Source organism: Variovorax sp. Varisp53, from assembly GCF_059491555.1.
In genome coordinates this window covers 6,013,009-6,067,031 of record NZ_CP168512.1, presented here as the reverse complement: position 1 = coordinate 6,067,031, position 54,023 = coordinate 6,013,009, and the positions used below count along the sequence as shown (strand labels likewise).

Genomic DNA, 54,023 nt, shown 5'->3' with positions numbered 1-54,023 from the left:
ATCACGACGATGCGGTTCGACAGGTACACCGACTCGTACACGCTGTGCGTGACGAACACCACCGAGAAGCGGTGCTCGCGCCAGATGGCGAGCAGGTCGTTGTTGAGCTTGATGCGCGTCATCTCGTCGAGCGCGGCAAAGGGCTCGTCCATCAGCAGCAGGCGCGGGTGCGTGACCAGCGCACGCGCGATCGACACGCGCATCTTCATGCCGCCCGACAGCTCGCGCGGATACACGTCGGCAAAGCGCGAGAGGCCGACCATCTCCAGCGCCTGCTGCACCACCGGCGCCGCCGCGTCGCGGCTCATGCCGGCGAGCTTGAGCGGCAGCCACACGTTGTCGAACACCTTGGCCCACGGCATGAGCGTGGGCTCCTGGAACACGAAGCCCAGGTCGCGGTCGCTTTGCGTCTTGCCGGTGTTGGCGCCCGACCAGTGCATGTCGCCCGAGCTGAGCCGCGTGAGCCCCGCGATGAGGCGCAGCGCGGTGCTCTTGCCGCAGCCCGAGGGGCCGAGGAAGCTGATGAAGTCGTGCTCGCCGATGTCGAGCGACATGCCCTGCAGCGCGAGCGTGCCGTTCGCAAAACGCTTGCTGACGTTGCGCAGGGTGACCAGTGGCGGCGGGGTGGGGATGGACATCATTTCCAGGCCGGTTCGTTGGCGAGGCGCGAGAGCGGAAAGCGGTCGACCTCCTGCAGCAGCTCGACGAAGCGGCGGCCCACGTGGTCGAGCACCGCCGCGCCCTTTTCGGCCGTGGCACGCGTGGCGTCGCCGGCGGCGCCCGCGGGGTTGATGTCGTGCATCTGCCAGCCGAGCTTGCCGCTGGGGGTGATCGAGAGGAACTTGTTCTCGGCGGCCAGTTGCTCCGTCATCGAGCTGAAGTTCTGGAACCGGTCCTTGCGCACATGGTCGGGCGCGAGGTGCAGCATGACCGAGCTTTCGAGGTCGCCGGCGTGGATGCCGTGCCGGCCCTCGTGCGCGGTGAACAGGCCCTCGGGCAGGCCCAGCGTGTACCAGTTGGCGGCCACGACCATCATGTCGTGTTCCTCGCGCAGGTCGCGCGCCACGATGTCCATCACGCTCATCTGGCCGCCGTGGCTGTTGTAGAGCACCAGCTTGCGCACGCCGGCCTTCGCGACGCAGGCGCCGATGTCCTTCCACAGCGAGATCAGCGTGTTGGCGGACACCGTGAGCGTGCCCGGGTAGCGCGAATGCTCGTTGCTCTTGCCGTAGGGCACGGTGGGCAAAAACAGCACCGGCAGGTCGTCGGGCAGGTGCGGCAGCGTGGCGCGGACCATGCCGTCGATGGTGGCGGTGTCGGTCGACATCGGCAGGTGCGGGCCGTGCTGCTCGGTCGCGCCCACGGGCAGCACGGCAATGAGCCGTTCACGGTCGAGGCGGGAGAACTCTTCGCTGGTCAGGTCGGACCAGAAACGGCTGCGCAAGGGGACCGGGTTCATCGTGGCGTACCTCGTGGTGACGGGCAGTGGAGCGCGGATGATGATCTAAATTATCCAATCGGTCAAAAAAAGTTGGATCGCGGGTTACCCACGCCGCGGCCGCCGAATGCAGCACCCCTTGATGGCGGCTCTCCTTGGGCATATAAGTCGTTCATGTTTCCTCGGCTTGTCGCAAGGCGGAAAGGGGACGCTATGAAGAGACGCATCTACTGGCTGATGCCGGACCTGGCGAGCGCCAGGCGGGCGATGGACGATCTGGTGCGGGCGCGCGTCGACGTTGCGCGCATTCATTTCGCCGGACCGGAAGGCATGGACATGGCCGGGCTCCATGCGGCCAACGTATGGCAAACCTCGGACGTGGTCCACGCTGCCAAGACCGGATGGGCGGTCGGCAGTGCCTGCGGCATCGTCGTCGGCCTCTTGGCCGCCCTGATGTTTCCGATCTTCGGCGACGACCCCGAATGGGAAGTGGCCGTGCTGGTGGCCGTCGTGGGTGGCGTGGTCGGGACCTGGTCGGCCAGCATGATCGGCATTTCCATTCCGAGTCCCAGGCTGCAGCGTTTCGAGGGCGCCATCGCGCAGGGCCAGATCCTGCTGATGGTGGACTTGCCGCGTTCGCGCGTGCGGGACATCGAGGCGCTGCTGCAGTCTGCGCATCCCGAGGCCCGGTTCGAGGGCGAAGAGCCGCGAATCCCGGCGTTTCTCTGAAGCGCGAATGAGCCCTGAACCCATGATGCCGAGCCGAGGGACCGCACATGATCATGGCCGTCGCCCTGTTGCTCATCGTGCTCGGCTCGGTGCTGTTCCACGTCTTCAATCCATGGTGGACGACGCCCCTGGCTTCGAACTGGCAGCCGATGGACGACACCCTGACCATCACGCTGGTGATCACGGGGATCTTCTTCGTCGTCATCAACCTGTTCGTCGCCTACATGCTGGTGCGCTTTCGCCATCGCGAGGGGCACCGTGCGGCGCATGAGCCCGAGAACAGGAAACTCGAGCGCTGGCTGATCGGCGGCACCACCGTCGGCATCATGGCGCTGCTGGCGCCCGGCCTCGTGGTGTACGCGAACTACGTCAGGGAGCCCCGCGACGCGCTCGTGCTGGAGGTGCTGGGCCAGCAGTGGCAATGGCGCTTCCGCTTCCCGGGGCCGGACGGCAAGCTGGGCGCGACCGATGCGCGCTTCGTCAGCGCCACCAATCCGTTCGGGATCGACCCGGGCGACCCTGCCGGGCAGGACGACCTCCTGATCCCCGGCGACGAGGTGCACCTGCCGCTCGGCAAGCCGGTGCTGGTGCTGATGCGCTCGAACGATGTGCTGCACGACTTCTTCGTGCCGCCGTTCCGCGCCCGGATGAACATGGTGCCGGGGCAGGTCAGCCGCTTCTGGTTCACGTCGACCGTCGCAGGCCGCTACGAGGCGCTCTGCGCGCAGCTGTGCGGCGTGGGCCATCCCAACATGCGCGGCTACGTGGTGGTGGAGGACCCGGCGAGCTACCAGGCCTGGTACGCGGCGCTGCCGAGCTTCGCCAAGTCGCAGGCCAAGGCGCCCGAGGCGCCGGCCGCCCCGGGCGGCCCGGCCGGCGGCGGCGCACGCGTCGAGCAGGGGCGCGCGCTGGCGGACGCCAAGGGCTGCGTGGCCTGCCACACGGTCGACGGCAGCCCGCGCGTGGGGCCGACCTGGAAGGGCCTGCACGGCAAGACCGAGACCATGGCGGACGGCTCCACCGCGCTGGTCGACGAAGCCTATCTGCGCAGCTTCATCCGCGATCCGCAGGCCCGCCATGTGAAGGGCTTCCCGCCGGTCATGCCCAAGATCGAAATGACCGATGAAGAACTGGCCGCGCTGGTGGCCTACATCCAGAGTCTGGGCAGCCCGCCGGCGCAGGCTGCCGCCGAACAGAAGGCTGCGCGATGAACTCTTCCTCGCCCACGGGGCAGGCCATGTCCCACGCCGACGACGCCGGGCACCCCGCGCCGCAGAGTTTCCTGACCCGCTACGTCTGGAGCCAGGACCACAAGGTGATCGCTGTCCAGTACGCCTGCACCGCCATCGCGGTGGGCGTGGTGGGCGTGGTGCTGTCCAACCTGATGCGGCTGCAGCTGGGCTTTCCGGGCCAGTTCGACTTCATCAACGCCGAGCGCTACTACCAGTTCGTGACCATGCACGGGATGATCATGGTGATCTACCTGCTCACGGCGCTGTTCCTCGGCGGCTTTGGCAACTACCTGATCCCGCTGATGGTGGGGGCGCGGGACATGGTCTTTCCCTACCTCAACATGTTGAGCTTCTGGGTCTACCTGCTGTCGGTGGTGGTCCTGATGGCGAGCTTCTTCGTCCCGGGCGGACCTACCGGCGCGGGCTGGACGCTGTATCCGCCGCAGTCGATCCTGCCCGGCACGCCGGGCCATGCGGGCGGCATCGTGCTGATGCTGGTGTCGCTGCTCATCTTCATCGTGGCGACCACGATGGGCGGCCTCAACTACGTGACCACCGTGCTGCAGGCGCGCTGCGAAGGCATGACGCTGCTGCGCATGCCGCTCACGGTGTGGGGCATCTTCGTCGCCACCATCCTTGCGCTGCTCGGCTTTCCGGCATTGTTCGTCAGCGGCGTGATGCTGCTGCTCGACCGGACGCTGGGCACCAGCTTCTTCATGCCGGCGCTGGTGTCGATGGGCCAGGTGACGGGCTACAAGGGCGGCAGCCCGCTGCTGTTCCAGCACCTGTTCTGGTTCTTCGGCCACCCAGAGGTCTACATCGTGGCGCTGCCGGCCTTCGGCATCGTCTCCGACCTGATCAGCGTGCACGCGCGCAAGTGCATCTTCGGCTACCGCATGATGGTGTGGGCCATCGTGGCCATCGGCGCGCTCAGCGTGGTGGTCTGGGCGCACCACATGTTCGTGAGCGGCATGAACCCGTACTTCGGCTTCTTCTTCGCGACCACCACGCTGATCATCGCGGTGCCCACCGCGATCAAGGTCTACAACTGGATCCTGACGCTGTGGCGCGGCGACATCCACCTGACGGTGCCGATGCTGTTCGCGCTGGCCTTCCTCTGCACCTTCCTCATCGGCGGGCTGACCGGGCTGTTCCTCGGCAACGTGAGCGTGGACATCCCGCTCTCGGGCACCTATTTCGTGGTGGCGCACTTCCACATGGTGATGGGCGTGGCGCCGCTGCTGGTGGTGTTCGGCGGCATCTACCACTGGTTTCCCAAGGTCACGGGCCGCATGCTCGACGACCGGCTCGGCCGGCTGCATTTCTGGATCACCTTCCTCGGTACCTACGCGGTCTTTTTCCCGATGCACTACCTCGGCGTGCTGGGCATGCCGCGGCGCTACTACAACTTCGATGGCTACAAGTTCATTCCGCCGTCGGCGTTCAGCCTGAATGAAGTCATCACCGTGATCGCGATGATCATCGCCCTGGCCCAGCTGCTGTTCATCGTCAACCTGGCCTGGAGCGCCTGGCGCGGCCGACCGGCCGACGCCAACCCATGGCGCGCCGCCTCGCTCGAATGGCAGACGCCGACGACGCCGCCGGGCTACGGCAACTGGGGGCCGCGGCTGCCGGTGGTCTACCGGTGGGCCTATGCCTATGGAGAGCCGGGCGCGGCGGAAGATTTCATCGCGCAGAACGCGCCGCCGCAAGCCGGGGCCGGGGAGCCCGAGCCGGAAGGCCAGAGCGAGGTGCGGGGAGCGCCGGCATGAGCGCAGCGCCGGGCCGTTCCCAAGCAAGCTCGCACCGCAGTGCGCAGCACGGAGGTCTCTTGATGGCCGCGGTTGCTGCCTGGAGCGACCGCGGCCGGCCCCGCGATGCGCGCGCGAGCGCGGCCAGCATCGGCCTGTGGGTCTTCATGGGCGTGGCCACCGCGCTGTTCTCGCTCTTCATCGTGGCCTACGTGATGCGCATGAGCGGCGACGACTCGATGACGATCGCGCTGCCGTGGCAGCTCTGGCTCAGCTCGGCGCTGCTGGTGGCGGGCAGCGTGGCGCTGCAAGGGGCCGGTGGTGCATCGCGCGGCTCCGACGCGATGCGGACGCGTCGCCTGCTGCTGGCGGGCGGCCTCTGCGCGGCGGGCTTCCTGAGCGTGCAGCTGTGGGCCTGGCAGGCGCTGCTGAGCGCTCAGGTGATGCCGGCCGGCAATCCGGCGGGCAGCTTCTTCTATTTGTTGACCGCGATGCACGGACTCCACCTGGCGGGTGGGCTGGTCGGGTGGGCCTGGACGGCGCACGCCGCATGGCCCGATCCCGCCAGGGCCGCATGGCGCATCGCGCTGTGCGCGCGCTACTGGCACTTCATGCTGGCGGTGTGGCTGGTGCTGTTCGCGCTGCTCGGGTGGGTGACGCCGGAGGTGGCGCGCTTCGTCTGCGGCACATCCTGAGGAGGCATCCATGAACAACACCGCAACCGTCGCCGCAACGCCGTTGAATCCGACCCTTGCCGCAAGCGGCTGGCGCGGGCTGATTGCCGACTGGTCTTCCGATCGCCAGGCGTTCCACGTCTCGTGGGGCAAGGCGATGATGTGGATCTTCCTGCTCAGCGACACCTTCGTCTTCAGTTGCTTCCTGACCGGCTACATGACGGTGCGCGTCTCGACCACCGTGCCGTGGCCCAACCCGAGCGAGGTGTTCGCGCTCCACGTGGCGGGCGCCGACATCCCGTTGCTGCTGATCGCGATCATGACCTTCGTGCTCATCAGCAGCAGCGGCACGATGGCGATGGCCGTCAATTTCGCCTACCGCCGCGACCGCGTGAACGCCGCCACGCTGATGATCGTGACCGCGACCTTCGGCGAACTCTTCGTCGGCATGCAGGCCTTCGAGTGGTCCAAGCTGATCCTGCATGAAGGCGTGCGGCCCTGGGGCAACCCGATGGGCGCGGCGCAGTTCGGCTCGGCCTTCTTCATGATCACGGGCTTTCACGGGCTGCACGTGTCGGCCGGCGTGGTCTTCCTGTTCACCGTGGCCTTCAAGCTGATCCGCGGCGACTACGACAAGAAGGGCAACTACCAGATCGTCGAGATCGCCGGCCTGTACTGGCACTTCGTGGACCTCGTGTGGGTCTTCATCTTCGCGCTGTTCTATCTCTGGTGAGGACGATCATGAACCCCGACACCGGCCAACAACATCCGATCGGCCTCTATCTCAAGATCTGGGGGCTGCTGTTCGTGCTCAGCACGATGTCGTACCTGGTCGACTACTTCCATTTCCACGGGTACCTGCGCTGGACCCTGATCATTGTCTTCATGCTGCTGAAGGCGGGGCTGATCGTTTCGGTCTTCATGCACATGGCCTGGGAGCGGCTGTCGCTGGTCTATGCCATCCTGGTGCCGCCCCTGTGCCTGCTGGTCCTGGTGTGGTTGATGGCGGCGGAGGCCGGCCACACCTTCCTGACACGGATGGCGTTCTTCCACTGACGGCGGCGCGGGCGGCAGCCCGGCTCCGCCCGGCTCAGCGCCGCACCACGTAGCGCGTCACCACCGGCGGCGACTCGCCCAGGTGGAACGCCAGCCGGCGCTCGCGCAGCGCCATGTCGGCGGCGGTGGCGCGGTTGAAGCGGCGCAGGTGGTCGGTCCACGATTCGTCGACGATCTGCTCCACGTAGCGTTCCGGCTGCGCGATGTCGTGCAGCAGCTCCCAGCCGATGGCGCCCTGGCTCAGGCGCGCGCGGCGGGTCTGCTGCATCACGAGGTGGAAGGCGGGGGCGCGGGCCGGGTCGATCATGAATTCCACTGTGATGACCACGCGGCCGTCTTCCTGTGGCGCCTCGGCGGGCGGGCCGGCAGCCCAGCCGGCCTGGGCGGGGCTGGTGTCGTCCTCGCCGCTCACGTCGGTCACCCAGCGCAGCGCGGCGAGCATCAGCAGCGTGCCGCTGACGGCCGCCACGCACAGGCTGGCGACCAGCGTGGTGACCGTGGCTACCTGGCCCCAGAGCGCCGCGCCGATCGCGCTCGCGCCCATGATGGCCATCTGGTACATCGACATGCCGCGCGCGCGCACCCAGTCGGGCAGCGCGAGCTGGGCCGACACCGACAGCGAGTTGGCCACCGTGATCCACGCCATGCCGCCGAAGAACATTGCCGGCACCGCGACCCATGCATTCGGCGCGAAGGCCATGACGGCGGTGGCGCCCGACTGCAGCAGCGTGCCGCGCAGCACCAGCTGGTCGCGACCCATCGCCTGGCGCAGCCGCGGCAGGAACAGCACAGCGACGATCGCGCCCGATCCCATGGCCGCCAGCAGCAGCGTGAAGGTGCCGGCGCCGCCGCCCTCGAGGTTGCGCGCCAGCAGCGGCAGCAGCGCCAGCAGCGCGGTCGAGTGGAAGAAGAAGATCGAGATGCGCGTGAGCACCGCGCGCATGCGCTGCGACTGCCGCACGAACTGCACGCCCACGCGCATCGCGCTGATGAGCTTCTCGCGGCCCAGCGGGTTGGGCGTGTGCTCGCGCCGCCAGCGCAGCACCACGAAGCCCGAGGCCACCGACAGCACCGCGTTGAGCGCGAACACCCACACGGTGCCGGCGCTCGCGATCAGCATGCCGGCCGTAAGCGGGCCGACGATGCGCGAGGCGTTCATCGCGATGCCGTTCAGGCCCAGCGCGGCCGGCAGCTGCGGGCGCGGCACCAGCTCGGGCACGATGGCCGCGAACACCGGCCAGCGCAGCGCCAGGCCGATGCCGTTGGCGAAGGTCAGCGCCAGCAGCAGCGGCGCGGTCATGAGGTCGAGCGCCAGCGCGGCGCACAGCACGATGGCCGTGCCGGCCAGCCAGAACTGCGTGGCCACCAGCCAGCGCCGGCGGTCGAGGATGTCGGCCAGCGCGCCGCTGGGCAGGCCCAGCAGGAACACCGGCAGCGTGGAGGCAGACTGCACCAGCGCCACCCAGATCGGCGAGGTGGTCAGCGAGGTCATCATCCACGCGGCGGCCACGTCGTTCATCCACATGCAGATGTTGGCGACGAGCCAGGTGCTCCACAGCATGCGGAACACGGGGAGCTGGAGGGGCACGAGGGCCGCGAGCTTCGCTGGCTGCGGCCGCGCGGGCGGGATGGGCGTCTCTTCGGGGGATATGGGTGGCATGTGGCGCTATTTTGGCGCGCCCGCCGCCGTCATCCCCTGTCGCTGCGGGCGAGGCGGTGTTCGAGGCGGCGCAGCATCGTGGTCAGCACCAGCGTCATCACCCAGTAGATGACCGAGATCGCGAGGTACGGCTCCCAGTAGCGCGCATAGGCGCCGGCCACGGTGCGCGCCGCGTAGGCCAGCTCGGCCAGTCCGATGGCCGAGACCAGCGACGTGTCCTTCAGCAGCGCGATCGCGTTGTTGCCCAGCGGCGGCAGCATGCGACGGAAGGCCTGCGGCAGCACCACGTAGCGCATCACCTGCGCGGGCGAGAAGCCGATCGAGCGGCCCGCATCGAACTGTCCGCGCGAGATCGACTGGATGCCGGCGCGGAACACCTCGGAGATGTAGGCCGCCGAATTGAGCGTGAGCGCCACCACGCCGGAGATGAGCGCGCCGTGCTCCTGCTTGAGCGTGCGCGCGAGCTCGCCGTCGATCAGGATGCCCGTCGTCGGGTGGATGAACACCGGCATCACCGCGAAGTGGATCAGCAGGATCTGCACGAACAGCGGCGTGCCGCGGAAGAAGCTCACGTACACCGTGGCCGGCCAGCGCAGGAAGAAGCGCGCGATCCAGGTCCAGGGGGCGTGGCGCGGATGCGCCAGGCGCGCGAGCGCGAGGCACAGGCCCCAGCTCGAACCCAGCAGCACGCACACCACGGTCATGCGCAGCGTCATCCAGGCGCCTTGCCAGAACAGGTCCTTGTATTCGACCAGGATGTCCCATCGGAACCATCCGAAAAGAAGAATTGGTTGTTCCATCTATCGCCTCCGCTTCATCGCGTCAAACTCAAAAAACAAACGGCCGCATCGTGGCGGCCGTGATCGGATCACAGGCGGGGTGCGGCTCAGCGGACGTTCGGGTCCTTGTTGAACCACTTCTTGTAGATCGTCGCGTAGCTGCCGTCGGCGCGGATGGCCGCGAGGCCGGCGGTGAGCTTGTCGAGCAGGGCCTTGTCGCCCTTCTTCACGACGATGCCGAAGCCCTCTTCGGGGAAGGACTTGTCGTCCAGCGTCTTCAGGTCGGGGTTCTGCGCCACGCGATAAGCGATGACGCCGTTGTCGCCCATGGCGGCATCGACGCCGCCGCCGGCCAGCTCGGAAATGATGAGCGGCGTGCTCTCGAAGCGGCGGATGTCGGGGTTGGTCTTGCCGAACTCGCGCGAGGCGATGTCGTCGGCGGTGGAGGCGCTGACCACGGCGATCTTCTTGCCGGCGAGGTCCTTCAGTGAGGCGACCTTGCTGTTCTTCGGCAGCGCGATCAGCTGGCGGGCCGCGAAGTACGGCGGCGTGAAGTCGTAGCTCTGCTTGCGCTTCTCGTTGATGGTGACGCCCGAGATCACGAGGTCGACGTCGCCGTTGTTCAGCGCGCCGAAGATGCCGGTGAAAGGCGTGTTGACGATCTTGATCTTCAGGCCCTGCTGCTTCGCGATGGCGTTGATGATGTCGATGTCGAAACCGACGATCTGCTTGTCCTTGTTCTCGAAGGCGAAGGGCGCGTAGGTGGCGCTGGAGGCTACGGTGAGTTCGCGGTTCTGCGCCTGGGCACTGAATGCGAGCGTGGCGGCTGCGAGGCCAAGGGCCAGGGCGCGGCGGAGGAGATTCATTCGGGGTCCTTGTTTTTCGCCGTCCGGCGGGAGGTGGTGGGCGGGGATTTTAGGCTGTCGCTATCGGGCGGCGGCGGCGGCGTCGCCGCATGCACTCAGCGTGCCAGATGCCCCAGCGGCAGCGCGCTGCTCGCCTTCACCTCGCCCAGCGAGAAACTGGTGTGCAGGTCCTTCACGTTCGGCAGGTTCATCAATTGCTGGCGCGCAAAGGACGAGAAGCTGTCGAGGTCCTGCGCCACCACCTGGAGTTCGAAGGTGCCGGTGCCGCTGATGTAGTGGCAGGCCACCACCTCGGGCATCCTGCGGATCGCATCCTCCAGCTTGCGGGTGGCCTCGTGGGTGACGCGCTCGGTGTCCACGCGCACGAAGGCAAGCACGCCGAGACCGATCTTGTGGCGGTCGATCTCGGCGTGGTAGCCCTTGATGACGCCCGCCTCCTCGAGTGCCCGCACCCGGCGCCAGCAGGGCGCGGCCGAGAGCCCCACGCGTTGCGCAAGCTCGGCGTTGGTGAGGCGACCGTCGGCCTGCAGTTCTTGCAGGATTGCGAGGTCGAACTTATCGATGCTTTCCATTGGCGCGGATTTTAAGCAAGATTCTTTCTGGAAGCCGCTTTTTCGAGGCAAAGAACGCAAACACCTGTCGCCGACCCCGGCATACACTTTGCGTGACCATGGGCTCGCGCCCTACCGGGCACAGACCCAAGCAATCAGCCAGGCCCACAAGGCCCCGCCATACGGAGACAGACACCATGAACGCCCCGCTGCCCGAGCACATCCGCAAGGCGCTAGAAACCGTCACGCTCGACGACAAGTACTCCCTCGACTACGGCCGTGCCTTCATGAGTGGTGTGCAGGCCCTCGTGAAGCTGCCCATGCTGCAGCAACTGCGCGACAAGCAGGCCGGCAAGAACACCGCCGGCTTCATCAGCGGCTACCGCGGCTCCCCGCTTGGCGGCTATGACCAGGCGCTATGGAAGGCCAGCAAGTTCCTCAAGGAGCGGAACATCGTCTTCCAGCCGGGCGTGAACGAAGAGCTGGCGGCCACCGCGCTCTGGGGCACTCAGCAGCTGGGCTTCTCGCCCGCGGGCACCAACAAGTTCGACGGCGTGTTCGGCATCTGGTACGGCAAGGGCCCGGGCGTGGACCGCTGCTCCGACGTCTTCAAGCACGCCAACATGGCCGGCACCACCGAATTCGGCGGCGTGATCGCGGTGGCGGGCGATGACCACATCTCCAAGAGCAGCACGGCCGCGCACCAGAGCGACCACATCTTCAAGGCCTGCGGCACGCCGGTGTTCTTCCCGGCCAATGTGCAGGAAATCCTCGACCTGGGCATCCACGCCTTTGCCATGAGCCGCTTCTCGGGCGTGTGGTCGGGCATGAAGACGATCCAGGAGATCGTCGAATCGAGCGCCACGGCCATGATCGACCCCGAGCGCGTCGAGATCGTCATCCCCACCGATTTCGAGATGCCGCCCGGCGGCCTGCACATCCGCTGGCCCGACCATGCGCTGGAGCAGGAAGCCCGGCTCATGCACTACAAGTGGTACGCCGCGCTCGCCTACATCCGCGCCAACCGGCTGAACCACAACGTGATCGAGGGCCCGAACGACCGCTTCGGCATCATGGCCAGCGGCAAGGCCTTCAACGACACGCGCCAGGCGCTGATCGACCTGGGCCTGGACGACGCGGCCTGCCGCCAGCTCGGCATCCGCCTGCACAAGGTAGGCGTGGTGTGGCCGCTGGAGGCGCAGCTCACGCGCGAATTCGCCACCGGCCTGCAGGAGATCCTGGTGGTAGAGGAGAAGCGCCAGGTCATCGAATACCAGCTCAAGGAAGAGCTCTACAACTGGCGACCCGACGTGCGTCCCAACGTGGTCGGCAAGTTCGACGAGGGCGAGGTGCACGCGGCCGAAGGCTACTCGGGCGGCGAATGGTCGATGCCCAACCCGACCTCGCACACGCTGCTGCGCGCCAACGCCGACCTGAACCCGGCGCTCATCGCCAAGGCCATCGCCTCGCGCCTGAAGAAGACCGGCCTGCTGGCCGCCGCCGGCGCCGACATGGCCGCGCGCATCGATGCCCAACTCGCCATCCTCGAAGCCAAGGAACGCTCGATGGTGGTGCAGCAGGCCTCCACCAGCGTGGCCGACGCCACGCGCCAGCCCTGGTTCTGCTCGGGCTGCCCGCACAACACCAGCACCGTGGTGCCCGAAGGCTCGCGCGCAATGGGCGGCATCGGCTGCCACTTCATGGCGACCTGGATGGACCGCTCCACCATCGGCTTCACGCAGATGGGCGGCGAGGGCGTGCCGTGGGTGGGCCAGCAGCCCTTCACCACCGACCAGCACATCTTCGCGAACCTGGGCGACGGCACGTACTTCCACAGCGGCCTGCTCGCCATCCGCCAGAGCATCGCGGCGGGCGTGAACATCACCTACAAGATCCTCTACAACGACGCGGTCGCCATGACCGGCGGCCAGCAGGTCGGCGAGCGTCCGGAAGGCCACTCGGTGCTGCAGATTGCCGAGAGCCTGCATGCCGAGGGCGCGGCGAAGGTCGTGATCGTGACCGACGAGCCCGAGAAGTACGAGGGCGTGAACATCCCCGGCGACCACGTGCAGGTGAAGCACCGCGACCTGCTCGACGAGGTGCAGCGCGAGTTCCGCAAGATCCCCGGCACCACGGCCATCATCTACGACCAGACCTGCGCGACCGAGAAGCGCCGCCGCCGCAAGCGGGGCACGGCCGTCGATCCGGCCAAGCGCGTGGTCATCAACGAGTTGGTCTGCGAAGGCTGCGGTGACTGCAGCGTGCAGAGCAACTGCCTGTCGGTCGAACCGCTGGAGACCGAGTTCGGCCGCAAGCGCACCATCAACCAGAGCAGCTGCAACAAGGACATGAGCTGCCTGAAGGGCTTCTGCCCGAGCTTCGTCACCGTCGAAGGCGGCCAGCTCAAGAAGAAGGGCAAGAACAAGGGCGCCACGCCGGCCGAGTTCGGTCTGCTGCCCGAGCCCGCGATTCCGTCGCTGGTCGGCGGCAAGGTCTGGGGCGTGGTGGTGGCGGGCGTCGGCGGCACCGGCGTGATCACCATCGGCCAGCTGCTCGGCATGGCGGCGCACATCGAGGCCAAGGGCATCGTCACGCAGGACGCGGCCGGCCTCGCGCAAAAGGGCGGCGCCACCTGGAGCCACGTGCTGATCGGCGACACACAGGACGACATCCGCACCACGCGCGTCGGCACCGCGGCGGCCGACCTGATCCTGGCCTGCGATCCGCTGGTCACGGTCAACGGCGAAACCATGGCGCGCATGCGCGAAGGGCGCACGCACGTGGCGCTCAACAGCCACAGCTCGCCGACGGCGGCCTTCGTGCGCAACGCCAACTGGCAGAACCCCGAAGACGCCTGCGCCGCCGAGATCGCGCGCGCCGTGGGCGTCGACGGCATGGGCACCTTCGACGCCGATGCCGCCGCCACCGCGCTGATGGGCGACAGCATCTACGTCAACCCGATGATCCTGGGCTACGCCTGGCAGAAGGGCTGGGTCCCGTTGGCGCACGAGTCGCTGATGCGCGCCATCGAGCTCAACGCCGTGGCCGTCGAGAACAACAAGACGGCGTTCGAATGGGGCCGCCAGGCGGCGGTGCGTCCTGAAGAGCTGCAAAAGCGCGTGCGTCCCGGCCAGGTCATCGAGTTCAAGAAGCGCGAATCGGTCGAAAGCCTGGTGGCGCGCCGCGTCGAATTCCTGACCGGCTACCAGAACGCCGCCTACGCCGATGAATACAAGCAGTTCGTCGGCAAGGTGCAGCAGGCCGAATCGGCCGCCGGCAAGAGCACCGCGCTGACCGAAGCGGTCGCGCGCTATCTGTTCAAGCTGATGGCCTACAAGGACGAGTACGAAGTCGCCCGCCTGCATACCGACCGTGCCTTCCTCGACCGCGTCGAAGGCATGTTCGAGGGCGACTACAAGCTCAACTACCACCTGGCGCCGCCGCTCATCGCGAAGAAGGACGCCAAGGGGCAGCTCCAGAAGCAGAAGTTCGGTCCCTGGATGCTCACGGGCTTCCGCTTCCTCGCGAAGCTGAAGGGCCTGCGCGGCACGGCGCTCGACATCTTCGGCCGCACCGAAGAGCGCAAGACCGAGCGTGCGTTGATCGGCGAGTACCGCGCCAGCATCGAGGAAGTGATCGGCGGCCTGCGCGCGGACAACCACGCGCTGGCGCTGGAAATCGCGGCCCTGCCCGAACAGATCCGCGGCTACGGCCACGTGAAGGATCGCAACCTGGCGGCAGCCCGTATCCGCTGGAGTGAGCTGATGGCCAAGTGGCGCAACCCGCAGGGGCAGCGCGCGGCGGCCTGATCTTCAGGGCTGGTCGACATGCAACGGGCGCCCGATGGGCGCCCGTTGCTATTTAAAACGTAGCAAACGGCGCGCGATCCACTGCCCGGAAAGCCCTCCCCGCCGCGCCGGATAAGCGCGCGGAGCGGTCATCTGCGCCGAATACAATGTCCGGTGCTGTGCGCGGCCAAGCCCCGCCGCGCTTTGACTTGCGGTCCGCCTCCTTCGCGGCCGCGAAGCCCAAGGAACCGCGGGCACGTCCTGCGCTCCCATCGTTTTCTCTTCCCTCTGCTGGAGACTCTCTTGTTCATTTCCTCTGCTTTCGCCCAGACCGCGCCCGCTGCAGCCGGCGGCGGTGACATGTTGTCCTCCCTCGGCAGCATGCTGCCGCTGGTGCTGATGTTCGTGGTGCTGTATTTCGTCATGATCCGGCCCCAAATGAAGCGCCAGAAGGAAGCCCGCGCCATGATCGAGGCCCTGGCCAAGGGCGACGAAGTCGCCACCGCCGGCGGCGTGCTCGGCAAGATCACCTCGATCGGCGACCAGTACCTCGGCCTCGAAATCGCCAATGGCATCGAGATCAAGATCCAGCGCAGCGCCGTGGTGCAGGTCCTGCCCAAGGGCGCCGTCAAGCAATAAAAGCGTGAGCTGAACCTTGCGCCTTGCGGCGCAGGGCCCCAATTCACGCCGTGTTCCGTTTCAGAAAAAGCGCTTTCTCATGAACCGTTACCCGGTCTGGAAGTACGCGATCATCGTGGTCGTGTTGCTCGTGGGGCTCATCTACGCCCTGCCCAATTTCTTTGGTGAGGCGCCTGCGGTGCAGGTGTCGGCTGCGAAGTCGACCGTCAAGATCGACGCGTCGACCCGGGCCAGGGTGCAGGAGCTGCTCAAGACGGCCGGCCTCACGCCCGAGCTGCTGAGCCTCGAACCCACCGCGGTGCGGGCGCGGTTCGCCACCACCGACGACCAGATCAAGGCGCGCGATACGCTGCAGCAGGCCCTGGTGCCGAACGCGGACGAAGCCTCCTACGTGGTGGCGCTGAACCTCGTGTCGCGCTCGCCCTCTTGGCTGACCGCGCTGCACGCCTTCCCGATGTACCTGGGCCTCGACCTGCGCGGCGGCGTCGACTTCCTGCTGCAGGTCGACATGCGCGGCGTGCTCGACAAGAAGGCCGAATCCTTCGCCGGCGACATCCGCATGGGGCTGCGCGAAAAGAAGGTGCGCGGCAGCGCCGTGAACCGCAACGGCCAGACCGTCGAAATCACGCTGCGCGACGCCGACAGCGTGGAAACCACCCGGCGCCTGATCCAGGACACGATGCCCGACCTCAGCACCGTCGAGAGCCAGCAGGGCACCGAATGGCGCATCGTGGCCAGCATCAAGCCCGAGGCCGCGCGCCGCATCCAGGACGCGGCGCTCAAGCAGAACGTCACGACGCTGCACAACCGGATCAATGAACTCGGCGTGGCCGAACCGGTGATCCAGCAGCAGGGCATCGACCGCATCGTCGTGCAGCTGCCCGGCATGCAGGACCCGGCCCAGGCCAAGACCATCATCGGACGCACGGCCACGCTCGAAATGCGCATGGTGGACGAAAGCGCCGAAGGCCGCTCGGCCGAGCTGAGCGGTGGCCCGGTGCCCTTCGGCTCCGAGAAATTCCTCGACCGCCAGGGCCGTCCGGTGATCGTGAAGAAGCAGGTGCTCGTCACCGGCGAGAACCTCACCGACGCGCAGCCCGGCTTCGACCAGCAGAGCAACCAGCCCAAGGTCGACCTGACCATGGACGCGAAGGGCGGCACCATCATGCGTGACGTGAGCCGCGAGAACTACAAGAAGCGCATGGCCATGCTGATCTTCGAGAAGGGCAAGGGCGAAGTGCTCACGGCCCCGTCGATCAACGGCGAACTGGGCAACCGCTTCCAGGTGTCGGGCTCGATGACCGTGTCCGAAGCCAACGACCTCGCGCTGCTGCTGCGCGCCGGCTCGCTGGCCGCGCCGATGGAAATCATCCAGGAACGCACCATCGGCCCGACGCAGGGTGCGGAGAACATCAAGAAGGGCTTCGACAGCGTGATGTACGGCTTCGCCGCGATCATGGTGTTCATGTGCATCTACTACGCGCTGTTCGGCCTGTTCTCGTCGATCGCGCTGGCCGTCAACCTGATGCTGCTGGTGGCCATTCTCTCGATCCTGCAGGCCACGCTCACGCTGCCGGGCATCGCGGCCATGGCGCTGGCCATCGGCGTGGCGATCGACTCCAACGTGCTGATCAACGAGCGCGTGCGCGAGGAACTGCGCAACGGGGCGTCGCCGCAGGCGGCGATCCATGCGGGCTACGAACGCGCCTGGGGCACCATCCTCGACTCCAACGTGACCACGCTGATCGCGGGTATCGCGCTGCTGGCCTTCGGCTCGGGTCCGGTGCGTGGCTTTGCGGTGGTGCACTGCATCGGCATCGTCACCTCGATGTTCTCGGCCGTGTTCTTCTCGCGCGGCCTCGTGAACTTCTGGTACGGCCAGAAGAAGAAGCTCAAGACGGTGTCCATCGGCACGGTCTGGCGGCCGAAGACCGACGGCGCGGCCGTGGCCGAAACCAAGTAAGAGGCAGAAGAGACAGCCATGGAATTCTTCCGCATCCACAAGACCATCCCGTTCATGCGCCATGCGCTGGTGCTGAACATCATCTCCTTCGTCACCTTCGCGCTGGCGGTGTTCTTCCTGTTCCACCGCGGGCTGCACCTGTCGGTGGAGTTCACCGGCGGCACGGTGATGGAAGTGGCGTACACGCAGTCGGCCGACGTGGGCAAGGTGCGCGACATCGTCGGCAAGCTGGGCTACACCGAAGTTCAGGTGCAGAGCTTCGGCAAGTCGGTGCAGATCCGCCTGCCCGTGAAGAAGGGCGTGACCTCCGCCCAGCAGAGCGCACAGGTGATGGACGCGCTGAAGGTGGCCGAGCCGACGGTGGAGCTGCGCAGCAACGAATTCGTCGGCCCGCAGGTCGGCGACGAACTCACCACCAACGGCCTGAAGGCCCTGGGCATGGTGGTCGTGGGCATCATGATCTACCTGGCGTTCCGCTTCGAGTGGAAGTTCGCGCTGGCCACCGTGCTGGCGAACCTGCACGACGTGGTGATCATCCTGGGCTTCTTCGCCTTCTTCCAGTGGGAGTTCTCGCTGGCGGTGCTGGCGGCGGTGCTGGCGGTACTGGGCTATTCGGTGAACGAATCGGTCGTGATCTTCGACCGGATCCGCGAGAACTTCCGCCGCTACCGGAAGATGTCGACCACCGAGATCATCGACAACGCAATCACCTCGACCATCAGCCGGACCATCATCACCCACGGCTCCACCCAGCTGGTGGTGCTGTCGATGTTCTTCTTCGGCGGCCCGACCCTGCACTACTTCGCGCTGGCGCTGACCATCGGCATCTGCTTCGGCATCTACTCGTCGGCCTTCGTGGCGGCGGCGATCGCCATGTGGCTCGGCGTGAAGCGCGAAGACCTCATCAAGGGCGGCCCGACCAAGCGCGACGGCGAATCCGAGGACGACCCGAACGCCGGCGCCGTGGTCTGACGGATACTTCGGGGTTCAAACTACCCTGGCCTTCCCGACTTTTCAATGAGCATTGCGCGGTCCGCCTCTTCCCTGCAGCTCGCACGCGAGACGCGTGAGCGTTTCGTATCGGCCACCGAGGGGGCCATTGCGCCGCTGGCCGACGCGATCCGGGACCGGCTGACGGCCCTGGCCTCCGAGGCCGGCAACGCCCGTTCCATGCAGGAAAACCGCGATGACTTCGTCGCGTTCCAGGGCCACGCCACGCAATGGGTGACGCTCGCCCAGGCCGGCTGGCGCAAGGCGCTGGGCACCACATCCGGCGCCATGACCGCACCTGCGGCGCTGCGGCTCGAACTGATCGGCAATGAAGTGGTGGAGAGCAACATCCTCTCCTCGCGCCTCGCGCAGATGATCCACGACAAGGCCAGCTTCGAACTCAGCGACCTGCGCCTGCGCATCCAGCACCTCGAAGGCACGACCGAGCTCGACGCCAAGGACGTGCTCAAGCCCGAGACGCTGGCCAAGCTGCTGGTCGACCAGTGGCTGGCGGCTGGCCTGAGCCGCGGGTTGTGGGCCCGCGTGCAGGACACGGTGCAGCAGGGGCTGGTCGAGGTGATCGTCAAGGCCTACGAGAGCGCCAATGCCTATCTGATCGCCAATGGCGTGATGCAGGAGATCGATCTCAAGAGCTTTGTCCGGCGCACGGGCAATGCAGGCGGGGGCGGATCGGGCGTCGCGCCGGTCGACAGCGGCATGACCGGCGGTTCCACCATTGCGCAGCGCCCCGGGCACGGATTCGAAAGACATCAGCAGGCGTCCATGCCCTCGACCATGGCGCCCACCTCGACCACCGGCGGCTCGCCGCTGATGATCGCGCGGCAACGTGCGCAGACCGCGCTGCTGAGCCTCAAGCGCTTCGTGACCGCGCGCATCGGCGGCGACGCGGGCGGTGCCGCCGCACAGTTCCAGGCCGGGGGCGCGGAAGGGCGCGCAACGGGTGGCGGCAGCCAAGGCAGCCAACCGGGCCAGAGCGGCGGCGCGGCGCCCCGCGTGTTCTCCAGGACCTTCGCCGGCGCCATCGCCGACGCCGAGGTTGCCTACCGGATGGCCGCCACGCAGTACATGGATGGCGCGGGCGAACAGGCCACGCTGATCCAGCAGACCGCCGTCGACCTGCGCCGGCGCTCCACCGAGCTCAAGAAGCGCGCGCCCACCACAGCCGACAAGGCCACGGTCGAGATCGTGGCGCTGATGTTCCAGGCCATCCTGGCCGAAGAGCGCATTCCGTTCTCGGCGCGCGTGTGGTTCGCGCGCCTGCAGATGCCGGTGCTGCGCGTGGCCATCGCCGAGCCCGAGTTCTTCGGCACGCTGCAGCACCCCGCGCGCATGCTGATCGACCGCATGGGCTCCTGCGTGATGGGCTTCGACGCGGCCGCCATCACCGGCAGCGCGCTCGAAGGCGAGATCCGCCGCGTCGTGCAGGTGATCGAGCAGTACCCCGAAACCGGCCAGCGCGTGTTCAAGCTGGTGTTCGACGAATTCGTCGCCTTCCTCAACCGCTACCTGACCCAGAGCGACACCACGCAGCGCGTGATGAGCGTGGCGCAGCAGGTCGAGCAGAAGGAGACGATGGCGATCCAGTACACCATCGAGTTGCGCAAGATGCTCAACGACATGCCGGTGCGCGACGAGATCCGGGAGTTTCTCTTCAAGGTCTGGGCCGAGGTGCTCGCCATTGCCGCGCTGCGCTACGGCGCGCAGGGCGAACAGACCGTGATGCTCAAGCGCGTGGCTTCGGAGCTGGTGTGGGCCGCGAGCGCCAAGCCCAACCGAACTGACCGTGCCCGCGTGATCCAGGACCTGCCGCAGCTGCTGCAGCGCCTGCGCCAGGGCATGGCCCTGCTCGGCATCGTGGACGAGCCGCAGGAGGCGCACATCAAGACCATCGGCGCCACGCTGTCCGACGCCTTCCTGTCGAAGACCGAGGCGATCCCGCAGGCCAAGATCGAAGCGATGGCCGAGCGGCTGGCGCACCTGGAAGATTTCGTGACCGACGTGGGCGGCACCGCCGACCTGCCGCTCGATGCTCACAGCATCGAATTGCTGCTGGGCGTGGATGCGGCCTCGATCGAGGTCATTCCCGACGCCGCCGGCACCAAGGTGCCCGAGGACATGCTCGCCTGGGCGCATGAGCTGCAGGTGGGCAACTGGTTCATGCTGGACCACAACGACCGCGTGAGCCAGGTGCAGTTTGTCTGGCGCAGCGATCGCAAGCAGCTGCACCTGTTCGCGTCGGCGGATGGACGCAGCTTCCTGATCCAGGCGGGGCGGCTGGCGACCTACCTGCAGGCCGGGTTGCTGGTGCCGGCGGAAGAAGAAACGCTCACGGTGCGTGCCACGCGCGAAGCGCTGGCCAAGCTGGATGCGAATCCCGAGCGGCTGCTGAACTAGCAGCCAGCTCCCGCGGCGCCTAGTGTGCCGTGCGGCCCTCGCGCGACTCGCAGAGCTCATCGAGCACCAGCGCATCGGGTTCGATGCCCGTGCTCCAGTGCACCATCAATACGATGATCTTCAGCTCGTCTAGCGCGACCGGGTCGCCGGGCGCCGCCATGGCGCGCTCGACGACGATCTCGCGCAGGCCGCAGGGCAGCACGTTCGACGATTCGAGAAAGCGGATGAAGCCGAGGCACTCGGCGCCGAGGTGCTCCTGCTCGGCCTGCGAGTAGATGCGCATCGCATCGGCGGACTGCGGCATGGCCGCTTCGGGAGTGCCCCGAAGAACGACCGTGGCGCTGGCCTCGTCGTTGGCGCTGCGCTCGATCTGCATGCCTTGCGTGGCAAGGCTCAGGCCGTCGAGCCAGTGAAGGGCCTCGCGGATTTCCTCTGCCTCGAAGCCGTGTGCGCTGAGCTTGCGGCCCAGCTGATCGGGTTCGGGACAGGCATCGCCGCGCCAATAGTTTTCGTACACAAAAACAAGCACTTCGAACATGAGCCCAATATAGCCGAGGAACGTTGCTCGCCCCCAGGCTTCGTGCACTTCGTGTCACTTCTCCTTCCCCCTGCCGGGGGCGGCCCCTGCAAAAAGGGCGCGGCCTGGGGCCTGGGATTCAGCCGATGGCCGTTCTCTGGAAGAGCCCGCCGGGCAGGCGTGCGATATGGCCGTCCAGCTCGAGTTCGAGCATCTTCGCCTGCAGTGCCGCGGCACTCCAGCCGGTGCGTGCGCTGAGGGCATCGAGGCTCACCGGGTCGTGGCCGAGGGCTTCCAGAAGCGGGTCTTCGTCGGTGGCGACGGCAGCCGTGCTTCCGTTTCCGGACGTGGGCGCCGCCGCCGCTCGCGGCTGCAGGGGCGGCAGCTCTTCGAGAATGTCGTTGACCGATTCCACGAGCTTCGCGCCCTGTCGGATCAGCGCATGGCAGCCGCGCGATTGCGGCGAATGGATCGAGCCCGGGATGGCGAACACTTCCTTGCCCTGCTCCGACGTGAGCCGCGCCGTGATCAGCGAGCCCGACTGCAGCGCCGCCTCGACCACCAGCGTGCCGCGTGCCAGCCCGGCGATGAGCCGGTTGCGCTTCGGAAAATTCTGCGTGAGCGGCGGCGTGCCCAGCGGCAGCTCGCTCACGATCAGCCCCTGCAGCGTGATGCGGTGCGCCAGGTCGCGATGCCGCGCGGGGTAGACGCGGTCGAGCCCCGTGCCCACCACGGCCACGGTTGCGAGCCGTGGCACATCGCCGGTCGCATCGAGCGCGCCCTGGTGCGCCGCGCCGTCGACGCCCAGCGCGAGGCCCGACACCACGGGCAGCCCCGCCTCGCCCAGCGCCCGCGCGAAGCTGCGCGCGTTGGTGGCGCCCTGCGGCGTTGGATTGCGGCTGCCCACGACGGCGATGCTGTGGCCGAGTTGCGTGAGGTCGAAGTCCGCGGCGCCGAGCACGTAGAGCATCAGCGGCGGGTCGGCCATTTCGAGCAGCGAGGCCGGATAACCGCTGTCGCCCAGCGTCACGATGCGGCGCGAGACGCCGCCATCGGCCGCCTGCAGCCATTGCCAGGTCTGGTCGATCTGTGCCTGCAGGCCGGGAGGCGGCTGCAGCAGCGCTTCGGCCTGTGCCGAGGAGACGACCTCGCGCAGCGCGGCAGGGGGCTGCGCAAAGATGCCGTCGGGCAGCCCGAAGGCCGCGAGCAAACGGCGTGCGGCACCGTCACCGATGCCGGGCGTCAATGAAAGCCGCAGCCAGCCTGCGAGTTCTGCGCGTTCCAAACGAGTGTGCGAGGAATGAAGCCGGGGTCGCTGGTCAGGGGTTGACGAGGAAGTCGCCGGCGCGCGGAGTGTCGTTGATTTCGAGCACCAGCGCGTAGGACACCTTCTCGAAGGTGCGGAACACCATCAGGAGGCCGATGCGTTCGTTCGGCAGCTTGATGGTTTCCTTGCGGGCGCCGGTGCGGTCGAGGATGGTTTCGCCGTTCTTCAGGATGGCCAGCACGTGGCCGTTGTCGATGCCGTCGCGCGTGCCCTTGTTGATGGCCACCACCTGGTTCTGCGCCGCGAACTGCACCGCGTTGCCATAGACCGACACGATGCGGCCGTCCACCTGGGTGGAGGGCGCGCGCGGCGCGTAGCTCAGCAGCTGGCGCGGCGGCTCGGGCAGCAGGCGGTCGCCGGCGCGCATTTCCTCGCGCGACGCGACGATGTCGATGCTGGCGGGCACCACCGTGATGACGTCCTTGTCTTCCACCGTCTCGACCGTGGTCGACTCGCCGCGCTGCAGTCGGGCCTTGCCCAGGTACTGCGCCTCGTAGCCGAGGATTTCGCCCGTGCCCGGGTCCTTCAGCGGCGTGGCGTTGCGGAAGATCCGGAAGTTCTGCACCGGTCCCGGCACCTCGACCAGCGGCGCTTCGGCGCTGCCGCGGGCATAGGCCCGGTCGCCGCGCGACAACAGCACGCGGCTGTCGTTGCCCGCGACGATGCGCGGCGCGCTTTCCAGCGTGCCGGCGTCCACCACGATGGGCTCGCTGAGGAAGGGCTCGATGATGCTCGGGTTGAGCGTGGGCAATGCCATGCCGGCCAGCGAGTCGAAACGGGTGCGGGGTGACAGCTTGATGGTTCCGCCGTCGCCGCTGAAGCCGCCGCGGCGGGTGGTCAGGCGGGCGCGGCCGCCGCTCTTGTCCAGGTAGAGCACCTGGCCCGGATAGATCCGGTGCGGGTTGGCGATTTCATTGATGTTCATGCCCCACAGCTCCGGCCAGCGCCAGGGGCGCAGCAGGTAGAGGCGCGAGATGGCCCAGAGCGTGTCGCCGGGCTTGACGGTGTATTCGTCCGGCGCCTTGGGCGACAGTTCGCTCAGCGGCACGCCGGCCTGGGCGGTCTGCTGCGCCGTGGCGCGCTGCTGCGGGGTGACGGGGTAGTTCTGGGCCCAGGCTGTCGTGGCGCCGCAACTGCCGATGACCGCCAGGGCTGTCAGCGTGGCGAGGAGGGAGGGGCGCTGGCGTTCGGTGAGTCTGAGCTTTTTCATGTCTGGATGGGTGAGCGCCCGCAGTAGCGCGGCGCATACGAATCTCACAATTTGCTACGAATTCTGCGCTGAAGCCCTTTGGAGGGCAACGATTTCGGGCCCCTGCGGCGCCTTGAGTCGCGGAATTGGCGAAAATAGCCACAACTTTCCCCCGATTTCATGGCCAAACGAATCATTCTGAGTTACCCGGACAAACGCCTGCACACGGTGGCCAAGCCGGTGCAAGGTGTCGACGCGCGCGTCAAGGCCCTGGTCGCCGACATGCTGGAAACCATGTACGACGCCAGCGGCATCGGCCTGGCCGCGACCCAGATCGACGTGCACGAGCGCGTCGTCGTCATCGACATTTCCGAGGAGCGCAACCAGCCGATCGTGCTGATCAACCCCGAGATCACCTGGGCCAGCGACGAGAAGGTGCTGAACGAAGAGGGCTGCCTCTCGGTGCCCGGCATCTACGACGGCGTGATGCGTTCCACCTCGGTGAAGGTGCAGGCGCTCGACGAGAACGGCGAGTCGCGCACCATCGAGGCCGACGGCCTGCTGGCCGTGTGCATCCAGCACGAACTCGACCACCTGCTGGGCAAGGTGTTCGTCGAGTACCTTTCCCCCCTGAAGCGCAACCGAATCAAGAGCAAGCTGCTCAAGCAGCAGCGCGAAGACCTGCGCGAACGGGCCTGATCCCATGCGCGCACGCGGTTTCGGTTCCCTTGCCGCGATGGCGGTCGTCGCCGTCGCCGCCCTGGGGCTTGCCGGCTGCGCCAACGAACCCACGCGCGTCCAGCCGGGCGCCACGGCCGCCGACACCCTGCAGCGCCTGGGCGCGCCCACGGGCCGCTACCCTCTGACGGGCGGCGGCGAGCGGCTGCAGTACTCGCGCCTGCCGGCCGGCTTCGAGGTGACCGACATCGATGTCGACGCCTCGGGCAAGGTGGTCTCGGTGACGCAGGTGCTCAGCGAGTCGCGCTTCGGCCAGGACATCAAGGTCGGCCAGTGGCGCCAGAACGATGTGGTGGCCTTCTACGGCCGCCCCTATGAAATCACCCGCGTCAGCTCCTTCGACGGTGTCGTCTGGACCTGGCGCTACAAGGCCGTGAACGAGCGCCGCATGCTGTACATCTACATCGATCCGACCGGCGTGGTCCGGCGCTATCACACGGGGGACGATCTCGAGCTCGATCGGATCCGCGATTGAGCCGCCTCAGAGTCGTTTTCGCGGGCACGCCCGAGTTCGCGCGCGTCGCGCTGGAGGCCATTGCCGCCGCCGGCCATGACGTGGTGCTGGTGATGAGCCAGCCCGACCGGCCCGCCGGCCGCGGCATGAAGCTGCAGGCGTCGCCCGTCAAGCAATGCGCTGTCGCCAACAATTGGCCCGTGGCCCAGCCGCGCAGCCTGCGGCTCGATGGCAAGTACCCCGACGAGGCCTCGGCCGCGCGCGAGACCCTGCTGGCCGCCAGGCCCGACGTGATGGTGGTCGCGGCCTACGGCCTGATCCTGCCCCAGTGGGTGCTCGACCTTCCGGTGCACGGCTGCCTCAACATCCATGCGAGCCTGCTGCCGCGCCGATCCACCGCGCCATCGAGGCCGGCGACGCGCAGACCGGCATCACCATCATGCAGATGGACGCCGGGCTCGACACCGGCGACATGCTGCTGCGCGAGGCCGTCGACATCGGCGACGACAACACCGCCCGCCTGCACGACCGGCTGGCCGAACTGGGCGGAAGGATGATCGTCGAGGCGCTTGCGAATATCGGCGAGCTCGTCCGCACACCACAGCCGGCCGAAGGCGTCACCTACGCCAGCAAGGTCGAGAAGCACGAGGCGCTGATCGACTGGGCCCAGCCGGCCGACGCCATCGTGCGCCGCGTGCGCGCCTTCGACCCCTTTCCCGGCGCCAACAGCCCGCTCGATGGCGAAACCATCAAGCTCTGGGCGGCCCATGCGATGCCGTCCCCCACGGCATCGGCCGCGCCGGGCACGATCCTCGCCGTCACCGATGCCGGCGTGGCCGTGGCGGCGGCTGCCGATTCGGTCGTCGTCGTCACCGAACTCCAGCGACCGGGCGGCAAGCGCCTCGCCGTGGCCGATTTCCTGCGCGGCTTCGACCTGAAGCCCGGGCAGGTGTTCGGCTGATGTTTCTCTCGCAAAGCATCCGCGGCCGCCCGGAATTCCGCATCGGCATGCGCGACATGTCTCCGGTGGCGCTCGGCATCGGCGCCTGGGGGCTGATGACCGGCGTGGCCATGGTCAAGTCGAACATGAGCGTGCTCGAGGCCGTGGCGATGACCCTGCTGGTCTACGCGGGCAGCTCGCAGCTCGCGGCCATTCCGCTGCTGTTCGCGGGCGCGCCGGCCTGGGTGATCCTGGCCACGGGCTTCTGCGTCAACCTGCGCTTCGTGGTGTTCAGCCTGCACCTGCGCCCCTACCTCATGCACATGCCGCGCTGGCGCCGCATGCTGCACGGCTACCTCACGGCGGACATGAGCTACGCGCTCTTCACCAAGAAGTACCCGAAGCCGCCGCTGACCATCGCCGAGCAGGAAGCCCAGGAGGCTTACCTCACCGGTAACTACTTCGTCACCTGGTGCGCCTGGATGGGCATGAGCCTGCTGGGCGTGGCGCTGGCCAACTTCATTCCGCAGAAATGGGGCCTGGGCTTCGCGGGCGTGCTGAGCCTGGTGGCCATCGTCTGTTCGATGGCGACCACGCGGCTGCGCGTGCTGGCCGGGCTGATCGCCGGCGCCACGGCCGTGGCGGCCTATGCGCTGCCGCTGAAGCTCAACATCGTGGTCGCCATCGGCGTGGCCGTGCTGCTGTGCTTCTGGCTCGAAAAGCAGTTCGGCCTCGACCCCACGGCGGAGGACGACAAGTGAGCGCGACCACGGACTGGTGGACCCTGGGCGTGATCGTCGGGCTTGCGCTCGTCACCGTGCTCACGCGCTGCTTCTTCTTCATCCTCGACCGGCCCTGGGGCCTGCCCGATTGGGCGCACCGCGCGCTGCACTACGCGCCGGCCGCTGCGCTCGCGGGCGTGATCGCACCCGAGATCGTCATGACGCAGGGCCACCTGATCACCACGCTGCACGACGCCCGTCTGTACGCGGCGGTGGTCGGCGCGGCGTACTTCTACTGGCGGCGCGGCGTGCTCGGCACGATGCTCGCGGGTATGGCGGTTTATCTGCCGCTGCACTTGGGCTTGGGCTGGTAGGCGGCTAGTCGAGCTTCACGCCTGCGGTCTTGATGATGTTGCCCCAGCGCTCGCTCTCGGCCCGCGAGAGCTTGTAGAAATCCTGCGGCGTCCCCGGCAGTGCCTCGAAGCCGAAGTCCGCGAACAGCTTCACCACCTTCGGCGCCTTCATCGCCTTGTGCAGCTCGGCGTTGAGCCGCGCCACGGCCTCTGTCGGCATGCCGGCCGGGCCGATCAGGCCGTGGAAGGCGTAGGCGTTGACGTCGGGGAAGCCGGCCTCGACGAAGGTCGGCACGTCCGGCAGGGCGCCCGCGCGTTGCGGCAGCGCGATGGCCAGCACGCGCACCTTGCCCGACTTGATGATCGGCAGGCCCGAGGCCAGGTCCAGCATCATCGTCGGCACCTGGCCGCCCATCACGTCGGTCATGGCCGGCGCCGCGCCCTTGTACGGCACGTGCGTGATGCTCAGGCCGGCCTTCTGCTTGAAGAGTTCCATCGCCATGTGGTGTGGCGAGCCGTTGCCGGGCGAGGCGTAGCTCACCTTCTCGGGGTTGGCCTTCACGTAGCGCACGAACTCGGCCACATTCTTCGCGGGAAAGTCGGGGTGCACCACCAGGGCGACCGGGAAGCGGCCGATCGTGCCGATGTAGGTGAAGTCGCTCGCGGGCTTGTAGGGCAGCTTGGCGAACATGTGCTCGTTGAAGAGCAGCGCCGCGTTCTCGGCCTGCATGATGGTGTAGCCGTCGGGCTTGGCCTGCATCATCACGCCCACGCCGATGTTGGTGGAGGCGCCCGGCCGGTTGTCGATGATGAGCGGCTGCCCGAGCGAAGGCTGCATCGCCTCGGCCAGCGTGCGCGCGAGGTTGTCGGTGCCTCCGCCGGCCACGTAGGGCACGATCCATTTGATCGGCTGGGTGGGGTAGGCAGCCGGCTGCGCCGATGCGAGGCCGGTGGCCAGCGCGAAGGCCGCAGCCAGCAGGGGAAGAAAAAATCGCTTCATCGTCTCTTGTCTCCGTTGCTCGTTTTGGAATCGGTTCAGCTCACTCGCCGCGCAGGACCTGCCACAGCTCGCGGTCGCGTTCGGCGGTCCACACCACCGGGTGCTCGATGCCGCGCAGCTCGTCGTAGGCGCGCGAAACGTCGAAGGGCAGCACGTGCTGGAACACGGGCCAGTCGCCGAAGCGCGGCGTCATCGCCGCCTCGGCGCGGGCGAAGCAGCCCTTGAGCGTCTCGCCCGCCGCGATGCCGGCCTTTACGCTCTCGAGCAGCGTCGAGAGGAATGCCTTGGTGAGCGCTATGGCCTCGGCGCATGCAGCCTCGTCCTGCAGCACTGCGCCACGGCCGGGCACCAGCACGCGCGGCTTCAGAGCGGCCACCGCGTCGAGAGTGCCGGCCCAGTCGCCGATGTAGGCGTCGCCCGCATACACGCCGCAGCGGTTCTCGACCACGTCGCCCGAAAAGAGCACGCTGCAGTCGGGCAGCCACGCGACCGCGTCGCCGCCCGAATGGCCGCGGCCCAGGGACATCAGCCGCAACTCGCGGCCGCCGCCCAGCGGCAGCGTGGTCTCGCGATCGAAGACCTTCGTGGGGATGGTCAGCCCCGGTATCTCCTCGACGCCCGCGAACAGGCGCGGAAAGCGGCCGACCTCCGAGTCGAAGTCGGCCTGGCCGCGCGTGTGGATCCAGTAGAGCGTGCCGCTGCTGGCGACGATCTCGCGCACCTCGTCGAAGGCGCTCGCGCCCATCACGCGCACCGCGTGGTAGTGGGTGAGCACGATGGTGCGGATAGGCTTGTCGGTCACCGTGCGGATGGCGGCCAGGAAGTCGCGCGCCATGCGCGGCGTGGGGCGCGTGTCGATCAGCACCACGTGCTCGTCGCCGACGACGAAGCCGCAGTTGGGATCGAAGTCGCTGATGTAGCCATAGGCGCCGGGCCCGAGCTCCTGCAGCCGGGGCTTCTGCTCGCGGGTGTCGGAAGCGGAAGCGAAGGAAACGGTCGTGGTCATGGGGTGTTCGTTGTCGTGAGGTCTTCTTCGGCCGCCGCCTGGATGCAGGCAAGCAGCACGTCCTGGTCGGCGCACTGGTTGGCCAGCAGCAGCACGAGGCGGGCATTGAGGTCGGCGCTCTGCGCTTCGCTGCGGCCTTCGTGTGCCGCGAGCAATGCGGCGTAGAAGCCGTCGGGATCGGGCATGCGGGGCTCGGTGATCATGGGTTGCTGTTGTCGTGGGCAAGCGCGATGCGCAAGGCGGCGGCGATGGTTTCCGGGGTCGGCTTCGCCAGCACGGCCGCGCGGTAGGCGTCGGGCCGCACGAGGACGAAGCCGCCCGTGTCGCCAATGCCGAGATGGCTCGCGAGCTGCTCGTCGGCCTGCAGCGTGGGCAGGCCGCTGTTGCCGCCCACCGCCAGCAAGCGCAGCGGCAGCGACGCAGCAGCCTCGAGCGCCGCACTGGCCTGCTCGCGCGTCGGCGCGAACCACAGGCCGACGCAGTGCGTGCCCTCGGCCAGCAGCTGCATCAACGTCGTCTCGCGCCCATCGGCCCAGCGCAGCGGCAGGTTCTGCACGGATCGCCCGCCCTCGGGCAACTGCGGCGCGGCCGGGTACTCGTTCGCGACCGACATGCGCCCGGTGTTCACCAGCGCGCGCGCAAACGGATGCCGCGCGGCCAGCGTGACCACGGCGCGGCGCAGCGTGTGCTCCGCCGGCGAGCGCGGCGCGAGGAAGCGGGCCGAGCGGCTCGTGACCTGCAGGTTCTGCTTCGCGGCGGGCTGCCGCTCGGCGTCGTAGCTGTCGAGCAGTGCATCGCCCGCCTTTCCCTGGGCGACGAGCGCCAGCTTCCAGCCGAGGTTGGCCGCATCTTGAATCCCGCTGTTCCCGCCGCGCGCACCGAACGGGCTCACCACATGCGCCGCATCGCCGATGAAGAACACGTGGCCGTGCCGGAAGCTGTCGAGCAGGTGGTCGCGGTAGCCGTACGGACCGATCCACACGAACTCGAACTCCACGTCCGGCCCGAGCTGTTGGCGCAGCCGCGCACCCGCCACCTCGGGCTGGCTGATGTAGGCGGTGTCGCAGTCCTCGGGCATCTGGTAATCGATGCGCCACACGCCGTCGGCCATCAGGTGCTGCCACACGCCGCGGCCTTCGTTGAACGGTGCGTCGACCCAGGTCCAGCGCTCGGTCGGCAGCGGCTTTCTGAAGCGCACGTCGCTGATGCACCAGCGGTCGGTGCTGCGCGAGGCGTGCGCCTCGATGCCGAGCTGCGTGCGGATCGGGCTGTTGGCGCCGGTGGCGTCGATCAGCCGGTCGGCCTCGATCGTGTAGCTGCCGGCGGGCGTCTCGATGTCCAGGCGCACACCATCGGCCAACTGCTCGACGCGTGTCAGGCGGCTCTTCCACCGCACATCGGTCATGCCAAGTTCGAGGATGCGCTCGACCAGGAACCACTCGACATAGAACTGCTGCAGGTTGATGAACGGCGGCTGCTTGGAGACGCTGTTGGCCTGCAGGTTGAAGTTGTAGACCTCCTGCTCGCCCGAGAAGGTGCGCCCGAACGACCAGGTGATGCCCTTGGCCGCGATGCGCTCGTAGATGCCGAGGCGCTCGAAGATCTCCAGGCTCTTCTGCGCGTAGCAGATGCCGCGCGACGATGCGCCGCGCACGCCGACGGTGTCGTCCTCGTCGAGCAGCACGGCGTGCACGCCGCGTTGCGCGAGGTCGCAAGCGAGTGTCAGCCCCGAGGGCCCCGCGCCGACGATGACGATGGGGTGCCGCACGACCGTCGTGCCGTTCAGTTCGGGCGGAGGCGTGAAAGGCCAGCTCGGCAGCTCGTAGGCCGGCGCGAATGCAAAGGTTTCCATGATGTTCTAGAGCGCGTGCGCGAACTCGGCGATCGCATCCGCCGCCTTCGGGATCAGCTCTGGCTGCCCCGCGAGATAGTGGTTGCCGCCGACGATGTCGACGTTGCGGATGCGCGATCCACCTGCCGCCATCCACGCGTCGCGCGTGCTCGGGAAGGTCGACTGGTCGCCCGTATAGGTCAGCAGCAGCTTCGGCACCGTGGTGCGCGCGAGGTTGGTCGGTCCGTCGGCCTGCGAGCGCGACGACCATTGCGAGAGAAACGCCGTGAGGGAGGTGGTGCGCCCCATCGCGTTGGCCGAGTAGTTCACCTGCCGCGCGTCGCCCCACACGCTGCCGGGCAAGCGGTCGTTCGCGTCGAGCGACAGGTCCACGCAGCGCGGGTCGGCATGCGTGCGGTAGACGACGAAGGCCTGGTCGCGCGGCGCGCCCGGCGTGCTGCGCAGCAGCGCGAGCCGGTCGATGGCCCACTGCTCGATGCGGTCCAGCCGCGCCTTCTGCGCCGCGCTGAAACGCGCGAGAAAGTCGCTGTCGTAGGGCATGCGGTGGCGCACGTCGTACATGTCGAGTTCGGGGTCCACCGAGAGCGGGTCGTGCTCGTCGGTGACCGACGGATCGATCCAGTCGCGCATCAGCCGCGTGCGGCCCAGGTGCGCGGCGCACAGCGCGATGCCGTCCACCGGCGGCAGGTCGCTCGGGTGCAGGTGCGTGGGGTCGCCGTCGGGCAAATGAGTGGCCGTGAGCTTCTCGGCCTGCGCCTGGTAGAAGCTCGCGAGCGCAGCGCCGCCCGAATTGCCGACGAGGAACACCTTCTCGTAGCCGGCCGCGCGCAGGTACTGCACGCCAGCGCCCAGGTCTTGAATGGCGCGCTCCATCAGCAGCACCGTGTCGTTGCCCACGAAGCGCGAGTTCAGCCCCATGCAGCAGATGCCGCGCTCGGCCAGCGGGCCGATCAGGTAGTGGCCCATGAAGTTGCTGGTCGGGTGCATCACGATGGCCGCCACCTTCTTCGGCCCTGGCGGCGCACGGTAGGCGCCGTAGATGCGCGGGCGCAGCATCTGCAGGCCCGACTGGCTTTCCATCGATGCGCCGGGCTTGACGTCGATGACGGCAAGTTGCAGATCAGACATTCGACACACCCCTTGCAGCACGCAGCTCGGCCTTGCGCGCGGTCCACGCATCGAGGTCCGCATGGGCGCGCAGCGCATGTGCGTCCATCTCGGCCTGCGGCACGGTCGGCGTGGTCAGCTCCACGCGGATGCCGTTGGGGTCGAAGAAGTAGATCGATTCGATGATGTGGTGGTCGGTCACGCCCAGCACCTCGACGCCCGCGCCTTCGAGCCGCGCCTTGGCGGCCAGCAGGTCGGCCACCGAATCGACGCGCAGCGCAATGTGGTTCACCCACGAAGGCGTGTTGGGCGAGGGCAGCGCGGCGACGTCGTCGCCGAGATCGAAGAAGGCGATGTACGAGCCGTCGCGCATCTGGAAAAAGATGTGCACGTAGGGGCAGTACTCGCCCGTGCTCGGCACGTGGTCGCTCTTGATGACGTGGGCCAGCGGCAGGCCGAGCAGGTCTTCGTAGAAGCGGCGGGTTTCCTCGCTGTCGCGGCAGCGCCAGGCGAAGTGGTGCAGCCCGCGCACGGGTGGTGGGGTCGGCATGGCTCGTGTCTCCGGTAAGCCCCGATTGGGCGATGCCGCGTCTTATGATGCAATCGAAATTAATTCATCGATTGATGAAATAACCATATATATGAACCTGACCCTGCGCCAGTTGCGCGCCTTCGCCGCCGTGGCCGAAAGCGGCAGCTTCACCGCCGCGGCGCAGCAGCTGCACCTCACGCAGTCGGCGCTCAGCGTGCTGGTGCGCGAACTCGAACGCGAGATGGGCGTGCAGCTGCTCGACCGCAACACCCGCAGCGTGCAGTTGTCCGAAGCCGGGCGCGAGTTCCTGCCGTCGGTGCATCGCCTGCTCGGTGACCTCACGAGCGCGGTGACGGGCGTCACGGATCTTCGTGACAAGAAGAAAGGCTTGTTGCGGCTTGCGGCGCCGCAGCTCATGGCCTGCACGCTGATGCCGCGCGTGATCGCGGTCTACCGCGCGCAGTACCCCGACGTCGATGTGCGCCTGGCCGACACGCTGCCCGAGAGCCTGCTGGTGGGCGTGACGGCCGGCGACGTGGAGCTGGCCGTGGGCCAGGACGTGGCCGTGGACGGCGCCATCGAGCGCCGCACCCTGTTCCGCGACCGCCACTGGCTGATCTGCCCGCCCGACCACGCCTTCGCCAAGCGCCGCAAGGTGCGCTGGCACGAACTCGGCCCCTACACTTTCATCGCGCCCACGCGCGACTTCCGCCAGCGCGTGCTGCCCGAACTGACGCCGGCCGAGCGCGAGTACATGCTGCGCCCCGGCACCCAGGAGGTGTCGTACATGACCACCGCGCTGGGCATGGTGGCCTCGGGGCTGGGGCTCACGGTGTGCCCGACCTACTCCGCACCGCTGGTGCGCGCGCACGGCCTGCAGATGGTGCGGCTCGAATCGCCCGATTTCCACCGCGAGGTGTGCGTCTACAGCGCGGCGCGGCGCAGCCTTTCGCCGGCCGCCACGGGTTTTGTCGAGATCCTCGAGCAGTTCGCCAGGGCGCAGCAAAAGGCCTGAAAAGCATCGGCCCGCGGCAACAGCCGCCCAGGGCGGCGACGGGGCCAAATCTACAATGCAGGCCGACCCGTCTTCCACCTCCTCCAGACCCATGAACGTCATTCGATTCACCGACCTCTGCGCACAGGGCAAGGCCGCCGGCCAGCGCGTCTTCATCCGTGCCGACCTCAACGTGCCGCAGGACGACGCCGGCAACATCACCGAAGACACGCGCGTGCGCGCTTCCGTGCCCTGCATCCAGCTGGCGCTCGACGCCGGCGCGGCCGTGATGGTCACCTCGCACCTGGGCCGCCCGACCGAAGGCGAGTTCAAGCCCGAAGACTCGCTGGCCCCCGTCGCCAAGCGCCTGGGCGAACTGCTCGGCCACCCCTACGAAAATGGGGTGCCGCTGGTCTCCAACTGGGTCGACGGCGTCGACGTCAAGCCCGGCCAGGTCGTGCTGCTCGAGAACTGCCGCATCAACAAGGGCGAGAAGAAGAACGACGAAGCGCTGTCCCGCAAGCTCGCCGCGCTCACCGACATCTACGTGAACGACGCTTTCGGCACCGCGCACCGCGCCGAAGCCACCACCTACGGCATCGCGCAGTTCGCCAAGGTGGCCGCGGCCGGCCCGCTGCTGGCGGCCGAGATGGACGCCATCAGCAAGGCGCTGGCGCAGCCCAAGCGTCCGCTGGTGGCCATCGTGGCGGGTTCCAAGGTCAGCACCAAGCTCACCATCCTCAAGAGCCTGTCGGCCAACGTCGACCAGCTGATCGTCGGCGGCGGCATCGCCAACACCTTCATGCTGGCGGCCGGCCTGAAGATCGGCAAGTCGCTGGCCGAGCCCGACCTGGTCGACCAGGCCAAGGCGGTGATCGAGGCCATGCGCGCGCGCGGCGCCGACGTGCCGATCCCGGTGGACGTGGTCACGGCCAAGACCTTCGCGGCCGATGCAGCCGCCACCGTCAAGGACGCGAACGACGTGGCCGACGACGACCTGATCCTGGACATCGGCCCCAAGACCGCCGCGATCCTGGCCGCGCAGCTGCGCGAAGCCGGCACCATCGTCTGGAACGGCCCCGTGGGCGTGTTCGAGTTCGACGCGTTCGCGGGCGGCACCAAGGCCATCGCGCAAGCCATCGCCGAGAGCAGCGCCTTCTCGATCGCCGGCGGCGGCGACACGCTCGCGGCCATCGCCAAGTACGGCATCGAGAAGCAGGTCGGCTACATCTCGACCGGCGGCGGTGCCTTCCTCGAAGTGCTGGAAGGCAAGACCCTGCCGGCCTTCGAAATCCTGGCCAAGCGCGCGGCGGGTTGATCCCGGCGGCGGGGAATCTCGCGAGGGTGACTTCCGTCAGACACACAAAGTGTATACAGTAGCGAATACAAAACGGAGACTACCTTCATGAGCACGGACCGCATCCCCCGCCACGCCACCAAGATCGTTGCCACGCTCGGTCCGGCGTCCAACACGCCGGAACTGCTGGAAAAGATGATTCTGGCCAAGGTCAGCGTGGTGCGGCTGAACTTCAGCCACGGCACGGCGCAGGACCACATCGACCGCGCCGCCATGGTGCGCGAAGCCGCCCGCAAGACGGGCCGCGAAGTGGCCATCATGGCCGACCTGCAGGGCCCCAAGATCCGCGTCGGCAAGTTCGCGCAGGGCAAGGTCTGGCTGGAGCCGGGCGCCAAGTTCGTGCTCGATGCCTCGCGCACCGAGCCCGGCGACGCCGACGCCGTGGGCCTCGACTACAAGGACCTGCCGCGCGACGTGAAGCCCGGCGACAGGCTGCTGCTGAACGACGGCCTGATCGTGCTCACGGTGGACGCCGTCAAGGGCGAGGCCGTGCACACCACCGTCAAGCTGGGCGGCGAGCTGTCGAACAACAAGGGCATCAACAAGCAGGGCGGCGGCCTCACGGCGCCCGCGCTCACGGCCAAGGACATGGAGGACATCAAGACCGCGATGAGCTTCCAGGCCGACTACGTGGCCGTGAGCTTCCCGAAGAACGCCACCGACATGGAAATGGCGCGCCAGCTGTGCAACGTGGCGGCGGCCGAGTTCGGCCACAAGCCCGGCATGATCGCCAAGATCGAGCGCGCCGAGGCCATTCCGAAGCTGGAGGAAATCCTGCGCGCCAGCGACGGCATCATGGTCGCGCGCGGCGACCTCGCGGTGGAAGTCGGCAATGCCGCCGTGCCGGCGCTGCAGAAGAAGATGATCCGCATGGCGCGCGACATGGACAAGGTGGTGATCACCGCGACCCAGATGATGGAGTCGATGATCACCAACCCCGTGCCCACGCGCGCCGAAGTGAGCGACGTGGCCAACGCCGTGCTCGACGGCACCGACGCCGTGATGCTCTCGGCCGAGACCGCCTCGGGCCGCTATCCGCTCGAAACCGTGCAGGAGATGAGCCGCATCTGCGAAGCCGCCGAAGGGGCCGAGGACAAGACGCTCGACGCCGACTTCAGCGGCAAGACCTACAGCCGCATCGACCAGTCGATCGCCATGGGAGCGCTGTTCACAGCCCACCACCTGGGCGCCAAGGCCATCGTGGCGCTGACCGAGTCGGGCGCCACGCTGCTGTGGATGAGCCGCCACCGCGCGCACATTCCCATGTACGCACTGACCTCGCGGCTGGCCACGCAGCGCAAGCTGGCGCTGTACCGCAACGTGCGCCCGCTTCTGATGGACTCGCAGACCGACCGCGACACCGCGCTCGAACAGGCCGAGGCCCATCTGAAGAAGCGCGGCATCGTGCAGAGCGGCGACGTCTACGCGATCACCTGCGGCGAACCGATGGGTGCCCCGGGCGGCACCAACATGCTGAAGATTTGCCGCGCGAGCTAGGCACTCCCCCAGGCTTCGCGCACTTCGTGTCGCTTCTCCTTCCCCCTCGCCGGGGGCAACACCTGCGGCCCGGCAAAGCCGGTTCCGCGGTGTTACTGGCACTCAACCGTTACGAAATAGGAAGCTGTAGGCGTTCAGGGCGGGCACGCCGCCCAGGTGCGCGTACAGCACCTTCGAGCCGGCCGGGAATTCGCCCAGCCGCACCTTCTCGATCATCCCGTGCATCGACTTGCCCTCGTACACGGGGTCGGTCAGCATGCCTTCGAAGCGCGCGCACAGGCGGATGGCCTCCAGCGTGCCGTCGTTGGGCAGCCCGTACTCGGGGCCGCCGAAGCGGCGGTCGAGCACCACGTCCTTTTCGGTGATGTCGCGGCCCAGCTCGACCAGCTCGGCCGTGTTCTTCGCAATGCGAAGAATCTGGTCGTAGGTCTGCTGCGGCTTGGCCGAGGCGTCGATGCCGATCACGCGGTCGGCCCGCCCGTCGGCCGCGAAGCCCACCACCATGCCGGCCTGCGTGCTGCCGGTGACCGAGCAGACCACGACGTAGTCGAACTTGAAGCCCAGCTCGGCTTCCTGCTGGCGTACTTCCTCGGCGAAGGCCACGAAGCCGAGGCCGCCGCGCGGGTGTTCCGAGCAGCCCGCGGGAATCGGGAACGGCTTGCCGCCGGCCTTGCGCACGTCGGCCATGGCCTCTTCCCAGCTCTTGCGGATGCCGATGTCGAAGCCCGCCGCATCGAGCCGCACGTCGGCACCGAGGATGCGCGACATCTCGATGTTGCCGACCCGGTCGTACACCGCGTCCGAGTAGTTGACCCAGTTCTCCTGCACCAGCACGCACTTCATTCCGAGGTGCGCGGCCACGGCGGCGACCTGCCGCGTCTGGTTCGACTGGATGCCGCCGATGGACACCAGCGTGTCGTAGCCGCCCTCGAGCGCCTCGGGAATCAGGTATTCGAGCTTGCGCGTCTTGTTGCCGCCGAAGGCCAGGCCGCTGTTGCAGTCCTCGCGCTTGGCATACAGGTCGACCTTGCCGCCGAGATGCGCGCTCAGCCGCTTCAGCGGGTGGATCGGCGAGGGGCCGAAGGTCAGGGCGTGGCGGGGAAATTTCTTGAGATTCATGGCGGAGGCTCCAGTGCGTTGGGGCCTTCGATCGTAGGAAGAACGGCTCGCAACGTGCTTGCAAAATTTTCTGGATTCGATCGACAAAAAAATGCACGATGACCAGATCGAATGTTTTTATCCCACAGAAAGAGTAATGAGCACAACAAAATTGCGTATTCCGCCGGAGCTGGATCGCACCGACCGCGCCATCCTTCGCGCCCTGCAGCGCGACGCCTCGCTCTCGAACGTGGCGCTGGCCGCCAAGGTCAACCTCAGCGCCGCCGCCTGCCTGCGCCGCGTCGAGCGGCTCAAGGCGGCGGGGCTCATCAAGGGCATCGTCGCGCTGCTCGACCCCGACGCGCTCGACCTCGGCATGCTCGTGATGATCGGCGTAGTGCTCGACCGCTCCACGCCCGATTCCTTCGCCGACTTCGAGAAGGCCGCGCAGAAGGTGCCGGGCTGCCTCGAATGCCACGTGGTCACGGGCGAGTTCGACTACTTCATGCTCCTGCGCACGCGCGACAGCGACAGCTTCAACCGCCTGCATGCCGAGCAGCTGCTGTACTTGCCGGGCGTGCGGCAGATCCGGACCTTCGTGGTGCTCAAGCAGGTGCTGTCGACCACGCAGCTGCCGATCTGAGGACAGGGGGCGCCAAATCGGCGTCAGTGCCGTCCCACAAGGGGGCTCGGTAGAATTGCGGCAGTTTTCTCTCGTCTTTCCGCCTTCTTCTTCCCCTAATTCCAGCGAGGTATTTCCCCATGGCACTCGTCTCGATGCGCGAACTGCTCGACCATGCCGCAGCCAATGGCTACGGCATTCCGGCCTTCAACGTCAACAACCTCGAACAGGTCCAGGCCGTGATGGAGGCCGCCAAGGAAACGGGCGCGCCCGTCATCCTGCAAGCCAGCGCAGGCGCGCGCAAGTACGCCGGCGAAGCCTTCATCAAGCACCTGATCCAGGCCGCCATCGAGCAGTACCCGAACATCCCGCTGGTGATGCACCAGGACCACGGCCAGAGCCCGGCCATCTGCCAGGGCGCCATCGACCTCGGCTTCTCCTCCGTCATGATGGACGGCTCGCTGCACGAGGACGGCAAGACGCCGGCCTCGTTCGACTACAACGTCGACGTGACCCGCAAGGTGGTTCAGCTGGCGCACAAGGTCGGCGTGACCGTCGAAGGCGAACTGGGCTGCCTGGGCTCGCTCGAAACCGGCCTGGCCGGTGAAGAAGACGGCATCGGCGCCGAGGGCGTGCTCGACCACTCGGCCCTGCTGACCGACCCGGAAGAAGCCGCCCAGTTCGTCAAGGCCACGCAGCTCGACGCGCTGGCCATCGCCATCGGCACCAGCCACGGCGCCTACAAGTTCACGCGCAAGCCCACGGGCGACATCCTGTCGATTTCGCGCGTGAAGGAAATCCACGCCCGCCTGCCCAACACCCACCTGGTGATGCACGGCTCGTCGTCGGTGCCGCAGGACCTGCTGGAAATCATCCGCAAGCACGGCGGCAACATGAAGGAAACCTACGGCGTGCCGGTCGAGGAAATCCAGGAAGCCATCAAGTATGGCGTGCGCAAGATCAACATCGACACCGACATCCGCCTGGCCATGACCGGTGCGGTGCGCAAATTCCTGGCCGAGAACCCCGAGAAGTTCGACGCCCGCGAGTGGCTCAAGCCCGCGCGCGAAGCCGCCAAGCAGATCTGCAAGCAGCGCTACATCGAGTTCGGCTGCGAAGGCCAGGGCGCGAAGGTCAAGGGCGACAGCCTGCAGGTGGTCGCTGCCAAGTACGCTAAGGGCGAACTGGCGCAAGAAGTCATCTAAAACTTCGCCGTGATTCGAAGGCCACCGTTCGCGGTGGCTTTTTTCTGCGCGCACAATCCGCTTTCACCGTCCCACGTTCCCACCGCATTTGCCGTTGCTCCCATGACCACCGTCCACACCTCCTCCATCCAGAGCCTGCCCCTGCTTGCGCGCGGCAAGGTGCGCGACAACTACGCCGTTGGCGAAGACCGCATCCTGATGGTCGCGAGCGACCGGCTCAGCGCCTTCGACGTGATCATGGGCGAGCCCATTCCCGGCAAGGGCGAGATCCTCACGCAGATGGCGCTGTGGTGGTTCGACCGGCTCGGCCAGCTGTGTCCCAACCACCTGACCGGCGACGCGCCCGAGAGCGCGGTCACGCCCGACGAAGTGCCGCAGGTCACGGGCCGCTCGATGCTGGTCAAGCGGCTGAAGCCGATCCCGGTCGAGGCCGTGGTGCGCGGCTACCTGGCCGGCAGCGGCTGGAAGGAATACCAGGAATCGCGCTCGGTCTGCGGCGTGCCGCTGCCCGAGGGCCTGACCAATGCCAGCAAGCTGCCGCGCCCGATCTTCACGCCCGCCGCCAAGGCCGCAGCCGGCGAGCACGACGAGAACATCAGCTACGAGCGCGTGGTCGAGATCGTCGGCCCCAAGCTGGCCCAGCAGATCCGCGAGACCAGCATCGAGATCTACGAGACCGCCGCGCAGATCGCGCTGGCCAAGGGAATGATCATTGCCGACACCAAGTTCGAGTTCGGCCTGGACGAAGCCGGCACGCTGGTGCTGATGGACGAGGTGCTCACGCCCGACAGCTCGCGCTACTGGCCGGTCGAGGGCTACCAGGCCGCGCTGGCCGCCGGCACCAACCCGCCGAGCTACGACAAGCAGTTCGTGCGCGACTGGCTCGAAGCCACCAAGATCAACGGCAAGCCCTGGGACAAGACGCCCCCGGCGCCGCGCCTGCCGGCCGAGGTCATCGAGAAGACGGCGGCCAAGTACCGTGAGGCGCTCGAGCGCCTGACGGGCTGATCCCGGTCTTTTTCTTCTTTCAGCGTCCGCTGGTGCTCAGCGTTGCCACGGTCCGACCGCTGGCGTTGAGCAGTGCAAGACGTTCGGGGCCCGCGAGGCTGTAGCTCGCGGTGCTCTGCAGGGCGGAAATGAACTGCGCCTCGTTGGCGCCGCGCGCTGGGTCGGTGCAGGCCATGCGGGTCGAGGCCAACTGGCCGATCTTCAGGGAGATGCCGCTGCGCGTGAACGTGCCAGAAAGGCGGTTGCAGCCGCCCGAGCCGCTGAGGCGCCCGCTGCTGCGATCGAACTGCACCTGCGCACCGTTGCCGGGCGCGACGGGCTCGTCGCCCAGCTGAACCAGTTGCCAGGCTGGGCCTTCGATCGGCTCGTCGAGGCTGATGCCGCTCCCGCAGCCGGTCAGGACGGCCAGCAGCGCCGTCGCGGCGAGAACGGGGGGCGCGGTGCGGCGGGCGAGGCGGGCGAAGGAGCGCATGGCCGGTCTTTCCTTTTCGAATTTGCAACAAGTTGAATCGGGCGTGATCGTATGCGACGAGGCCCCGCTCGCCAATGCCGCCGCGTTCACGGGGGAGGCCATGAAAAAAGCGGCCCGCAGGCCGCTTTCGCATCAGCTCAGCACCACGCTGCTCAGGCGGCGCCGGTAGGTTGCCACCACCGGATCGTCCGGCGGAATCTGCCCGTCGGCCACCTTCACCTTCGGCGGCTCGATCACATCGAGGATCGCGATGTAGGTCTTGCGGGCGAGGTCTTCGCTCCAGGTCTTGTCGCGCATGAGGATGTCGAGCAGCTCGTCCATGGCGTCGGTCCAGCGCTGCGCGGCCATCAGCAGGCGGGCGCGGCCGAAGCGGGCGTCGAAGTCACGCTTGTTGGCGGCGATCTTCGCCTCGAAATCGGCCATCGCGGGCGCCGTGCCTGTAGGCGGTGCTGCGAAATCGATAGCGTCCATCCAGCGCTGCAGCGCATCGAAGCGGCGCACCAGCGTGGTCTTGGCGATCACGGGCGCAAAGGCGACCTTGGCGTCGTCGTGGCGGCCTTCCTGCAGCAGCAGCTTGATGTAGTCGAAGCGGGCGTCGTCGTTGGCGGGGTCGGTGGCCACGGCGTGCTGCAGTCTTTCGAGAGCGCTCCCCGTGTCGCCTTCGGCCAGCGCTTCCTGCGCGGCTGCTTCCTCCGAGGCGGCCTCGGCCTCGTCGGCGCCCGGCACGTGCTTGTCGAGGAACTCGCGGATCTTCTCGGCCGGGATGGCGCCGACGAAGCCGTCCACCGGCTGGCCGTCCTTGAACATCACGCAGAACGGAATGCTGCGCACGCCGAACATCTCCGACAGCTGCGACGAGATCTGCGGCACCTTGTCGGCGTCCAGCTTGGCCAGCGTGAAGCGGCCGGCGTACTCGACCTCGAGCTTTTCGAGCACCGGGCCGAGCTGTTTGCAGGGGCCGCACCATTCGGCCCAGATGTCCAGCAGCACCGGCGTGGCGACGGAGCCTTCGATCAGTTCGGCCTGGAAATTTTCGAGAGTGATGTCGATCATCGGAACCAACTGAGGGTGAAACGTAAAATTGAAACCATGAACGAAACCATTCAGGTCGGTGTAGTGATGGGCTCGAACTCCGATTGGGAGACGATGCGCAACGCGGTCGAGATTCTCCAGCAATTCGGAATCGGGCACGAAGCCAAGGTGGTCTCGGCCCACCGGATGCCCGATGCGCTGTTCGCATACGCCGAAAGCGCCGCCGGGCGCGGGCTCACGGCGATCATCGCGGGCGCGGGCGGCGCGGCGCACCTGCCGGGCATGCTGGCCTCGAAAACCACGGTGCCGGTACTCGGCGTGCCGGTGGCCAGCCGCCATCTGCAGGGCGTCGATTCGCTCTACAGCATCGTGCAGATGCCCAAGGGCGTGCCGGTGGCCACCTTCGCCATCGGCAATGCGGGCGCAGCCAACGCGGCGCTGTTCGCGGTGGCGATGCTGGCGGTGAACGACCCGGCGCTGCGCGCGAAGCTCGACGCCTTCCGCACGGCGCAGACCGCCGCCGCCGAAGCCATGACGCTGCCGCCGGCCCCCGCCGCGGAGGCGCCTCCCGTTTCTCCTTTCTCGCCGCAAGGCGGAGGTGCCCTGTGAGCCAGAACGGCGACCTGCCCATTCTTCCGGGCGCCACGCTCGGCGTGCTCGGCGGCGGACAGCTGGGGCGCATGTTCGCCCACGCGGCCCAGCGCATGGGCTACTTCACTGCGGTGCTCGACCCCGACACCGACAGCCCCGCCGGCCGCGTGAGCCACCACCACATCCACACCGATTACGACGACATCGACGGCCTCGCCCGGCTCGCGGGCCTGGCCGACGCGGTGACGACCGAGTTCGAGAACGTGCCGGCGCCCTCGCTGGAGCACCTGGCCGTCGCGCGGCCGGTGTCGCCCGGCGCCTCGGCCATCGCCATCGCGCAGGACCGCATCGCCGAGAAGGCCCATTTCACCCGCTGCGGCGTGCCCTGCGCGCCTTACGCAGTCATCGAAACCGCGGCGCAGCTTGCCGCCGTCGACGACGGGCTGCTGCCCGGCATCCTGAAGACCGCGCGGCTGGGCTATGACGGCAAGGGCCAGCAGCGCGTGAAGACGCGCGCCGAGCTGGTCGACGCCTGGCAGGCCACGGGCTGCGTGCCCTGCGTGCTCGAGAAAATGCTGCCCCTCGAATTCGAATGCTCGGTCATCCTCGCGCGCAGCCGCGACGGCCAGATCGTGCACTTCCCGCCGCAGCGCAATCTGCACCGCGACGGCATCCTCGCCGTCACCGAGGTGCATCCGCAGAACATGCCGAAGACGGTGGCGCAGGGCGCGATCAACTCGGCCAAGAGCATTGCCAACGGTTTGGACTACGTCGGCGTGCTGTGCGTCGAGTTCTTCGCGCTGGCCGACGGCTCGCTGGTCGTCAACGAGATGGCGCCGCGCCCGCACAACAGCGGCCACTACACGATGGAAGCCTGCGACGTGTCGCAGTTCGAGCTGCAGGTGCGCACGCTCGCCGGCCTGCCGCTGGCGGCGCCGCGCCAGCACAGCCCCGCGATCATGCTGAACCTGCTGGGCGACCTGTGGTTCCCCGCGGGCGATGACAAGGCTGCCAAGCCCGTGTCGCCGCGCTGGAGCGAAGTGCTCGCGCTGCCGGGCGTGCACCTGCATCTCTACGGAAAGATCGACCCGCGGCGCGGCCGCAAGATGGGCCACCTCACGCTCACCGGCGCCACGCTCGAAGCCGTGCGCACCACGGCCTCGCAGGCCGCGCAGCTGCTGGGCCTGCCGGCGGTGATCACCGCCGACCTCGCATGATCCTCGACGGCCACGCCCCCGAAGCCATCGCCGAAGCCACGCGCGTGCTGCGCGCGGGCGGGCTGGTCGCGTTCCCGACCGAAACCGTCTACGGCCTGGGCGCCGACGCGAGCAGCGACATGGCCGTGGCCGGCATCTTCAAGGCCAAGGGGCGGCCCTCCGACCACCCGCTGATCGTCCACGTGGCGGCCGGCATCAAGGGCACCGAGTCGTTGTCGCGCTTCGCCCAGCCGCTGCCGCTTTTCGCGCAGAAGCTCGTGCAGGTCTTCTGGCCCGGCCCGCTCACGCTGATCGTCACGCGCCAGCCCGGCGTGGGCGCGGCGGCGGCGGGCGGACAGGACACCATCGGCCTGCGCTGCCCTTCGCATCCCGTGGCGCAGGCGCTGCTCGAAGCCTGTGCCGAGCAGGGCGTGCCCGGCCTCGCAGGGCCGAGCGCCAACCGCTTCGGCCGCATCAGCCCGACCACGGCGCAGCATGTGTTCGACGAGTTCGGCGGTGCACTGCTGGTCGTGGATGGTGGCGCGTGCGAGGTCGGCATCGAGTCGACCATCGTCGACTGCAGCCGCGGCGCGCCCGTGCTGCTGCGGCCCGGCCTCATTACGCGCGCGCAGATCGAGGCGGCCTGCGGCGAGAAGCTCAGCGACCGCGAAGTGCTCGAGACGCCCGACCCACGCGCCTCGGGCACGCTGGAGGCGCACTACGCCCCGAACGCCAAGGTGCGCCTGATGGACGCCAAGGCCATCCAGACCGGCCTCGACGTGCTGGGTGCCAACGCCGCGCACATCGCCGTCTGGTCGCGCGCCCCGATGCGCAGCCGTTCGCAGCGCGTAGTGCTGCGGCGCATGCCCGACGACGCGGCGGCGAGCGCCCAGTTGTTGTTCGCGGTGCTGCGCGAGTTCGATGCGCAGGGCGTCAAGCTGATCTGGGTCGAGTCGCCGCCCGACACGCACGAGTGGGAAGGCGTGCGTGATCGTTTGCAGCGAGCATCTGCGGCCTGAACCAGGCTAACCCCCAGGCTCGCCCACTTCGTGTGGCCGCCAACCCCCTTGCAGGGGGCAATACCTGCGGCCCGGCACAGCCGGTTCCGCGGTATTTCTGGAGTGGGCTCTGTCTCGCTCAGCCCCCCGCTGCCAAGACGCCCTGGAAGAAGCCCCGCGCCGATGCCAGGCAGAACGGCGGCGCCAGCGTGCCGTGGTACGCGAGCATGACCGCCTGCGCCTTGTCGGACGCGCTGCCCGCTGTGTTCTGCGCCAGCAGGTCCTTGGCCTGCGCGAAGCCGGCGCGCGCGGTCGAGTAGGCGTCGATCGCGGCCGAATCCTCCAGGTCCACCACCGCCAGCGCGGCGGCCGGCACGCCCTTGGCGCGGAAGTAGCCCGAGGTGGCGCGGGTGCTGAGGAAGTTCACCGTCGGGTCGTTGGCGCCGCCGCACATCAGCATTGGCCGGATCGGTACCCAGTTGCGCAGGTCGTTGGCGACGGCCGCCTTGCGCAAGCCCGTCGAAGGCTTGCAGTCCAGCGGCGAGGTCGTGCTCAGCGACGCCGCCGTGGCCGGCAGTGCGTTGCCAGGGCAGGGCGCGGCCAGGATGTCGCCGGCCGCTTGCGTCAGGAAGCTCTGCTTGATCAGGTTGTTGGCGCCATAGAAGATCGACAGCGAAGGGCTCACCGGCCCCGGCGTTGCATTCGCCGGGAACAGCGCCAGCTGCGGCAGCTTGCCGCTGGAGAACAGCGTGCCGGGCGTCAGGCTCGGCAGCAGGGTGTCGATGCCGGTGGCGTACTGCGCTTCGTAGATGTCGCTGGTGGCGTTGTAGACGTTGCCGAACTGCTGCTGCCAGCTGGTCGACAGCAGCGGCACGAACAGCGTGGAGCCCAGCGCCGGCCAGCCCAGGTAGGTGTAGTCGGACAACAGGCTGATGGCAGAGGGCGCCGACAGCGGCGCCGAGGCCGTCACCGTCTTGCCCGTCGCCTGCATCTCGCGGTGCGCCGCCATCGCGACATAGCCGCCCTGCGAGTAGCCGGTGATGAACAGCGAGCCGGCGTCGTTCGCGTCGATGCCCGAGAAGGTCTTGCGCGCGGCCGTGAGCGCGTCGACCATGTCCTTGCCCTGCTGGTCGCCGTCGAGGTACGGGTGGTAGGGCAGCGTCGACTTGTCGTAGCCCGCGTAGTTGGGCGCCACCACGATGTAGCCCTGCGCCGCGAACATGGCGGCAATCATCAGGCCCTCGCCTGCGGCCGGCTGCGTGCTGTCGGTCCACTTGGCGAGGTTGTAGGCCTTGGCGGCGGTGGTGCCGTGGGCATAGAGCACCACGGGCCGCTGGCCGCCGCAGGCCACGTCGGCGCCGGTGGGCACCATGATCGCGGCGGTGGCGTTGGTCGCCTCGTTCTTCGCGCCGATGGTGCGGTATTCGAGGTAGCGCACGTCGATGCCGCACTTGGGCGTGCCGGCCACCTGCAGCACCGCCTTGCCCTGGTCGCTGGCCTGCAGGCTAGCCTTGAACTGGTCGGCGGTCAGCTTGGCCGTCTGCTCGGGCGGGTTGGTGACCACCGAGCCCCGGCCGGTGTCGACTGCGGGCGGCGGAAAGCCAACGCCGATGCCTCCTCCGCCACCGTCCCCCCCGCCGCAGGCGGAGAGCAGCAACAGGGTTGCGCCTGCGAGCGCCGTCAAGGCGGCTGTCTTGCGCATCAGGACGAACGAGGGGGGGCGTGGCTTTGTCAAGGCATGTCTCCTGCGTTGGATTTGTACTGAATAGAACGACCGTCCGATTCTGTGCAGTGCCATGGCCGCGCGCAAGCGGCATTTGCCATCAGAAGATTTCAGTACCCGGCAGGGTCGCGCAGGCCCGCCAGCTGCCGTCAGTTGTCCTGCGAGGCCCAGTCGACCAGCGCGTCGAACGCGGCGCGCGCGGCCCCCGCGTTCTCGCCGTTGGCGATGGCCACCAGCACGTAGCGCCGGCCGCTCGCACCGTCCACGTAGCCGGCTACGCCCGAGGCATCGCGCAGCGTGCCGGTCTTCAGGTGGGCCGAGCCGCCCGAGCGCAGCGTGCGCTTCTTCAGCGTGCCATCCACGCCCATGGCGGGCAGCGAGGACATCAGCTCCGGCATCACCGGCGAACGCCATGCCACCTGCAGCATCTTGCCGAGCGCGGCCGCGCTGATGCGCTCGTCGCGCGACAGGCCCGAGCCGTTCTCGAACATGGGTTGCGCCTCGCCCGTGCCGATGCGCTCGCGCCACCACTGGCCCAGCGCCGCGCGCGAGGCCTCGAAGGTGCCGCGGTTCTTCTGCGTGAGCCCGATCGTGAGGAACAGCTGCTGCGCCATCACGTTGTTGCTGTACTTGTTGATGTCGCGGATCACCTCGGCCAGCGGCGGCGACTCGAACTCGAAGGCCGGCTTCAGCCCCGCCGGCACGCGCCCTTCGCGCATCTGCCCGCCCACGCGCCCGCCCATCTCGGCCCACATGCCGCCGATGGCCCGCATGGCGTAGGTGCGCGGGTCGCCGTACGCCACGGCCCAGCTCTTCTCGCCGCAGGCGGCCGGGAAGCCGCCGTTGAAGCGGATGCGGTTCACGTCGGAGAAATCGGCGCGCAGCGTGCCGCGCCAGTCGCCGCATTCGCCGGGCACGAGCGCCACGGTGGGGGGCATCGCCACGCTTGCGAGCGGGGGCTCGTAGCTCACCCGCGCGATCTGGCCCGTGCGGTCGGGCGCGAAAGTCATGTTGACCGACTTGAAGTTCACGAGCAGCGCGTCGGGCGAGGCGTTGTAGGGCCGCAGCGGCTCGCCGTCGAAGGCGGACGGGTCGCCCTCGACCGTGGTCTCGAAGGCGCTGCGGTCGATCACGATGTCGCCGCTCACCGTGGTGATGCCCAGCCCCTGCACGTGGCGCAGCAGCAGCCACACGCGCTCGAGCACCAGCTTGGGGTCGCCCTGGCCCTTGATGTACAGGTTGCCGTTGAGCACGCCGTTGTTCACCGTGCCGTCGACATAGACCGGCGTGGTCCAGCTGTAGGCCGCGCCGAGCAGGTCGAGCGCGGCGTAGGTGGTGACGAGCTTCATGATCGACGCCGGGTTCACCGGCGCCTGCGTGCGCCAGGCCAGCCGCGGCTGGCGCGTGCCGTCGGCTTCGGCGACCAGCATGGTCACGGACTCGCGCGGCACCTTGGCGCGGGCGAGGGCGGCTTCGACCTGGGTCGGGAGGGCCTGCTGGGCGAATGCACTGGCCGAGGCCAGCGTTGCGAGGGTCAGTGCGAAGGCGGCGCGGCGGAGGGCAAAAGGCATGCGCCGATTATCTCGGCGGGAACAGGTGCAGCTTCGCGTGGTACAGCAGCATGACCGTCTTGGCGTCGGCGATGCGGCCGTCGGCCACCATCGCCAGTGCCTCGTCGATGCCAAGTTCCAGCACCTCGATGTCCTCGCCCTCTTCCGCCAGCCCGCCGCCCGCGCCGATGCGCATCGAGGACTCGTACGGCGCGACGAAGAAGTGCAGCTTCTCGGTGACCGAGCCCGGGCTCATGAAGCTCTCGAAGATCTTCTGCACCGCGCCGAGGCGGTAGCCGAGCTCTTCCTCGACCTCCGCGCGGATGCGCTCCTCGGGCGCGGCGTTGTCCAGCAGGCCGGCCGCGGCTTCGATCAGCAGGCCGTCGTGGCCGTTGACGAAGGCCGGGTACCGGAACTGCCGCGTCAGCAGCACGCTGCGCTGCGCGAGGTTGTAGGGCAGCAGCGTGGCGCCGTTGCCGCGATCGTAGGTCTCGCGGTGCATGCGCTGCCACTGGCCGTCGTTGCGCCGCCAGTCGAAGGCGGTGGAGCGCAGCGTGTACCAGTTGTCGGAAAGGAGGGTGACTTCGTGCACCCGGACGCGGTCTTGGATGGTCATGGCTGCGAGCATACGTGCATATTCGTGCAAAAACAAATAAAAACGTGCAATGCGACGGCCACGCCAGTACCATCGGGCAATGCTCACCAGCCAGCGCAAGCAACACATCCTTTCGGTCCTGAAGCGCGACGGCAACGTCGTCGCGAAGGCGCTCAGCGACGAACTCGGCCTGTCGGAAGACACCATCCGCCGCGACCTGCGCGAGCTGGCGGCCGAAGGTTTGCTGCAGCGCGTGCACGGCGGTGCGCTGCCGGTCGCGGCGGCCGAAGCCGACTTCGCGCGGCGCCAGCAGCTCGCGCCCGACGAAAAGGTGGCTATCGGCCGTGCGGCCGCGCGCCTCGTGAAGCCGGGGCAGGTGGTGTTCATCGACGGCGGCACCACCGCCGTGCAGCTCGCGCGCCATCTGCCGGCGAACCTGCAGGCCACCGTGGTCACGCACAGCCCGTCGGTGGCCATCGAGCTGGTGGCGCATGCCGGCATCGAGGTGGTGCTGATCGGCGGGCGCCTCTTCAAGCATTCAGTGGTGGCGGTCGGTTCGGCGGCGATGGCGGCCATTGCGCGCATCCATGCCGACACGTACTTCATGGGCGTCACCGGCGTGCACGCCGAGGCGGGGCTGACGACGGGCGACCTGGAAGAAGCCGAGATCAAGCGCGCGCTGATGGCGGCGGCGGCCGAGACGGTCGTGCTGGCCTCGTCGGAAAAGATCGGGGCGGCTTCGGCGTGGGTGGTCAACCCCGTGGCATCGGCCACCAGCCTGCTGGTGTCGCCGGACGTGCCGGCCCGGGCGCTGGCGCCGCTGCGCAAGGCGGGGCTGGCGATTCTGCGCAGCGATAACGGCGCATGAGCCCGGGAATTGGCCGCCCCTCGATAATCGGCGGATGCCCCTCGTCTTGCCCAAGCTGCTCGCATTCGACACCAGCACCGAGCACCTGTCGGTGGCCGTGCTGCACGGCGACACGCTGCACGCCCACAACGGCGTGGGCGGCGCGCAAGCCTCGACCACCCTGCTGCCGCTGATCCAGCGATTGCTGGGCGAAGCCGGGCTCGCGCTGGGCGAACTCGATGCCATCGTCTTCGGCCGCGGCCCCGGCTCTTTCACCGGCCTGCGCACCGCCTGCTCGGTGGCGCAGGGGCTGGCCTTCGGCGCCAACGTGCCGCTGCTGCCGGTCGACACGCTGCTCGCCGTGGCCGAAGAAGCGCGCCACGCCTTCGGCGCGAAACAGGTGGTCGCCGTGCTCGATGCGCGCATGGACCAGCTCTACGCCGCGCGCTACGACTTCGAGGCCAACGGCCCGCTCGGCGGGAACGACGAGCCCCTGCTGCTGTCGCCCGAGGCGCTTGAAGTGCCCGCCGGCTGGGCGCTCGCCGGCAACGCTTTCGCCGCCTACGGCTCGCGCCTGGCCCCGGCCGCCGCCCGCCACGACGCGCTGCCGACCGCCACCGCGATGCTGCGGCTGGCCCCCGCGCTGCTCGTGGCCGGGCGCACCGTGCCGGCGGCACAGGCCTGGCCGCTCTATGTTCGCGATAAAGTGGCGCAAACCACCGAAGAGCGCGCCGCCATCAAGGCGGCCGCAGCCGCAGCAGCCCATTGATCGCATGAGCGCCGTCCTCCAGCCCGTCGAAGCCCGCCTCGAACCGCTCACCGTCGAGCGGATCGATGCCGTCTGCGCGGTCGAGCAGACGGCCTACAGCCATCCGTGGACGCGCGCCAACTTCACCGACTCCATGGCCGTGGGCTACCACTGCCAGTGCCTGCTGGCGCCCGGCATGGCGCCCGGGGTGAGCTCGCCGCTCACCCAATTGGGCGAGACGCTGATCGGCTACTACGTCGCCATGAAGGGCGTCGACGAGGTGCACCTGCTGAACATCACCGTGGCGCCGGCCTTCCAGCGCCAGGGCTGGGCGCCGCTCATGCTCGAGGCATTGGGCGGCTGGTCGCGGGCCGAGGGCGCGCAGTGGCTCTGGCTCGAGGTGCGCCAGAGCAACCAGCGCGCACTCGACATCTACCTGCGCAACGGCTTTCGCAGCGTCGGCGTGCGCAAGGGCTACTACCCGGCGCACGACGGCAAGCGCGAGGACGCGGTCGTCATGAGCCTGCGCTTGAATGAAACAGGCAGCGCCTGGGGAGCCTTGCGATGAGCGCGGTGCAGACATTGAAGCTCGACGCCCGCCGGCGCGCGATGCTCGACGAGATGGGCGTGAAGGTCTGGTGGCCGGTGCCCGAGGCCGCCGAGGCGGCGCTTGGAAGGGCTTCCGCTGCAGCCGCCGAAGAGATGGCGGTCGTCCGCGAGCGCGTGGAGGCTGAAATGCCGGTGGCCGCACCGCCGCCGCTCGTGGCCCGGCCCGTCGCGGCACCCGTGCCGCCCCCGCACCGGCTGTCCGTCCGGCCGCTGCGCCACTGGCCGGAGGCGCCGCCGTGCTGGTCGAGGCGCCCTGCCGTCTCTATGCCGACGCCGGCACCGAATCCACACAGGGCGGCTGGCTGGTCGTGGCCGACATGCCGCCCGAGGCCGACGGCCGCCACGGCGAACCCTTCGCGGGCGACGCCGGCCGCCTGCTCGACAACATGCTGCGTGCGCTGAAGCTGCACGACGGCAAGACCCCCGTGCACCTCATGCGCACCCACCGTGGCGTGGCCGCCGGCCAGCCCGGCAGCCCGCGTGCCATGGACGAGGCCTTCGACGAGCATGCCGCCGCGCTCGCACCGCGCATCGTGCTGGCAATGGGCCCGCTGGCCGCGCAAAGCCTGATGCGCAGCGGCGACCCGCTGGGCAAGCTGCGCGGCCGCGCCGTGCCGCTGGCTTCCGCCGGCGGCGCATCGGTGGTGGCGACCTACCACCCTGCCTACCTGCTGCGCAATCCCGCCGACAAGGCACGCGCCTGGGCCGACCTCTGCCTGGCCGCTGAACAGGGCTGACCCCCAGGCTTCGCGCACTTCGTGTCGCTTCGCCAACCCCCTTGCAGGGGGCAACACCTGCGGCCCGGCGAAGCCGGTTCCGCGGTGTTCGCAGGCAGGTGGCGGGCGAGTGCGCGGGCATCCTTAAAATCGGACCCCATGACTTTCCTCGACAAGCTGGCCGCCGCACAGCAAAAAAACGGTTCCTTGCTTTGCGTGGGGCTCGATCCGGAGCCAGCCAAATTCCCGGGACAGCTCAAGGGCGACGCCAGCCGCATCTATGACTTCTGCGCGCGCATCGTCGACGCGACGGCCGACCTGGTCATCGCCTTCAAGCCGCAGATCGCCTACTTCGCGGCCCACCGCGCCGAAGCCCAGCTCGAACAGCTGATGGAGCACATGCGCCGCAATGCGCCCCACGTGCCCGTGATCCTCGACGCCAAGCGCGGCGACATCGGCTCCACCGCCGAACAGTACGCCCTGGAGGCCTTCGAGCGCTACGGCGCCGATGCGGTGACGCTGTCGCCTTTCATGGGCTTCGACTCGGTCGCGCCGTACCTCAAGCACGAAGGCAAGGGCGCGTTCCTGCTGTGCCGCACCAGCAATCCCGGCGGTTCCGACCTGCAGGGCCAGCGGCTGGCGGATGTCGAAGGGCAGCCCTTCCTGTACGAACACGTGGCCAGGCTGGCGCAGGGGCCGTGGAACCTCAACGGCCAGCTCGGGCTGGTGGTGGGCGCGACCTACCCGGCGGAAATCGAGCGCGTGCGCGAACTCGCGCCGACCGTGCCGCTGCTGATTCCGGGCGTCGGCGCCCAGGGCGGCGACGCGGTCGCCACAGTGCGTGCCGGCTGGCGCGCCGATGCGCCGATCATCGTGAACTCGTCGCGCGCCATCATCTACGCGTCGTCGGGCGATGACTTCGCCGATGCGGCGAAGAGCGCTGCGCGCACGACGCGGGACGCGCTGGAATCCGCCAAGCCCTGAAGGGGCCCTTCCAGGAACACCGCGGAACCGGCTTCGCCGGGCCGCAGGTGTTGCCCCCGGAAGGGGGTTGGCGAAGCGACACGAAGTGCGCGAAGCCTGGGGGAGAGCCGATTCAGGCTCTGCGGAGGCGGGTGAACAGCTCGAACTCCCAGTTGCGCATCCCCAGCAGCAGCGTGTACCCCTCGCGGTCCTTCGCCGACAGCTTCTGGTCCGTCTGGTGCTGCTGCGCGAAGTCCTGCGCCACGCGCTGCAGCCGCTCCAGGAAGGCCGGGGCCAGCGAACGGCTGATCGAGCCGTGCACCAGCAGCAGCCCCTCGGCCGGGCCGTCGAAGCCGCCGCGGTAGTAGTCCAGCACCACGTTCTCGCGGAAGAACTCCATCACCGGGCCGTGCGGCCGCCAGCGGAAGGTCTTGGCGAGCTTCAGGCGATACCGGTTGAGCGGGCGCAGCTCGATGATGCCGATCCGGTCCAGCTGCGCCAGGCAGCCGATGCACTCGGCTTCGCTGATGCGGTAGGCCGCCACGATCTGCTCCAGCGTCCACTGGCTCAGCACGCTGATGGCCACCAGCAGCAGCTTCTTGTCCTTGACCACGGCCTTTTCCTGCTCGTGCGTCAGCTCCTTCAGCAGCGGCTGGGCGTCGGCTACGCGGCGCGCCAGCTCGGCGAAATCGATCTTCAGCGCGCGGCAGATGGCGTCCACGCGCGACAGCGGCATGTCGCTCTTGGCCAGCATCCGCTTGACGCTGGATTCGGCCATGTCGAGCGACCGCGCCAGGTCGGCGTAGGTCATGCGGGCGCTCTTGAGTTCGTTCTTGAGGGCTTGGACGAGATCGACGGTGGTGCTCATGGCCCGGAAGCGTACACGGGCGCCGATAAGTATCAATTGGAGATACCGGCAGGAGTGAATTAGTGCCTCGTATCGATTCTCGATGCCTGTGGAGCGGCCCGCGCCTAAATTCGCGGCCCGTACCGACCCACTCACCGAGGACCGCCATGCTCCTGCCTCTTGCCAGTCGACTCAGCCGCCGCGAACGCGGGTTGCTATTCACCTTCGCGCTGCTCACTCTGGTCGCCTTCTTCGGCCCCGAGCTGCCGGCTGCCGAGGTCGCCATCGCCTCGGTGTTCGCCGACAACCGCGCCTGGCACGGGCTGCCCAACGCCATGGACGTGCTGAGCAACATCCCCTTCGTCGTGATCGGCCTGTGGGGCCTGTACCGGCTCAACCGCATCGACCGCTCGCACCAGGAGGCGCTGTCGCAGTTTCCGCTGGCCCCGCCCGCCAGCGATCCGCCGGACAACACGCTCGACTGCGCCTGGCTCTTCTTCGCCGGCCTGATCGCCACCGCCGCGGGCTCGGCCTTCTTCCACCTCGTGCCCGACGCACCCCGGCTCGCCGCGGACCGCGCCGGCATGGCGGTGGCCTTCGCCGGGCTGATCGGCGTGGCGGTCTGCGAGCGGGTGAGCCAGCGCGCCGGATGGCCCGCCGCCTGGTTCGTGCTGACCGCCGGCCTGCTCTCGGCCGAGGTGTTCCAGGAAACCGGCAACGTCATGCCCTGGGCGCTCGTGCAGTTCGGCGGCATGGCACTGGTGGTGACGCTGGCGCTGGCCACGCCGATGCGCAAGTCGCTCGGCCTGAAGCTCGGCTGGGCCATCTTCTTCTACGTGCTGGCCAAGGCTTTCGAGCTGGCCGACCACCAGGTCTACGAGTTCACGCAGCACGTGGTTTCGGGCCACACGCTGAAGCACCTGACGGCCTCGCTCGCCGGCCTGCCGGTGGTGTTCGCACTCCACAAGCTGGAGATGCACTGGGCAGCCGCGCTGCGGCACAATCCGGGCGCCGCCGCCGTGGCCGCATGAGGAGCACTCTTCGAATGACAAATCCCGCAGCCGCAGCCGCAGCCACGCCCGTGGTT

Annotated in this window: 54 protein-coding genes and 1 pseudogene (2 of these 55 only partly in view); 33 read left to right on the top strand and 22 right to left on the bottom strand. The window is 68.2% G+C overall.

The window, feature by feature from the left end; all coding sequences use genetic code 11:
• Positions 1 to 638, bottom strand: partial view of an ABC transporter ATP-binding protein gene (locus tag ACEOAB_RS28570; RefSeq protein WP_056594406.1) — the 5' portion only. It extends 157 nt beyond the left edge of the window; 638 of the gene's 795 nt are visible here — the first part of the coding sequence; it begins with the start codon at positions 636 to 638; its stop codon lies off the left edge, out of view.
• Positions 638 to 1,459: a creatininase family protein gene (locus ACEOAB_RS28565; protein ID WP_413749737.1), complete on the bottom strand. Its 822-nt coding sequence runs from the start codon at positions 1,457 to 1,459 to the stop codon at positions 638 to 640. The genes ACEOAB_RS28570 and ACEOAB_RS28565 overlap by 1 nt, the downstream gene beginning before the upstream one ends.
• A gap of 192 nt (positions 1,460 to 1,651) precedes the next feature.
• Here ACEOAB_RS28565 and ACEOAB_RS28560 point away from each other — a divergent pair, with 192 nt between their 5' ends.
• The 6 genes from ACEOAB_RS28560 to ACEOAB_RS28535 all read left to right on the top strand — a co-directional run bounded on the left by ACEOAB_RS28560 (position 1,652) and on the right by ACEOAB_RS28535 (position 6,880).
• A complete protein-coding gene (locus tag ACEOAB_RS28560) occupies positions 1,652 to 2,167 on the top strand; it encodes a DUF1269 domain-containing protein (RefSeq protein ID WP_413749736.1) in 516 nt (171 codons plus the stop codon).
• Between the two features lie 47 nt (positions 2,168 to 2,214).
• Complete coding sequence (locus tag ACEOAB_RS28555; RefSeq protein WP_495653281.1) at positions 2,215 to 3,378, top strand: cytochrome c oxidase subunit II; 1,164 nt, start codon at positions 2,215 to 2,217, stop codon at positions 3,376 to 3,378.
• Positions 3,379 to 3,404: 26 nt separating this feature from the next.
• Positions 3,405 to 5,171, top strand: coding sequence for a cytochrome c oxidase subunit I (gene ctaD / locus ACEOAB_RS28550; RefSeq protein WP_413751268.1), 1,767 nt, complete (start codon positions 3,405 to 3,407; stop codon positions 5,169 to 5,171).
• A gap of 62 nt (positions 5,172 to 5,233) precedes the next feature.
• Entirely contained in the window at positions 5,234 to 5,845 is a 612-nt protein-coding gene (locus ACEOAB_RS28545) for a cytochrome c oxidase subunit 3 family protein (protein ID WP_495653280.1), read from the top strand.
• A gap of 10 nt (positions 5,846 to 5,855) precedes the next feature.
• A complete protein-coding gene (locus tag ACEOAB_RS28540; protein WP_056593006.1) occupies positions 5,856 to 6,557 on the top strand; it encodes a heme-copper oxidase subunit III family protein in 702 nt (233 codons plus the stop codon).
• A gap of 8 nt (positions 6,558 to 6,565) precedes the next feature.
• Positions 6,566 to 6,880 (top strand): cytochrome C oxidase subunit IV family protein, encoded by a 315-nt coding sequence (locus ACEOAB_RS28535; RefSeq protein WP_056593004.1) that lies wholly within the window; start codon positions 6,566 to 6,568, stop codon positions 6,878 to 6,880.
• 34 nt (positions 6,881 to 6,914) lie between these two features.
• Here ACEOAB_RS28535 and ACEOAB_RS28530 read toward each other — a convergent pair whose 3' ends face one another.
• The 4 genes from ACEOAB_RS28530 to ACEOAB_RS28515 form a co-directional block, all read right to left on the bottom strand.
• Positions 6,915 to 8,540, bottom strand: a complete 1,626-nt coding sequence (locus tag ACEOAB_RS28530; protein ID WP_413749459.1) for an MFS transporter — start codon at positions 8,538 to 8,540, stop codon at positions 6,915 to 6,917.
• A gap of 29 nt (positions 8,541 to 8,569) precedes the next feature.
• Positions 8,570 to 9,340: an amino acid ABC transporter permease gene (locus tag ACEOAB_RS28525; RefSeq protein WP_056592999.1), complete on the bottom strand. Its 771-nt coding sequence runs from the start codon at positions 9,338 to 9,340 to the stop codon at positions 8,570 to 8,572.
• A gap of 86 nt (positions 9,341 to 9,426) precedes the next feature.
• On the bottom strand, positions 9,427 to 10,185 hold the full coding sequence (locus tag ACEOAB_RS28520) for a basic amino acid ABC transporter substrate-binding protein (RefSeq protein WP_056592998.1): 759 nt from the start codon (positions 10,183 to 10,185) through the stop codon (positions 9,427 to 9,429).
• A 95-nt stretch (positions 10,186 to 10,280) separates the two neighbouring features.
• Positions 10,281 to 10,757: an Lrp/AsnC family transcriptional regulator gene (locus tag ACEOAB_RS28515; protein WP_007829095.1), complete on the bottom strand. Its 477-nt coding sequence runs from the start codon at positions 10,755 to 10,757 to the stop codon at positions 10,281 to 10,283.
• A gap of 176 nt (positions 10,758 to 10,933) precedes the next feature.
• On the opposite strand from ACEOAB_RS28515, the gene ACEOAB_RS28510 reads away from it, so the two are divergent.
• The 5 genes from ACEOAB_RS28510 (at position 10,934) to ACEOAB_RS28490 (ending at position 20,531) form a co-directional block, all read left to right on the top strand.
• Entirely contained in the window at positions 10,934 to 14,545 is a 3,612-nt protein-coding gene (locus ACEOAB_RS28510; RefSeq protein ID WP_413749458.1) for an indolepyruvate ferredoxin oxidoreductase family protein, read from the top strand.
• Positions 14,546 to 14,827: 282 nt separating this feature from the next.
• Positions 14,828 to 15,163, top strand: a complete 336-nt coding sequence (gene yajC, locus ACEOAB_RS28505) for a preprotein translocase subunit YajC (protein WP_007829092.1) — start codon at positions 14,828 to 14,830, stop codon at positions 15,161 to 15,163.
• Positions 15,164 to 15,242: 79 nt separating this feature from the next.
• Positions 15,243 to 17,126 (top strand): protein translocase subunit SecD, encoded by a 1,884-nt coding sequence (gene secD / locus ACEOAB_RS28500; RefSeq protein ID WP_413749457.1) that lies wholly within the window; start codon positions 15,243 to 15,245, stop codon positions 17,124 to 17,126.
• An 18-nt stretch (positions 17,127 to 17,144) separates the two neighbouring features.
• Positions 17,145 to 18,098, top strand: coding sequence for a protein translocase subunit SecF (gene secF / locus ACEOAB_RS28495; RefSeq protein WP_056592987.1), 954 nt, complete (start codon positions 17,145 to 17,147; stop codon positions 18,096 to 18,098).
• Between the two features lie 45 nt (positions 18,099 to 18,143).
• Positions 18,144 to 20,531, top strand: a complete 2,388-nt coding sequence (locus tag ACEOAB_RS28490; RefSeq protein WP_413749456.1) for a DUF1631 family protein — start codon at positions 18,144 to 18,146, stop codon at positions 20,529 to 20,531.
• A 19-nt stretch (positions 20,532 to 20,550) separates the two neighbouring features.
• Here ACEOAB_RS28490 and ACEOAB_RS28485 read toward each other — a convergent pair whose 3' ends face one another.
• From ACEOAB_RS28485 to ACEOAB_RS28475, 3 genes are all read right to left on the bottom strand, one after another.
• Positions 20,551 to 21,069 (bottom strand): Smg family protein, encoded by a 519-nt coding sequence (locus ACEOAB_RS28485; RefSeq protein ID WP_056592983.1) that lies wholly within the window; start codon positions 21,067 to 21,069, stop codon positions 20,551 to 20,553.
• Between the two features lie 118 nt (positions 21,070 to 21,187).
• Positions 21,188 to 22,333, bottom strand: coding sequence for a DNA-processing protein DprA (dprA, locus tag ACEOAB_RS28480; protein ID WP_413749455.1), 1,146 nt, complete (start codon positions 22,331 to 22,333; stop codon positions 21,188 to 21,190).
• Between the two features lie 34 nt (positions 22,334 to 22,367).
• Positions 22,368 to 23,585, bottom strand: a complete 1,218-nt coding sequence (locus tag ACEOAB_RS28475) for a LysM peptidoglycan-binding domain-containing protein (protein WP_007829086.1) — start codon at positions 23,583 to 23,585, stop codon at positions 22,368 to 22,370.
• Positions 23,586 to 23,744: 159 nt separating this feature from the next.
• Between ACEOAB_RS28475 and def the strand changes: the two genes are divergently transcribed.
• The 5 genes and pseudogenes from def to ACEOAB_RS28450 all read left to right on the top strand — a co-directional run bounded on the left by def (position 23,745) and on the right by ACEOAB_RS28450 (position 26,792).
• Positions 23,745 to 24,263 carry a peptide deformylase gene (def, locus tag ACEOAB_RS28470; protein WP_413749454.1) on the top strand — a complete coding sequence of 173 codons (519 nt, stop codon included), beginning with the start codon at positions 23,745 to 23,747 and terminating at the stop codon, positions 24,261 to 24,263.
• Between the two features lie 4 nt (positions 24,264 to 24,267).
• Complete coding sequence (locus ACEOAB_RS28465) at positions 24,268 to 24,777, top strand: hypothetical protein (protein WP_495653279.1); 510 nt, start codon at positions 24,268 to 24,270, stop codon at positions 24,775 to 24,777.
• Positions 24,774 to 25,717 (top strand): annotated as a pseudogene (fmt, locus tag ACEOAB_RS28460) (methionyl-tRNA formyltransferase). Before ACEOAB_RS28465 ends, fmt begins: the two are co-directional and overlap by 4 nt.
• Entirely contained in the window at positions 25,717 to 26,457 is a 741-nt protein-coding gene (locus tag ACEOAB_RS28455; RefSeq protein WP_413751058.1) for an AzlC family ABC transporter permease, read from the top strand. The pseudogene fmt and the gene ACEOAB_RS28455 overlap by 1 nt, the downstream one beginning before the upstream one ends.
• Entirely contained in the window at positions 26,454 to 26,792 is a 339-nt protein-coding gene (locus ACEOAB_RS28450; RefSeq protein WP_007829076.1) for an AzlD domain-containing protein, read from the top strand. Before ACEOAB_RS28455 ends, ACEOAB_RS28450 begins: the two co-directional genes overlap by 4 nt.
• 4 nt (positions 26,793 to 26,796) lie before the next feature.
• Here the strand turns inward: ACEOAB_RS28450 and ACEOAB_RS28445 are convergent, their stop codons facing one another.
• From ACEOAB_RS28445 to ACEOAB_RS28420, 6 genes are read right to left on the bottom strand one after another with little or no spacing between them, the layout of a single operon-like run.
• The gene (locus tag ACEOAB_RS28445; RefSeq protein ID WP_413751059.1) at positions 26,797 to 27,771 is read right to left on the bottom strand and encodes a Bug family tripartite tricarboxylate transporter substrate binding protein; all 975 of its coding nucleotides are present in this window, start codon (positions 27,769 to 27,771) and stop codon (positions 26,797 to 26,799) included.
• Between the two features lie 40 nt (positions 27,772 to 27,811).
• Positions 27,812 to 28,777 carry an MBL fold metallo-hydrolase gene (locus ACEOAB_RS28440; protein WP_495653278.1) on the bottom strand — a complete coding sequence of 322 codons (966 nt, stop codon included), beginning with the start codon at positions 28,775 to 28,777 and terminating at the stop codon, positions 27,812 to 27,814.
• Complete coding sequence (locus ACEOAB_RS28435; protein ID WP_413751516.1) at positions 28,774 to 28,980, bottom strand: DUF2783 domain-containing protein; 207 nt, start codon at positions 28,978 to 28,980, stop codon at positions 28,774 to 28,776. The genes ACEOAB_RS28440 and ACEOAB_RS28435 overlap by 4 nt, the downstream gene beginning before the upstream one ends.
• Positions 28,977 to 30,629, bottom strand: coding sequence for an FAD-dependent monooxygenase (locus tag ACEOAB_RS28430; protein WP_495653277.1), 1,653 nt, complete (start codon positions 30,627 to 30,629; stop codon positions 28,977 to 28,979). The genes ACEOAB_RS28435 and ACEOAB_RS28430 overlap by 4 nt, the downstream gene beginning before the upstream one ends.
• A gap of 6 nt (positions 30,630 to 30,635) precedes the next feature.
• On the bottom strand, positions 30,636 to 31,757 hold the full coding sequence (locus ACEOAB_RS28425; protein ID WP_413749534.1) for an alpha/beta hydrolase family protein: 1,122 nt from the start codon (positions 31,755 to 31,757) through the stop codon (positions 30,636 to 30,638).
• Positions 31,750 to 32,286, bottom strand: coding sequence for a VOC family protein (locus tag ACEOAB_RS28420; RefSeq protein WP_056592947.1), 537 nt, complete (start codon positions 32,284 to 32,286; stop codon positions 31,750 to 31,752). The genes ACEOAB_RS28425 and ACEOAB_RS28420 overlap by 8 nt, the downstream gene beginning before the upstream one ends.
• 91 nt (positions 32,287 to 32,377) lie before the next feature.
• Here ACEOAB_RS28420 and ACEOAB_RS28415 point away from each other — a divergent pair, with 91 nt between their 5' ends.
• The 3 genes from ACEOAB_RS28415 (at position 32,378) to pyk (ending at position 36,116) form a co-directional block, all read left to right on the top strand.
• A complete protein-coding gene (locus ACEOAB_RS28415) occupies positions 32,378 to 33,283 on the top strand; it encodes a LysR family transcriptional regulator (protein WP_413749535.1) in 906 nt (301 codons plus the stop codon).
• 91 nt (positions 33,284 to 33,374) lie between these two features.
• Complete coding sequence (locus ACEOAB_RS28410) at positions 33,375 to 34,580, top strand: phosphoglycerate kinase (protein WP_413749536.1); 1,206 nt, start codon at positions 33,375 to 33,377, stop codon at positions 34,578 to 34,580.
• 87 nt (positions 34,581 to 34,667) lie between these two features.
• On the top strand, positions 34,668 to 36,116 hold the full coding sequence (gene pyk, locus ACEOAB_RS28405) for a pyruvate kinase (RefSeq protein ID WP_007829060.1): 1,449 nt from the start codon (positions 34,668 to 34,670) through the stop codon (positions 36,114 to 36,116).
• Positions 36,117 to 36,218: 102 nt separating this feature from the next.
• Here pyk and ACEOAB_RS28400 read toward each other — a convergent pair whose 3' ends face one another.
• Positions 36,219 to 37,235: a 1-aminocyclopropane-1-carboxylate deaminase gene (locus ACEOAB_RS28400; protein ID WP_056592939.1), complete on the bottom strand. Its 1,017-nt coding sequence runs from the start codon at positions 37,233 to 37,235 to the stop codon at positions 36,219 to 36,221.
• A 136-nt stretch (positions 37,236 to 37,371) separates the two neighbouring features.
• On the opposite strand from ACEOAB_RS28400, the gene ACEOAB_RS28395 reads away from it, so the two are divergent.
• The 3 genes from ACEOAB_RS28395 to ACEOAB_RS28385 all read left to right on the top strand — a co-directional run bounded on the left by ACEOAB_RS28395 (position 37,372) and on the right by ACEOAB_RS28385 (position 40,049).
• On the top strand, positions 37,372 to 37,857 hold the full coding sequence (locus tag ACEOAB_RS28395) for an Lrp/AsnC family transcriptional regulator (protein WP_413749538.1): 486 nt from the start codon (positions 37,372 to 37,374) through the stop codon (positions 37,855 to 37,857).
• A 119-nt stretch (positions 37,858 to 37,976) separates the two neighbouring features.
• A complete protein-coding gene (gene fba / locus ACEOAB_RS28390) occupies positions 37,977 to 39,041 on the top strand; it encodes a class II fructose-bisphosphate aldolase (protein ID WP_413749539.1) in 1,065 nt (354 codons plus the stop codon).
• Positions 39,042 to 39,143: 102 nt separating this feature from the next.
• The gene (locus ACEOAB_RS28385; protein ID WP_056592934.1) at positions 39,144 to 40,049 is read left to right on the top strand and encodes a phosphoribosylaminoimidazolesuccinocarboxamide synthase; all 906 of its coding nucleotides are present in this window, start codon (positions 39,144 to 39,146) and stop codon (positions 40,047 to 40,049) included.
• 19 nt (positions 40,050 to 40,068) lie between these two features.
• Here ACEOAB_RS28385 and ACEOAB_RS28380 read toward each other — a convergent pair whose 3' ends face one another.
• On the bottom strand, positions 40,069 to 40,521 hold the full coding sequence (locus ACEOAB_RS28380; RefSeq protein WP_413749540.1) for an META domain-containing protein: 453 nt from the start codon (positions 40,519 to 40,521) through the stop codon (positions 40,069 to 40,071).
• Between ACEOAB_RS28380 and ACEOAB_RS28375 the strand changes: the two genes are divergently transcribed.
• Entirely contained in the window at positions 40,520 to 40,690 is a 171-nt protein-coding gene (locus ACEOAB_RS28375; protein ID WP_157610090.1) for a hypothetical protein, read from the top strand. The two genes, ACEOAB_RS28380 and ACEOAB_RS28375, sit on opposite strands and share 2 nt — an antisense overlap.
• Here the strand turns inward: ACEOAB_RS28375 and ACEOAB_RS28370 are convergent.
• Positions 40,654 to 41,574, bottom strand: a complete 921-nt coding sequence (locus tag ACEOAB_RS28370) for a tetratricopeptide repeat protein (RefSeq protein WP_056592928.1) — start codon at positions 41,572 to 41,574, stop codon at positions 40,654 to 40,656. The two genes, ACEOAB_RS28375 and ACEOAB_RS28370, sit on opposite strands and share 37 nt — an antisense overlap.
• A gap of 36 nt (positions 41,575 to 41,610) precedes the next feature.
• Here ACEOAB_RS28370 and purE point away from each other — a divergent pair, with 36 nt between their 5' ends.
• The 3 genes from purE to ACEOAB_RS28355 are packed head-to-tail and all read left to right on the top strand — an operon-like array spanning position 41,611 to position 44,359.
• Positions 41,611 to 42,162 carry a 5-(carboxyamino)imidazole ribonucleotide mutase gene (gene purE, locus ACEOAB_RS28365; protein ID WP_413749541.1) on the top strand — a complete coding sequence of 184 codons (552 nt, stop codon included), beginning with the start codon at positions 41,611 to 41,613 and terminating at the stop codon, positions 42,160 to 42,162.
• Complete coding sequence (locus ACEOAB_RS28360; protein ID WP_413749542.1) at positions 42,159 to 43,361, top strand: 5-(carboxyamino)imidazole ribonucleotide synthase; 1,203 nt, start codon at positions 42,159 to 42,161, stop codon at positions 43,359 to 43,361. Before purE ends, ACEOAB_RS28360 begins: the two co-directional genes overlap by 4 nt.
• On the top strand, positions 43,358 to 44,359 hold the full coding sequence (locus ACEOAB_RS28355) for an L-threonylcarbamoyladenylate synthase (RefSeq protein ID WP_495653276.1): 1,002 nt from the start codon (positions 43,358 to 43,360) through the stop codon (positions 44,357 to 44,359). Before ACEOAB_RS28360 ends, ACEOAB_RS28355 begins: the two co-directional genes overlap by 4 nt.
• Before the next feature lie 118 nt (positions 44,360 to 44,477).
• On the opposite strand, the gene ACEOAB_RS28350 is transcribed toward ACEOAB_RS28355, so the two are convergent.
• The 3 genes from ACEOAB_RS28350 to ACEOAB_RS28340 form a co-directional block, all read right to left on the bottom strand.
• Positions 44,478 to 46,040 (bottom strand): alpha/beta hydrolase family protein, encoded by a 1,563-nt coding sequence (locus ACEOAB_RS28350; RefSeq protein WP_413749545.1) that lies wholly within the window; start codon positions 46,038 to 46,040, stop codon positions 44,478 to 44,480.
• Positions 46,041 to 46,210: 170 nt separating this feature from the next.
• A complete protein-coding gene (gene dacB, locus ACEOAB_RS28345; protein ID WP_495653275.1) occupies positions 46,211 to 47,632 on the bottom strand; it encodes a D-alanyl-D-alanine carboxypeptidase/D-alanyl-D-alanine endopeptidase in 1,422 nt (473 codons plus the stop codon).
• Positions 47,633 to 47,639: 7 nt separating this feature from the next.
• A complete protein-coding gene (locus ACEOAB_RS28340; RefSeq protein WP_413751348.1) occupies positions 47,640 to 48,227 on the bottom strand; it encodes an NUDIX hydrolase in 588 nt (195 codons plus the stop codon).
• A gap of 79 nt (positions 48,228 to 48,306) precedes the next feature.
• Here ACEOAB_RS28340 and ACEOAB_RS28335 point away from each other — a divergent pair, with 79 nt between their 5' ends.
• The 5 genes from ACEOAB_RS28335 (at position 48,307) to pyrF (ending at position 52,110) form a co-directional block, all read left to right on the top strand.
• A complete protein-coding gene (locus tag ACEOAB_RS28335; RefSeq protein WP_495653274.1) occupies positions 48,307 to 49,074 on the top strand; it encodes a DeoR/GlpR family DNA-binding transcription regulator in 768 nt (255 codons plus the stop codon).
• Between the two features lie 34 nt (positions 49,075 to 49,108).
• Positions 49,109 to 49,822 carry a tRNA (adenosine(37)-N6)-threonylcarbamoyltransferase complex dimerization subunit type 1 TsaB gene (gene tsaB, locus ACEOAB_RS28330; RefSeq protein ID WP_495653273.1) on the top strand — a complete coding sequence of 238 codons (714 nt, stop codon included), beginning with the start codon at positions 49,109 to 49,111 and terminating at the stop codon, positions 49,820 to 49,822.
• Positions 49,823 to 49,826: 4 nt separating this feature from the next.
• On the top strand, positions 49,827 to 50,369 hold the full coding sequence (gene rimI, locus ACEOAB_RS28325) for a ribosomal protein S18-alanine N-acetyltransferase (RefSeq protein ID WP_056592904.1): 543 nt from the start codon (positions 49,827 to 49,829) through the stop codon (positions 50,367 to 50,369).
• A 277-nt stretch (positions 50,370 to 50,646) separates the two neighbouring features.
• Positions 50,647 to 51,147, top strand: a complete 501-nt coding sequence (locus ACEOAB_RS28320; protein WP_495653272.1) for a uracil-DNA glycosylase family protein — start codon at positions 50,647 to 50,649, stop codon at positions 51,145 to 51,147.
• A 138-nt stretch (positions 51,148 to 51,285) separates the two neighbouring features.
• Complete coding sequence (gene pyrF / locus ACEOAB_RS28315) at positions 51,286 to 52,110, top strand: orotidine-5'-phosphate decarboxylase (protein ID WP_056592897.1); 825 nt, start codon at positions 51,286 to 51,288, stop codon at positions 52,108 to 52,110.
• A 112-nt stretch (positions 52,111 to 52,222) separates the two neighbouring features.
• On the opposite strand, the gene ACEOAB_RS28310 is transcribed toward pyrF, so the two are convergent.
• Positions 52,223 to 52,957 (bottom strand): helix-turn-helix domain-containing protein, encoded by a 735-nt coding sequence (locus ACEOAB_RS28310; protein ID WP_056592893.1) that lies wholly within the window; start codon positions 52,955 to 52,957, stop codon positions 52,223 to 52,225.
• Between the two features lie 146 nt (positions 52,958 to 53,103).
• Between ACEOAB_RS28310 and ACEOAB_RS28305 the strand changes: the two genes are divergently transcribed.
• Both ACEOAB_RS28305 and ACEOAB_RS28300 read left to right on the top strand, forming a co-directional pair.
• Positions 53,104 to 53,967, top strand: a complete 864-nt coding sequence (locus tag ACEOAB_RS28305) for a hypothetical protein (RefSeq protein ID WP_413749557.1) — start codon at positions 53,104 to 53,106, stop codon at positions 53,965 to 53,967.
• Positions 53,968 to 53,981: 14 nt separating this feature from the next.
• A protein-coding gene (locus ACEOAB_RS28300; RefSeq protein ID WP_413749558.1) for an MFS transporter crosses the window boundary here: on the top strand, positions 53,982 to 54,023 show its start. 1,917 nt of this gene lie beyond the right edge of the window; the window shows 42 of its 1,959 coding nt (coding positions 1-42); it begins with the start codon at positions 53,982 to 53,984; the stop codon falls past the right edge of the window.

Excerpts from the sequence above, each read along its gene's own strand:
- ACEOAB_RS28565 (WP_413749737.1), bottom strand. The coding sequence starts at position 1,459 with ATGAACCCGGTCCCCTTGCGCAGCCGTTTCTGGTCCGACCTGACCAGC.
- ACEOAB_RS28560 (WP_413749736.1), top strand. The coding sequence starts at position 1,652 with ATGAAGAGACGCATCTACTGGCTGATGCCGGACCTGGCGAGCGCCAGG.
- ACEOAB_RS28555 (WP_495653281.1), top strand. The coding sequence starts at position 2,215 with ATGATCATGGCCGTCGCCCTGTTGCTCATCGTGCTCGGCTCGGTGCTG.
- ctaD (WP_413751268.1), top strand. The coding sequence starts at position 3,405 with ATGTCCCACGCCGACGACGCCGGGCACCCCGCGCCGCAGAGTTTCCTG.
- ACEOAB_RS28545 (WP_495653280.1), top strand. The coding sequence starts at position 5,234 with ATGGCCGCGGTTGCTGCCTGGAGCGACCGCGGCCGGCCCCGCGATGCG.
- ACEOAB_RS28540 (WP_056593006.1), top strand. The coding sequence starts at position 5,856 with ATGAACAACACCGCAACCGTCGCCGCAACGCCGTTGAATCCGACCCTT.
- ACEOAB_RS28535 (WP_056593004.1), top strand. The coding sequence starts at position 6,566 with ATGAACCCCGACACCGGCCAACAACATCCGATCGGCCTCTATCTCAAG.
- ACEOAB_RS28530 (WP_413749459.1), bottom strand. The coding sequence starts at position 8,540 with ATGCCACCCATATCCCCCGAAGAGACGCCCATCCCGCCCGCGCGGCCG.
- ACEOAB_RS28525 (WP_056592999.1), bottom strand. The coding sequence starts at position 9,340 with ATGGAACAACCAATTCTTCTTTTCGGATGGTTCCGATGGGACATCCTG.
- ACEOAB_RS28520 (WP_056592998.1), bottom strand. The coding sequence starts at position 10,185 with ATGAATCTCCTCCGCCGCGCCCTGGCCCTTGGCCTCGCAGCCGCCACG.
- ACEOAB_RS28515 (WP_007829095.1), bottom strand. The coding sequence starts at position 10,757 with ATGGAAAGCATCGATAAGTTCGACCTCGCAATCCTGCAAGAACTGCAG.
- ACEOAB_RS28510 (WP_413749458.1), top strand. The coding sequence starts at position 10,934 with ATGAACGCCCCGCTGCCCGAGCACATCCGCAAGGCGCTAGAAACCGTC.
- secD (WP_413749457.1), top strand. The coding sequence starts at position 15,243 with ATGAACCGTTACCCGGTCTGGAAGTACGCGATCATCGTGGTCGTGTTG.
- secF (WP_056592987.1), top strand. The coding sequence starts at position 17,145 with ATGGAATTCTTCCGCATCCACAAGACCATCCCGTTCATGCGCCATGCG.
- ACEOAB_RS28490 (WP_413749456.1), top strand. The coding sequence starts at position 18,144 with ATGAGCATTGCGCGGTCCGCCTCTTCCCTGCAGCTCGCACGCGAGACG.
- ACEOAB_RS28485 (WP_056592983.1), bottom strand. The coding sequence starts at position 21,069 with ATGTTCGAAGTGCTTGTTTTTGTGTACGAAAACTATTGGCGCGGCGAT.
- ACEOAB_RS28475 (WP_007829086.1), bottom strand. The coding sequence starts at position 23,585 with ATGAAAAAGCTCAGACTCACCGAACGCCAGCGCCCCTCCCTCCTCGCC.
- def (WP_413749454.1), top strand. The coding sequence starts at position 23,745 with ATGGCCAAACGAATCATTCTGAGTTACCCGGACAAACGCCTGCACACG.
- ACEOAB_RS28465 (WP_495653279.1), top strand. The coding sequence starts at position 24,268 with ATGCGCGCACGCGGTTTCGGTTCCCTTGCCGCGATGGCGGTCGTCGCC.
- ACEOAB_RS28455 (WP_413751058.1), top strand. The coding sequence starts at position 25,717 with ATGTTTCTCTCGCAAAGCATCCGCGGCCGCCCGGAATTCCGCATCGGC.
- ACEOAB_RS28445 (WP_413751059.1), bottom strand. The coding sequence starts at position 27,771 with ATGAAGCGATTTTTTCTTCCCCTGCTGGCTGCGGCCTTCGCGCTGGCC.
- ACEOAB_RS28440 (WP_495653278.1), bottom strand. The coding sequence starts at position 28,777 with ATGACCACGACCGTTTCCTTCGCTTCCGCTTCCGACACCCGCGAGCAG.
- ACEOAB_RS28435 (WP_413751516.1), bottom strand. The coding sequence starts at position 28,980 with ATGATCACCGAGCCCCGCATGCCCGATCCCGACGGCTTCTACGCCGCA.
- ACEOAB_RS28430 (WP_495653277.1), bottom strand. The coding sequence starts at position 30,629 with ATGGAAACCTTTGCATTCGCGCCGGCCTACGAGCTGCCGAGCTGGCCT.
- ACEOAB_RS28425 (WP_413749534.1), bottom strand. The coding sequence starts at position 31,757 with ATGTCTGATCTGCAACTTGCCGTCATCGACGTCAAGCCCGGCGCATCG.
- ACEOAB_RS28420 (WP_056592947.1), bottom strand. The coding sequence starts at position 32,286 with ATGCCGACCCCACCACCCGTGCGCGGGCTGCACCACTTCGCCTGGCGC.
- ACEOAB_RS28415 (WP_413749535.1), top strand. The coding sequence starts at position 32,378 with ATGAACCTGACCCTGCGCCAGTTGCGCGCCTTCGCCGCCGTGGCCGAA.
- ACEOAB_RS28410 (WP_413749536.1), top strand. The coding sequence starts at position 33,375 with ATGAACGTCATTCGATTCACCGACCTCTGCGCACAGGGCAAGGCCGCC.
- pyk (WP_007829060.1), top strand. The coding sequence starts at position 34,668 with ATGAGCACGGACCGCATCCCCCGCCACGCCACCAAGATCGTTGCCACG.
- ACEOAB_RS28400 (WP_056592939.1), bottom strand. The coding sequence starts at position 37,235 with ATGAATCTCAAGAAATTTCCCCGCCACGCCCTGACCTTCGGCCCCTCG.
- ACEOAB_RS28395 (WP_413749538.1), top strand. The coding sequence starts at position 37,372 with ATGAGCACAACAAAATTGCGTATTCCGCCGGAGCTGGATCGCACCGAC.
- fba (WP_413749539.1), top strand. The coding sequence starts at position 37,977 with ATGGCACTCGTCTCGATGCGCGAACTGCTCGACCATGCCGCAGCCAAT.
- ACEOAB_RS28385 (WP_056592934.1), top strand. The coding sequence starts at position 39,144 with ATGACCACCGTCCACACCTCCTCCATCCAGAGCCTGCCCCTGCTTGCG.
- ACEOAB_RS28375 (WP_157610090.1), top strand. The coding sequence starts at position 40,520 with ATGGCCGGTCTTTCCTTTTCGAATTTGCAACAAGTTGAATCGGGCGTG.
- ACEOAB_RS28380 (WP_413749540.1), bottom strand. The coding sequence starts at position 40,521 with ATGCGCTCCTTCGCCCGCCTCGCCCGCCGCACCGCGCCCCCCGTTCTC.
- ACEOAB_RS28370 (WP_056592928.1), bottom strand. The coding sequence starts at position 41,574 with ATGATCGACATCACTCTCGAAAATTTCCAGGCCGAACTGATCGAAGGC.
- purE (WP_413749541.1), top strand. The coding sequence starts at position 41,611 with ATGAACGAAACCATTCAGGTCGGTGTAGTGATGGGCTCGAACTCCGAT.
- ACEOAB_RS28355 (WP_495653276.1), top strand. The coding sequence starts at position 43,358 with ATGATCCTCGACGGCCACGCCCCCGAAGCCATCGCCGAAGCCACGCGC.
- ACEOAB_RS28350 (WP_413749545.1), bottom strand. The coding sequence starts at position 46,040 with ATGCGCAAGACAGCCGCCTTGACGGCGCTCGCAGGCGCAACCCTGTTG.
- dacB (WP_495653275.1), bottom strand. The coding sequence starts at position 47,632 with ATGCCTTTTGCCCTCCGCCGCGCCGCCTTCGCACTGACCCTCGCAACG.
- ACEOAB_RS28340 (WP_413751348.1), bottom strand. The coding sequence starts at position 48,227 with ATGACCATCCAAGACCGCGTCCGGGTGCACGAAGTCACCCTCCTTTCC.
- ACEOAB_RS28335 (WP_495653274.1), top strand. The coding sequence starts at position 48,307 with ATGCTCACCAGCCAGCGCAAGCAACACATCCTTTCGGTCCTGAAGCGC.
- tsaB (WP_495653273.1), top strand. The coding sequence starts at position 49,109 with ATGCCCCTCGTCTTGCCCAAGCTGCTCGCATTCGACACCAGCACCGAG.
- rimI (WP_056592904.1), top strand. The coding sequence starts at position 49,827 with ATGAGCGCCGTCCTCCAGCCCGTCGAAGCCCGCCTCGAACCGCTCACC.
- pyrF (WP_056592897.1), top strand. The coding sequence starts at position 51,286 with ATGACTTTCCTCGACAAGCTGGCCGCCGCACAGCAAAAAAACGGTTCC.
- ACEOAB_RS28310 (WP_056592893.1), bottom strand. The coding sequence starts at position 52,957 with ATGAGCACCACCGTCGATCTCGTCCAAGCCCTCAAGAACGAACTCAAG.
- ACEOAB_RS28305 (WP_413749557.1), top strand. The coding sequence starts at position 53,104 with ATGCTCCTGCCTCTTGCCAGTCGACTCAGCCGCCGCGAACGCGGGTTG.